Annotated in this window: 36 protein-coding genes and 2 pseudogenes; 27 read left to right on the forward strand and 11 right to left on the reverse strand. The window is 69.0% G+C overall.

Annotation, left to right across the window (positions count from 1 at the left end; translation table 11 throughout):
* Positions 1-311: 311 nt before the first annotated feature.
* Positions 312-887: a hypothetical protein gene (locus tag AC2A1K_RS31245; RefSeq protein ID WP_483900254.1), complete on the reverse strand. Its 576-nt coding sequence runs from the start codon at positions 885-887 to the stop codon at positions 312-314.
* 373 nt (positions 888-1,260) lie between these two features.
* On the opposite strand from AC2A1K_RS31245, the gene AC2A1K_RS31250 reads away from it, so the two are divergent.
* On the forward strand, positions 1,261-2,799 hold the full coding sequence (locus tag AC2A1K_RS31250; protein WP_483900255.1) for an acyl-CoA synthetase: 1,539 nt from the start codon (positions 1,261-1,263) through the stop codon (positions 2,797-2,799).
* Positions 2,800-2,848: 49 nt separating this feature from the next.
* On the opposite strand, the gene AC2A1K_RS31255 is transcribed toward AC2A1K_RS31250, so the two are convergent.
* The 3 genes and pseudogenes from AC2A1K_RS31255 to AC2A1K_RS31265 all read right to left on the reverse strand — a co-directional run.
* Entirely contained in the window at positions 2,849-3,469 is a 621-nt protein-coding gene (locus AC2A1K_RS31255) for a TetR/AcrR family transcriptional regulator (protein ID WP_483900286.1), read from the reverse strand.
* Positions 3,470-3,686: 217 nt separating this feature from the next.
* The gene (ribA, locus tag AC2A1K_RS31260) at positions 3,687-4,421 is read right to left on the reverse strand and encodes a GTP cyclohydrolase II (protein WP_483900287.1); all 735 of its coding nucleotides are present in this window, start codon (positions 4,419-4,421) and stop codon (positions 3,687-3,689) included.
* A pseudogene (locus tag AC2A1K_RS31265) lies at positions 4,401-4,864 on the reverse strand (3,4-dihydroxy-2-butanone-4-phosphate synthase); the annotation flags it as partial. The gene ribA and the pseudogene AC2A1K_RS31265, both read right to left, overlap by 21 nt.
* 402 nt (positions 4,865-5,266) lie before the next feature.
* Between AC2A1K_RS31265 and AC2A1K_RS31270 the strand changes: the two are divergent.
* From AC2A1K_RS31270 to AC2A1K_RS31345, 16 genes are all read left to right on the forward strand, one after another.
* On the forward strand, positions 5,267-6,517 hold the full coding sequence (locus AC2A1K_RS31270) for an LLM class flavin-dependent oxidoreductase (protein WP_483900256.1): 1,251 nt from the start codon (positions 5,267-5,269) through the stop codon (positions 6,515-6,517).
* Positions 6,518-6,530: 13 nt separating this feature from the next.
* On the forward strand, positions 6,531-7,310 hold the full coding sequence (locus AC2A1K_RS31275; protein WP_483900288.1) for an alpha/beta fold hydrolase: 780 nt from the start codon (positions 6,531-6,533) through the stop codon (positions 7,308-7,310).
* On the forward strand, positions 7,310-8,374 hold the full coding sequence (locus AC2A1K_RS31280; RefSeq protein ID WP_483900257.1) for a phosphotransferase family protein: 1,065 nt from the start codon (positions 7,310-7,312) through the stop codon (positions 8,372-8,374). Before AC2A1K_RS31275 ends, AC2A1K_RS31280 begins: the two co-directional genes overlap by 1 nt.
* Positions 8,375-8,390: 16 nt before the next feature.
* The gene (locus AC2A1K_RS31285) at positions 8,391-9,350 is read left to right on the forward strand and encodes a DUF7065 domain-containing protein (protein WP_483900258.1); all 960 of its coding nucleotides are present in this window, start codon (positions 8,391-8,393) and stop codon (positions 9,348-9,350) included.
* Positions 9,351-9,374: 24 nt separating this feature from the next.
* The gene (locus tag AC2A1K_RS31290) at positions 9,375-11,252 is read left to right on the forward strand and encodes a pyruvate, phosphate dikinase (protein WP_483900259.1); all 1,878 of its coding nucleotides are present in this window, start codon (positions 9,375-9,377) and stop codon (positions 11,250-11,252) included.
* Complete coding sequence (locus AC2A1K_RS31295; RefSeq protein ID WP_483900260.1) at positions 11,249-12,832, forward strand: class I adenylate-forming enzyme family protein; 1,584 nt, start codon at positions 11,249-11,251, stop codon at positions 12,830-12,832. The genes AC2A1K_RS31290 and AC2A1K_RS31295 overlap by 4 nt, the downstream gene beginning before the upstream one ends.
* Positions 12,829-13,542, forward strand: coding sequence for an HAD family hydrolase (locus tag AC2A1K_RS31300; protein WP_483900261.1), 714 nt, complete (start codon positions 12,829-12,831; stop codon positions 13,540-13,542). Before AC2A1K_RS31295 ends, AC2A1K_RS31300 begins: the two co-directional genes overlap by 4 nt.
* On the forward strand, positions 13,532-14,113 hold the full coding sequence (locus tag AC2A1K_RS31305) for a hypothetical protein (RefSeq protein ID WP_483900262.1): 582 nt from the start codon (positions 13,532-13,534) through the stop codon (positions 14,111-14,113). The genes AC2A1K_RS31300 and AC2A1K_RS31305 overlap by 11 nt, the downstream gene beginning before the upstream one ends.
* 219 nt (positions 14,114-14,332) lie before the next feature.
* Positions 14,333-14,944, forward strand: a complete 612-nt coding sequence (locus tag AC2A1K_RS31310) for a TetR/AcrR family transcriptional regulator (protein ID WP_483900263.1) — start codon at positions 14,333-14,335, stop codon at positions 14,942-14,944.
* Between the two features lie 339 nt (positions 14,945-15,283).
* Positions 15,284-16,063 carry an enoyl-CoA hydratase/isomerase family protein gene (locus AC2A1K_RS31315; RefSeq protein WP_483900264.1) on the forward strand — a complete coding sequence of 260 codons (780 nt, stop codon included), beginning with the start codon at positions 15,284-15,286 and terminating at the stop codon, positions 16,061-16,063.
* A 47-nt stretch (positions 16,064-16,110) separates the two neighbouring features.
* Positions 16,111-17,718, forward strand: a complete 1,608-nt coding sequence (locus tag AC2A1K_RS31320; protein ID WP_483900265.1) for a flavin-containing monooxygenase — start codon at positions 16,111-16,113, stop codon at positions 17,716-17,718.
* Between the two features lie 160 nt (positions 17,719-17,878).
* Positions 17,879-18,655 (forward strand): alpha/beta hydrolase, encoded by a 777-nt coding sequence (locus AC2A1K_RS31325; RefSeq protein WP_483900266.1) that lies wholly within the window; start codon positions 17,879-17,881, stop codon positions 18,653-18,655.
* Complete coding sequence (locus tag AC2A1K_RS31330; RefSeq protein WP_483900267.1) at positions 18,652-19,482, forward strand: SDR family NAD(P)-dependent oxidoreductase; 831 nt, start codon at positions 18,652-18,654, stop codon at positions 19,480-19,482. The genes AC2A1K_RS31325 and AC2A1K_RS31330 overlap by 4 nt, the downstream gene beginning before the upstream one ends.
* A 71-nt stretch (positions 19,483-19,553) precedes the next feature.
* Complete coding sequence (locus tag AC2A1K_RS31335) at positions 19,554-20,258, forward strand: PEP-utilizing enzyme (RefSeq protein ID WP_483900268.1); 705 nt, start codon at positions 19,554-19,556, stop codon at positions 20,256-20,258.
* 1 nt (position 20,259) lies between these two features.
* Complete coding sequence (locus tag AC2A1K_RS31340; protein WP_483900269.1) at positions 20,260-21,912, forward strand: hypothetical protein; 1,653 nt, start codon at positions 20,260-20,262, stop codon at positions 21,910-21,912.
* Between the two features lie 45 nt (positions 21,913-21,957).
* A complete protein-coding gene (locus tag AC2A1K_RS31345) occupies positions 21,958-22,743 on the forward strand; it encodes a cupin domain-containing protein (RefSeq protein ID WP_483900270.1) in 786 nt (261 codons plus the stop codon).
* Positions 22,744-22,892: 149 nt separating this feature from the next.
* Here AC2A1K_RS31345 and AC2A1K_RS31350 read toward each other — a convergent pair whose 3' ends face one another.
* Positions 22,893-24,545, reverse strand: coding sequence for an AMP-binding protein (locus tag AC2A1K_RS31350; protein WP_483900271.1), 1,653 nt, complete (start codon positions 24,543-24,545; stop codon positions 22,893-22,895).
* Positions 24,546-24,663: 118 nt separating this feature from the next.
* Between AC2A1K_RS31350 and AC2A1K_RS31355 the strand changes: the two genes are divergently transcribed.
* The 3 genes from AC2A1K_RS31355 to AC2A1K_RS31365 all read left to right on the forward strand — a co-directional run bounded on the left by AC2A1K_RS31355 (position 24,664) and on the right by AC2A1K_RS31365 (position 27,784).
* Positions 24,664-25,266 carry a TetR/AcrR family transcriptional regulator gene (locus tag AC2A1K_RS31355; protein WP_483900272.1) on the forward strand — a complete coding sequence of 201 codons (603 nt, stop codon included), beginning with the start codon at positions 24,664-24,666 and terminating at the stop codon, positions 25,264-25,266.
* 69 nt (positions 25,267-25,335) lie between these two features.
* On the forward strand, positions 25,336-26,991 hold the full coding sequence (locus AC2A1K_RS31360) for an acyl-CoA dehydrogenase family protein (protein WP_483900289.1): 1,656 nt from the start codon (positions 25,336-25,338) through the stop codon (positions 26,989-26,991).
* A gap of 385 nt (positions 26,992-27,376) precedes the next feature.
* Positions 27,377-27,784 carry an IS3 family transposase gene (locus AC2A1K_RS31365; RefSeq protein WP_483900273.1) on the forward strand — a complete coding sequence of 136 codons (408 nt, stop codon included), beginning with the start codon at positions 27,377-27,379 and terminating at the stop codon, positions 27,782-27,784.
* Between the two features lie 40 nt (positions 27,785-27,824).
* Here AC2A1K_RS31365 and AC2A1K_RS31370 read toward each other — a convergent pair whose 3' ends face one another.
* Complete coding sequence (locus tag AC2A1K_RS31370) at positions 27,825-28,076, reverse strand: Hsp20/alpha crystallin family protein (RefSeq protein WP_483900274.1); 252 nt, start codon at positions 28,074-28,076, stop codon at positions 27,825-27,827.
* A 199-nt stretch (positions 28,077-28,275) separates the two neighbouring features.
* On the opposite strand from AC2A1K_RS31370, the gene AC2A1K_RS31375 reads away from it, so the two are divergent.
* Positions 28,276-28,416 carry a hypothetical protein gene (locus AC2A1K_RS31375; protein WP_483900275.1) on the forward strand — a complete coding sequence of 47 codons (141 nt, stop codon included), beginning with the start codon at positions 28,276-28,278 and terminating at the stop codon, positions 28,414-28,416.
* A 269-nt stretch (positions 28,417-28,685) separates the two neighbouring features.
* Here AC2A1K_RS31375 and AC2A1K_RS31380 read toward each other — a convergent pair whose 3' ends face one another.
* The 3 genes from AC2A1K_RS31380 to AC2A1K_RS31390 form a co-directional block, all read right to left on the reverse strand.
* The gene (locus AC2A1K_RS31380) at positions 28,686-29,504 is read right to left on the reverse strand and encodes an SDR family NAD(P)-dependent oxidoreductase (protein WP_483900276.1); all 819 of its coding nucleotides are present in this window, start codon (positions 29,502-29,504) and stop codon (positions 28,686-28,688) included.
* A gap of 100 nt (positions 29,505-29,604) precedes the next feature.
* On the reverse strand, positions 29,605-30,687 hold the full coding sequence (locus tag AC2A1K_RS31385) for an AraC family transcriptional regulator (protein ID WP_483900277.1): 1,083 nt from the start codon (positions 30,685-30,687) through the stop codon (positions 29,605-29,607).
* A 45-nt stretch (positions 30,688-30,732) separates the two neighbouring features.
* A complete protein-coding gene (locus AC2A1K_RS31390) occupies positions 30,733-31,899 on the reverse strand; it encodes a serine hydrolase domain-containing protein (protein WP_483900278.1) in 1,167 nt (388 codons plus the stop codon).
* A gap of 414 nt (positions 31,900-32,313) precedes the next feature.
* Here AC2A1K_RS31390 and AC2A1K_RS31395 point away from each other — a divergent pair, with 414 nt between their 5' ends.
* Genes AC2A1K_RS31395 through AC2A1K_RS31410 form a run of 4 tightly spaced genes read left to right on the forward strand, consistent with a single transcriptional unit; the run spans position 32,314 to position 37,066 of the window.
* Positions 32,314-33,876, forward strand: a complete 1,563-nt coding sequence (locus AC2A1K_RS31395; RefSeq protein WP_483900279.1) for an ABC transporter substrate-binding protein — start codon at positions 32,314-32,316, stop codon at positions 33,874-33,876.
* A gap of 6 nt (positions 33,877-33,882) precedes the next feature.
* Positions 33,883-34,827, forward strand: coding sequence for an ABC transporter permease (locus AC2A1K_RS31400; protein WP_483900280.1), 945 nt, complete (start codon positions 33,883-33,885; stop codon positions 34,825-34,827).
* On the forward strand, positions 34,824-35,624 hold the full coding sequence (locus AC2A1K_RS31405) for an ABC transporter permease subunit (RefSeq protein ID WP_483900281.1): 801 nt from the start codon (positions 34,824-34,826) through the stop codon (positions 35,622-35,624). Before AC2A1K_RS31400 ends, AC2A1K_RS31405 begins: the two co-directional genes overlap by 4 nt.
* Positions 35,621-37,066: an ABC transporter ATP-binding protein gene (locus AC2A1K_RS31410; RefSeq protein ID WP_483900282.1), complete on the forward strand. Its 1,446-nt coding sequence runs from the start codon at positions 35,621-35,623 to the stop codon at positions 37,064-37,066. The genes AC2A1K_RS31405 and AC2A1K_RS31410 overlap by 4 nt, the downstream gene beginning before the upstream one ends.
* Before the next feature lie 136 nt (positions 37,067-37,202).
* Here AC2A1K_RS31410 and AC2A1K_RS31415 read toward each other — a convergent pair whose 3' ends face one another.
* On the reverse strand, positions 37,203-37,355 hold the full coding sequence (locus AC2A1K_RS31415) for a hypothetical protein (RefSeq protein ID WP_483900283.1): 153 nt from the start codon (positions 37,353-37,355) through the stop codon (positions 37,203-37,205).
* A 373-nt stretch (positions 37,356-37,728) separates the two neighbouring features.
* Here AC2A1K_RS31415 and AC2A1K_RS31420 point away from each other — a divergent pair, with 373 nt between their 5' ends.
* Positions 37,729-38,913 carry an MFS transporter gene (locus tag AC2A1K_RS31420; protein WP_483900284.1) on the forward strand — a complete coding sequence of 395 codons (1,185 nt, stop codon included), beginning with the start codon at positions 37,729-37,731 and terminating at the stop codon, positions 38,911-38,913.
* A 416-nt stretch (positions 38,914-39,329) separates the two neighbouring features.
* Here AC2A1K_RS31420 and erm read toward each other — a convergent pair whose 3' ends face one another.
* The gene (gene erm, locus AC2A1K_RS31425; protein ID WP_483900285.1) at positions 39,330-40,127 is read right to left on the reverse strand and encodes a 23S ribosomal RNA methyltransferase Erm; all 798 of its coding nucleotides are present in this window, start codon (positions 40,125-40,127) and stop codon (positions 39,330-39,332) included.
* A gap of 697 nt (positions 40,128-40,824) precedes the next feature.
* Between erm and AC2A1K_RS31430 the strand changes: the two are divergent.
* Positions 40,825-40,971, forward strand: a pseudogene (locus AC2A1K_RS31430) (IS110 family transposase); the annotation flags it as partial.
* Positions 40,972-41,100 lie beyond the last annotated feature (129 nt).

The following is a 41,100-nucleotide window of genomic DNA, read 5'->3' on the forward strand; positions in this document are numbered from 1 at the left end:
CAGCGGTCGTTGGCGCCCTCCGACCACGGTGACAACACCCCCCAGATCATCAACGACAGGGGCACTCAGTCATGCCGTGGCCGGCGGCCTGCAAGCCCTCACCGGGCCTGATCAAGAAGGTAACGGGAGGGGGAGCGGTTCCCGTCTTCCGGGTGGCAGGCGGAGCCTGCATCGGTAACGCCCTTCTTCGAAAAAGCTCGCCTCTCCCTGAGAGGCCACGGTGGCGCAGGAAGCGGGCGCGCCACCGCAGTGATCATTCCACCAAAAGAGGAGCCAAGCTCTCGGCTAGGCCGCTCCCCGAGGTTCTGGGCTCAGTCGGCCATGTAGGGGGCGACCAACTCCGCGATCTCGGCCAGCGTGACGTCGTCTTCTGGTGTCAGCCGGGTGAGCCGGGTGTCACCAATCTGGAAGATGTCCTCGCCCTCCAAGCGGGCCGCCGCGTCGTAGCGCCAGCGCATGACGCTCGGGTACTCCGCGATGTAGCGCGCCTGCGGGTCCTCCACGGCGAAGCCCTGCTCGGCGAACTGGGAACCGGGTCCCATGACACCGATCATGAGGAACGCGGCGAAACCCCAGTCCGCCACCGCGAGGTACTCCTGCTCGAAGGCGAAGAACACCGACTCGCTCAACGCATTGTAGAACGCCTTGACCGCGTCCTCTCCGTCCAGGGTTGCCAGCTCCTCGTTCCCCATGCCCTTCACGCGGTAGACCGGGTGCTCCACGGTCATCTCCGGCACGAAGATCTGGTCCGCATTGGCCGAAAGCTCCAGTGCACCGTGTCGGATGTAGTTCTGGAGGATCGCCTTGTGGTGGGGGTTCTCGGTGCTCGCGATTTCCTTGCTGAGCTCCTCGAACCAGACGCGCTGCTTCTCCAGATACACGCTCACGTCGTCACGCTTCCGTCCTGCGTAGCACTGCGCATCGCCGAGCGGGCAACTAGCGGGGTACTACATACACTATGTGCCATGTGATACCTCACACACGCTAGCGAGCGTCTCGCGGCAGGTCAACCCGGACCTGACGGCGCCAGTCCCCCTGGGAGCGCCACCCTCTGGTTCACGACGGCCGTCCCGCGGTGCGCGTCGCGGCGCCGTCCGGCCGACTCGATCTCGACCTGTCGTCGGCCGGCTCCGCCTGACGCCTTCGCAAGGGCGTGTTCTAGGGTCTGTTATCTGAAACCCTAGACCTCAGCGGTAGCGCCACTCGCATAGTCCGTTCGCGTGGCTCGCGAGCGTCAACGATGAACTCGGGGAGGCCACTGTGTTTCCAGGGCGATTTGCCACGTCGACGCCGGCCAAGCCGGCCGTGGTGATGTCAGACACGGGAGAAACCCTGACCTATGCCGAGCTGGACGCGCGGTCGACCCGGCTGGCAAGGGTGTTGCGGGAAGCCGGTCTGCGCCACGGTGACGACGTCGCGATCCTCAGCGAGAACTCGCCGAGGTGCTACGAGGTGTACTGGGCGGCGCTGCGTAGCGGCCTCTACGTCACGGCGGTCAACACCCATCTGCACCCAGACGAGGCCACCTATGTGGTCCAGGACTGTCAGGCCAAAGCGCTGGTGGTCGGCGAGGCCCAGGGCGCCACCGCGGCGGAGCTCGTCACCAGGACACCGGGTGTCACCAGGCGGCTGGTGATCGGGACCGCACTTGCGGGGCACGACGACTACGAACAGGCTCTCGCCGCGGTCTCGGACGCACCTCTGGCGGAGCAGCCCCGGGGCCGGGAGATGCTATACAGCTCCGGCACCACCGGCCGACCGAAGGGAATAAAGGCACCGCTGCCGGACGTGGCCGTCGACGAGGCCCCAGACGAGCTGCTGCACATCTTCGGCCCGTTGTTCGGCTTCGACGCCGACACCGTCTACCTTTCGCCCGCCCCGCTCTATCACGCGGCACCGCTGCGCAACGGGGGACTGGTACACGCGGTCGGGGGTACGGTCGTCGTCATGCCGCGGTTCGACGCCGCGGCCGCGCTCGCCGCGATCGAACGGTACCGGGTGACCCACAGCCAGTGGGTGCCGACGATGTTCGCGCGGATGCTGAAGCTGCCCAGGCTGGTCCGCGGGTCCTACGACGTGTCCTCGCAGCGCGTCGCCATCCATGCCGCAGCCCCGTGCCCGCCGGAGGTCAAGCGGGCGATGATCGATTGGTGGGGGCCGATCCTGATCGAGTACTACGCCTCCACCGAGGCGCTCGGGATCACGGTCATCGACTCGGCCGAGTGGCTGGCGCACCCTGGTTCGGTGGGCCGAGCGCTGCTCGGCACTCTCCACATCTGCGACGACGAGGGCCGCGAGCTGCCCGTCGGGAGCACCGGGCTGGTGTACTTCGAGCGCGACGCGCTGCCGTTCGCCTACCACAACGACCCGGACAAGACGGCCTCAGTGCGCAACCCGCTGCACCCGAACTGGGGTACCGCCGGGGACATCGGACGGCTGGACGCCGACGGCTATCTCCACCTGAGCGACCGGCGTGACTTCGTGATCATCTCCGGTGGGGTCAACATCTATCCGCAGGAGGTCGAGGACGCCCTGGCGCTGCACCCTGATGTCCAGGACGTCGCCGTTGTCGGTGTTCCGCACCCGGACCTCGGCGAGCAGGTAAAGGCCTTCATCGAGCCCATGCCCGGACGTTGCACCGGCCCCGAGGCCGGTAGGCACATCCAGGAGTTTCTGCGCGAGCGCATCGCGCACTACAAGGTGCCCCGGCTGGTGGAGTTCGTCTCGGCCTTGCCCCGCACCGACACCGGCAAGCTGCAGAAACGTTTGCTGCATACCCCCGCGAACGAGAATGCATGACCCGACCCGTACGCCCCGTGGGAGTGTCCGACTGACGGTGTCACTGACGTCAACACGTGAAGGCGCCGCGCTCCCACAGGTCGGTGGCGATGCACGCGACGTGGTGTGGGTCGGTGTCGAGATCGGCTTCAGGCCGGAAGGCGTGTTGTGCATACGACTCGACCATGCCTCCGAGAAGGTACGCGGCCGTCAGGGGCTCGATGTCCGCCCGAACAAGACCCGATGCCTGGCCACGCTCGAGCATGCGGGCGATACGACCACACCACTCGTCGATGTAGCCCCGGCGGATGTGTTCGACGTCCGGGTCGTGCTGACCCGCCTCAATGACTGCTCTCCACAGCGCCTGGTGCTCCGAATAGAAGGTGAGATAGGCCTCGGAGGAGCGTCGCACGGTATCCATTGGATGTTCTGGATCGAACGGCACGCGGGCGTTGTCGGCCGACTCCTGGATGAACTCCGCGGTCACGTGCAGCATGATCTGCCGCTTGTCGTTGAAGTACCGGTAGAACGCGCCGTTGGACAGGCCGGCTGCGGCGGAGATGTCACTGACCCGGGCACGCGCATAACCGTCGCGCACAAGGATCGTGCGTGCGGTGCGCAGCAGCTCATGGAGGGTGGCCCGCCCCTTGGTCGAGACAGGCTGCGGCAGGTTGAGCTCTACGACGACCAGCTCCTCTCAACGGTGTGCCCATCGCTCGCTCAGCCGAAGTGTACGTGACGTCACTTTCGGAGGAGATGGTGTCATGTGGCGAGGCGAGTAGCCGGGAGGGAACGGTGTGAAGGCGCGTCGGGGTCGGGCCTACTCGGGTGTCATCAGGTCCGGGTCGTCTCAGTGGGACGCAGTCGGGGATGGGCCCGGGACATCGCTGAGGTCCGTCGCGATCGCTCTAGCTCTGACAGCCGAGGGACAACGGCAACGCGCCTGCCGCAGCGGGTTCGTGCTGTCGTCGCGTGCGTTTGGTGTGGAGGTAGCGCACGTTCTCCGCGTTGGGCTCGACGACCAGCGGCACACGTCCGACGATCCGCAGTCCGTGCCCTTCGAGGCCGCGATACCTCGCGGGGTTGTTGGTCATGAGACGGATGGATCGGACGCCGAGGTCGCGGAGGATGGCCGCACCGACACCGTACTCAGGGGTATCGATCGGCAGGCCTTGCGCGAGGTTGGCGTCCACCGTGTCCAGACCCTGGTCTTGCAGGGCGTAGGCACGGAGCTTGTGGGTCAGGCCGATGCCACGCCCGTCGTGTCCGCGCAGGTACACGACGACCCCGCGACCGGCGTCGACGATGCGTGCCACGGCCTGGTCGAGCTGGTCGCCGCAGTCGCACCGCTGTGATGCGAAGACATCACCGGTCAGGCACTCGGAGTGGACCCGCACGAGAACGGGGTCCTCGTTGTCGCCCACGCCGACGTCGCCGAGGACCAAAGCGACGTGCTCGACGCCGTCCAGGGTTGCCACGAAAGTCGTGGCCGCGAAGTCGGTTCCACGGAGCGGCAGTCGGCTCTCGGCCTCTCGGCGCACCAGGCGCTCGCTCTGACGACGGTGCTCCACGAGATCCGCGACGGCCACCGTCGCGAGGCCGTGACGCGTGGCGAACGCTGCGAGCTCGGGTCGCCGGGCCATCGAGCCGTCCTCGCCGATGACCTCGGCGAGAACACCGACGGGCGTCCGACCGGCGAGGCGGCACAGGTCGACCGCGCTCTCCGTGTGGCCGGCGCGCTTGAGCACGCCGCGGCGCGGCTGACAAGGGGAAAGACGTGGCCTGGCCGGCTGAGATCGGCCGGGCGGACCGTTGGGTCCGCGAGGGCTCGTAGAGTGGCCGCGCGGTCCGCCGCCGACACGAGCACCATGCGCCCGGCCGCCACCTCCGAGAGGGCGGTCCCGACACGATCGCTGGACGAGTCACCTGGCCCTGCCTTCGAACCGGGCTCCCGATGGCTCGGGAGGCATGGTGCCCTGTCCGCCCGCCCCTGCTGATCGCTGAGGAGGCACAGCAGGCGGCCGCTTCCGCGCGCGCAACCCGGCCTCATCGAAGCCGAGATCGCCGTCGGTCGAGAGGGCGACATCCACGGCGGCCCCTTCACGTCGAACGATCACAAAGAGTCAACAAGCTGCGGGTTGACGAGCGCGCCGCTGATCGGACGGTAGACGGACGTCTCCATCGGGGCAAGGGTGCTCCGACACTGACGACAGGAAGAAACAGCAGTTCAGAGGCCTCTCGAGCCCGACCATTGACGTGATGTGGCGCACGAAGTTAAAGTGACGTCACTTCCTCAACGGAGCGGCGCTCCCAGGTCGCGGCGCGTGGTAGCGGCTCATCTGGTCACGCTTCGTGATACCGCTGCGCGGCTACGGGACCTCGCCGTTCCCTGACCCGCCGGAGTGGCATGCGAGGTCGCCGCGCGGTCCGCGTGCGCCGGCGATCTCGTGGCGCCTGAGGTATACCGACCACTTCCCGGGAGAAGATCGTGAAGTTTCACTGGTTCCACCTGATGCCCTACCCGGACCTTCCCGACGACTTTAAGCAGCAGCATCGCAGCGTCTGGGTGGATCTCCCGGCCAGCGAGGTCTACGACCGCGTCCGAGGAAACGAGATCTACAACGAGTATCTCGACGAGCTCGAATACGCCGCCGAAGTCGGCTTCGACGGCATCTGCGTCAACGAGCACCATCAGAACGCCTACGGGCTGATGCCGTCGCCCAATCTCATGGCCGCCTCGCTGGCCCGTCGCACGCGGGACACGAAACTCGTGATCATGGGCAACTCCGTCGCCCTCTACAACCCACCGCTTCGTGTCGCCGAGGAGATGGCGATGATCGATGCGATCTCCGGCGGGCGGGTGGTCGCCGGCTTCCCGGTGGGCTCGACCATGGACACGACCTACTGCTACGGCGTCAACCCGGCCACATTGCGCGAGCGCTACGGCGAGGCCCTCGACCTCATCCTGAAGGCATGGAGGTCCGACCAGCCGTTCGCCTTCAACGGCAAGTACACCCAGCTGCGCTACGTGAACTGCTGGCCACGCCCGGTCCAGCAGCCCCATCCACCGGTGTGGGTGCCCGGTGGCGGGAGCGTCGAGACCTGGGATCTCTGCGCGGAGAACGACTTCCTCTACGCCTATCTGTCGTACTTCGGCTACAAGTGGGCCCGGGACAACGTCCGGGGCTACTGGGACGTGATCGAGAAGGCCGGCAAGGAACCGAACCCATACCGCATGGGCTTCATTCAGTTCATCGGTGTCGCCGACACCGATGCGGAAGCGGAGCGACTCTACTCCGATGCCGCCCTCTATTTCTACAACCGCTGCCTGCACGTCTACCCGGGGTTCGGCGTCGCACCTGGTTACTCGTCGATCAAGACGATCCGCAAGGGCGTGCGCAGCATGGCGGCCACCGCCGCGTCACAGAAGGAGTTCGCTGCCCTCACCTGGAAGGACATCGTCGACAAGGGTTACATCGTCGCGGGCAGTGTCGATACGGTCGTGGAGCAGCTCTCGGCCATGGCCGACGAACTGAACGTCGGTCATCTGATGACCCTTCTTCAGTTCGGCAATATGAACCGGGAGACGGTCTCCTACAATACCAAGCTCTTCGCTGAGCAGGTGATCCCGAAGTTGCGGGACAAATTCTCCGGTTGGACCGATCACTGGTGGCCGACGGACTCGCTCGGTGGGTCTGCCGCCTACCCTGCGCCGCTCACCGCGGGCGTCAGTTCCTGAAGGGATGAGCAGCATGTGGCATGACGAGACCCTCACGCTCAGGAGTGGACGCAAGCAGGTGGTCCACCGCGCGGGCGCCGGAACCCCGGTGCTCTGGCTGCACAGCCTCTACGGCTTTGAGCCCGACGACCCGGTGGCAGCGTCACTCGCTCAGCGACACGAAGTGATCGCGCCGTCCACCCCGGGCACGACGGATCTCGCCGAGCTCGACGACATCGACACCGTCGCCGATCTCGCGCTGCACTACGACGACCTTCTCGAGACTCTCGGGAGCGTGTCCCTGCCGGTGGTGGGCCACTCCTTCGGCGCAATGGTCGGGGCCGAGCTCGCGGCCCATTTCCCGGGCCGGGTCACCTCGTTGGCGCTGCTCTCGCCGCTCGGCCTGTGGGACGACGACGAGCCGGTCACCGACGTGTTCGCTGTGCCCTACACCGAGGTAGCCGATGTGCTCTTCGCCGACCCGAGCCGTGCGGCCCTGCGGTCGCAGGAGACGGAGAGCGGTGAGCGTGACGTCGAGGCAGTGGTCGCACTCGCCCAGGCCATGACGACGGTGGCCAAGTTCCTGTGGCCGATCCCCGACCGAGGTTTGCGTCGGCGCCTGTACCGGGTGCGAATGCCGAGCCTGGTGGTCTTCGGGGAGAAGGACCGGTTCGTCCCCGTCGCTTACGGCCAGCGCTTCGCCGAGCTCCTGCCCCAGGGCACGTCGGAAATCATCTCGGATGCCGGCCACATGATTCAACGGGAACAGCCCGACGCTGTCGTGGCGCTCCTCGACGACCTGCTCACTATCTGATGCCCATCCCGCGCAGCCGAACGCACGACCAAAGTCGCGAGCTGCTGGAGAGCTGGCTCGCGACACGTCGAGCGGGGCAGGTCGAGATCACCGAGCTCCACACCCCGCGTATCGGCTACTCGGCGGAGATTCTGCTCGTCGACGCCACCTGGCACGGCGACGACGGGTCGGCGACGAGCGAGGCGTTGGTGGTCCGGATCCGGCCCGGGCACTACTCGATGTTCCCCGACGTCGACCTCCACCTGCACTACCGGATGCTCGAGGTTCTGTGGCAGGCGGGGGTTCGCGTGCCACAGCCTCGCTGGTACCAAGCCGCGGAGGGCAGCCCGTTCGGCGAGCCCTTCTTCGTCATGGATCGCATCGACGGGGTCGTCCCGCCGGAGCACCCGCCGTACACCGCGACGGGCTGGGTGCGGGGGCTGGAGCCCGCCGATCAGCGGGCCGTGTACACGGGCGCCCTCGACCAGCTCGCCGCCCTGCACCGGTTCGACCACGCCCGCGCCGACCTGTCATTCCTGCCGGCCTTCGCTGCCGGTGGGCCTGGGATGAGCACCGAGGTGAAGATGTTCGAGGAGTACATCGACTGGCTCCTCGGCGGGCGTCGGGAGCCCTTGTTCGACGAGGCGCTCGACGCCTTGCGACGTCGCATGCCGACGACAGATCGACTGTGCCTGACCTGGGGCGACCCCAAGCTCAGCAACATCCTCTACCGCGGCACCGAGCCCGTCGGCCTGCTCGATTGGGAGTTGGCAACCGTCTCTCCCCCGGAGAACGACGTCGCATTCTTCCTGACCTACCACGATTCGATCACCCGTGCCCGGGGTCACGCGGACCTGCCCGGATTCCCCAGCGACGAGGAAGCCGTCGCCCACTACGAGCGGGCCGCCGGCCACACCCTCGGCGACCTGACCTGGTATCGCCTCTGGCACCTGCTCCGCCTGGCCGCCATGTCGCTGCGGCTGACCGACCTCGTTGCTGCCTCAGGCCGACTCACCCCCGAGTCGCCGAAGGCCCCGCACCATATTCCCCACGACCTGCTGCGTGCCGCCCTGGCCCGGGCCTGAGCACCTGGAGACGACCATGAGCGACCACCCCGACGACAACTTCCACCAGCCGAAGGACGACGACCCGTTCTGGACCGAGACCTGCTGGTGGACGTTCTTCGTGCCGGAGCGTCGGCTCAGCGGCCAGCTCTACCCGTTCTTCCGCACCAATCAGGGCGTCGCCGCCTGCGCGGTGTACCTCTGGAATGACGAGGGCAACCAGCCGAACACCGCTCTCTACTTCCGCCAGACGTGGCACCTGCCTCTGCCCGACCAGCCCCTCACTGACCTGGTCCTGCCGAACGGGCTGCGTTACGAGTGCACCGAGCCCCGCAGGCGCTACCACCTGACCTACACCGACCCGGACGGTGAGGACGTGGCGGTGGACTTGCGCTTCGAAGCCGTGCTCGAGCCACATCACGACGGTCACGGTCACCTCGACCAACCCGGCCGGATCACTGGCACGATCCGGCTCGACGGTGAGGACATCGCGGTCGACTGCTTCGGGATGCGGGACCGGTCGTGGGGACGTCGAGGCGGGTTCGGCAAGAAGATCATCAAGCACGGCGGACATCAGGCCGGCTACTGCTACGCCACGGCGTCCTCGGAACAGGCGTTCCACCTGCTGGCCTTCGACAAGGGGGACGGCCGCTGCTCGATCGTTCACGGCTACCACGTCCGGGACGGCCGCTTCGCGGCGTTACGCAATGGCGAGCGCGAAGTCCTGGATCGTGATCCTCGGACCGGCGCGCCGACCCTCGTCCGCGTCGATGCCGTGGACGAGCTCGGACGCGAGCTGCACGCGGAGGGACGGTGCGTGAACCAGCTCGGGCTTCTGCTCAACCCGAACATCTGGTGCGTCAACTGCCTGACCGAGTGGACATTCGACGGAGTCAGCGCCTGGGGCGAGGACCACGACAACTGGACTCCGTACGGCTACCGCCGCTTCTACCGGAGCTTCCTCCGCTACAAGAACGCCCTCGTCCTTCCCGCCTGACGCGGCCGACTCTCAGGAGGTGTGATGCCGACCCTCGTGTACCGCTTCGACTCGGGGACGATCGATCCCGACGTCCTTGGCGGCAAGGGCGCCAGCCTGGCTCGCATGGCCGCGCTGGGGCTGCCTGTGCCACCGGGCTTCACGGTGACGACCGCGGCGTGGCGCGCACGCCGAGACGGTTCGTGCACCGAGCATGAGCTTCGCCGCAGCATCGACGATGCGCTCCGAGATCTCGAAGACGTGATGGGCCGGCGCCTGGGCGATCCCGAAGCCCCCCTGTTGCTCTCCGTGCGCTCGGGCGCCGCGACCTCCATGCCGGGGATGATGGACACGGTCCTCAACGTCGGGCTGACCGAGCCGGTGCTCGCCCGGCTGGAGGCCGCCGGCGACGGCAGGTTCGCCCCCGATCTGTACGTGCGCCTGCTCGAGAGCTTCGCTGAGATCGTGCGCGGGGTGGACCGTGCCGCCGTCGAGGCATTGCGCTCGTGCGGACGTGCGGACGCCTCGGCCTGGCGGGCGCTGATCGCCGAGCACACGGCGCCGTTCCCCGATGACCCGTACGACCAGCTCTTCGAGGCGGTGCAGGCGGTGTGGCGCTCATGGGACGCACCGCGAGCCTGCCGATACCGTCGCTACCGCGGGATCGCCGAGGACCTGGGCACCGCGGTGACGATCCAGGCGATGGTGTTCGGCAACCGCGATGCGCGCTCCGGCACGGGAGTCGTGTTCACCCGGGATCCCGCCACGGGAGAGCGCGGCGCTTACGGCGACTTCCTCCCGAGGGCCCAGGGCGAGGACGTCGTGTCGGGCGAGGTGACGCCGCTCCCCTTGGCAGCCGCAGCGGACACGATTCCGAGAGCGCTCGAGGAGCTGGCGAGTTGCCTGCCCCGTCTTGAGCGCGCCTGGGGCGACATGTGCGACGTGGAGTTCACCGTCGAGAGCGGCGAGCTGTTCATCCTCCAGGCGCGGGTGGGACAGCGTAGTGGAGCAGCCGCGGTTCGCATCGTCAGCGACCTGGTCGACGAGGGGATCGTCGACATCGCGGAGGGGCTACGGCGCATCCCGGCGGCCGCGCTGCAGGAGCTGCGGGTTCCGGTCCGGGTCGCCCACGGTCAGCCGCCTCTGGGCTCTGGAGTACCCGCGTCGCCGGGGACGGCAATTGGAGAGATCGCCGTGTCGTCCGGCCGCGCGGAGCAGAGGGGTGACGAAGGCGCCGACGTCGTGCTCGTCCGGCCCAACACATCGCCACATGACGTGAGCGGCATGATCGCCTCACGAGGTGTGGTGACTGCTCTCGGTGGACGTGCCAGCCATGCAGCCGTCGTCGCGCGCGGCATCGGACGTCCGGCGGTGTGCGGCGTCGACGGGATGATAGTCGACGAGATCCGCGGATCGGTGCGCTTCCCGGACGGGACGGTCCTCCACGAGGGCGACACGATCACCGTCGACGGCACGACGGGCGAGGCGTTCCGCGGCGCGTCCACCGTGGAGGCACCGCCGGCGGCCCACCCGGTGTCGCGCGTCCTCGAGTGGTGCCGGGAGCGGCTCCGCGTCCCCGTCCTCCACGACGTGCCTGTCGGTCTCGTGCGGGTGCGCGGGCCGGAGGACGTGCGCCATGGGCTCGGGGCCGTCGTCATCGTCGTGGAGTGGGAGGGCGCGGCGTCGCACAAGGTCCTCGAGGCCACGTGTGACGCTCTTCGTGAGGCCGGCTGCCCCCGGTGGTTCCTGGTCGTGCCCGCGGAGCTCCGCGGCGCCGACCTGCAGCCGCCCGCGGGGCCGTGGCGAGGGGTGATCGCGCCCGGCGTGTCGTCCTGGGCCGGACTCCTCGTCTCCGCCCGGCTGGAGACCAAGGAGGTTGCGGCGGACCCCGCCACACGCGCCGGGGCGGCGTCCGTCGGATGAGCACCGTGACGACGTCCCAGCACGGCACCTCGGCGAGGAGCGCTGACTCCGACATGCGCACCTCCACCGGCATCGCTCACTGGATCCGCTCCTGGGCTCGCCTCCAGCCCGAACGACCCGTGCTCCTCTACCAGGACCAGATCATCACGTGGGGCGAGCTCGACACGCGCGTCGACGCGACCGCGCGTCGGCTGGCGGCGCTCGGCGTCACCACCGGTGACCGCGTCGCCTGCCTGATGCACAACCGGCCCGAGTTCCTTGTGCTGTTCTGGGCGACGCTGCGGCTCGGCGGGCTGTTCGCCCCGGTGAACACCCGGCTCGCCGACCCGGAGGTGACCCACGTGCTGGGGGACCTCGAGCCCGTCGTGGCTGTCACCGAGGCCGACTTCGCCGACGTGGCCACACGGCTCGAGGGCTCAGCACGCTGGGTGGGCGTGGACCCCATCGCGGGGCTCCCCGAGCTGGCCGACGTTCCGGCCGACAGCCCGCTCCCTCGTGCCTGGCCAGCTGGGGCCGACCCCGCCGCCGTGCTCTACACCTCGGGGACCACGGGGCGTCCCAAGGGCGCGGTGCTCAGTCACGACAACATCCATGCCCAGTGCGCGAACTGGAACCTCTCGTTCGGCCTGGGCCGGCACGATCGGCAGATCATGTTCCTCCCGCTGTGCTTCACCGGAGGGCTGATCAGCGCGAGCATGAACACCTTCTACAGCGGCGCCAGCATGGTGCTCGAGCGTGGGTTCGATCCGGCCCGCCTTCTGTCAGACATCGAGGAACACCGCCCGACCTGGTTCACGGCGGTGCCCGCGATGATGCAGCGACTCTTCGAGAACCCGCGTACCGCCACGACGGACCTGAGCTCGCTCTCGATGGTGGAGAGTGGAGGAGCCGCGGTCCCGGTCCCCCTGATCGAGCACGTGCGTCGCCTTGGTCTCGAGCTGATCCAGGGATACGGAATCACCGAGGGCACGGGCGGGATCAACCTCTACCTGCAGGAATGGGAGGGCGTCCGCAAAGCCGGGTCCTGCGGCAAGGCGGGCGGAATCTACGGCGACGCCCGCATCGTGCGGCCCGATGGGACCTGCGCGGATCCCGGCGAGATCGGTGAGCTCGTGCTGTCAGGGCCGTTGGTCTTCCAGGGCTATTGGCGCAACCCGGCCGCGACCGCCGAGGTCCTCGTCGACGGCTGGCTCCACACCGGCGATCTCGCTCGATGCGACGAGGAGGGCTTCGTGTACCTGACGGGGCGCCTCAAGGAGATGATCAATTCCGGTGGGCTCAACGTCTACCCGGCCGAGGTGGAAGCCGCGCTCGTGACGATCGAGGGAGTGTCCGAGGCCGCGGTCGTCGGGCTTCCCGACCCGACCTGGGGTCAAGCCGTCACGGCGGTACTCGTTCCTCGACCGGGCGCCACTCTCACCCCCGCCGAGGTCAAGGAGGCCTGCAAGCAGCTGCTGGCCGACTACAAGGTCCCGAAGGTCGTCCATCTCCGTGCCGACCTGCCCCGTACAGCCTCGAACAAGGTATTGAAGCGCGACCTCATCGAGCAACTGACCCGCGACACCGGAGGTACACCATGACGGCGACTGAGCTCCTGGTCCGCGAACTGGAGCGCACCGACGTCGTCGACACCGTCTTGTTCGACGTCGACGGCACCCTCGTGGACAGCCGCGCGACGATCCTGGCCTGCTACGCCGATGCGCTCCGCACGCTGCTCGAGGAGCCGGCTCTCGACCCGTGGGGACAGCTCGACCCCGAGGAGCTCCTGCCCCTCCGAGCGGGTGAGGCGTTCGAGGTGCTCGCCGACCGCTACGGCCTGCTGCAGACCGAGCAGCTCGCGAGCGTGTTCCAGTCGTACTACACGGCACGGGAGCCGGGATGGTTCGACGGTGCGGTGCAGGTCCTGCACACACTGCACAGGCGCGGCACGACCCTGGGCATCGCCAGCGGGAAGGCCCGCCACCGCATCCACGCGCACCTGGTCTCGGCCGGCGTGACCGATCTCTTCAGCGTGGTCGTCACCGGCGACGACGGCCTGGCCCCCAAGCCCGATCCTGGACCGGTGCTCGAGGCCCTCGATCGCACCGGCTCGACCCCTCGACGGTCCGTGCTGATCGGCGACGGTGAAGCCGATGTCCTCGCCGCTCGAGCCGCAGGGGTGCGTTCGGTGGGGGTGGCCTACGGATTCCACCCTGCAGCGTGCCGGGCCGTAGGCCCGGACTTCTGGATCACCAGCGCCCCGGAGCTGCTGGAGATCCTCCCGACACGAGGAGGCGACGATGATGGATGAACTCGTGCACGCTCTGCGGATCAAGGGTCGCGCGGCTGCTGCAGAACTCGCTGCTGCTCTCGGTTCTCCCGCCGACGACGTCGAGCGCGCCCTCAAGGAACTGGCGTGGGACGGGCTCGCCGTCGAGCGAAGCAGCGGCCGCCGGCCAGGTTGGATGCTCAGCACGGAAGGGCGATCGCGCGCAGAGGCTCAACTGGCGGCACCCGAGACCATAAACGCGCGGGCCTCGTTGGCCGCGAGCTACGGCCCTTTCCTCGCTCGGAACGCCGAGGTGAAGACCGTTTCCGCGCGGTGGCCGGACGCCGCCGACGACGATGAGCGGTTCACCCTGCTTGATCGACTTCAGGACACGCTCGAGGCGGTCGGCCCAGCGCTCGACGCGGCCGCGCGCGCTGCCGAGAGATTCGGACGCTATCGCCAACGACTCGACAATGCCGTCGAACGGGCCGGCACGGACCCTCGCTACGTGGTGAGTTCGTCGGTCGACAGCTTCCACCAGGCGTGGTTCGAGTGCCACGAGGACTTCCTGCTGACCCTCGGGCGGTCAAGAGCAGAGGAGGGCTCATGGTGAGGTCTGACGGCGACCTCATGCGGTCCGAGCCCGTCCCATTCGTGCTGCCCTCGTCGGCCCGCACGTCGGGCGATCGATTCGAACCTACGGAAGATCGTTCACCACGCCTCGAGTTCGTCGTCGGCGAACCCCGCGAGAATATGATCACGGCTGAAGAGCGGCGTCGTAGGCTTTCGGGAATCGAACGCTCGGCGCCACCGCGGAGAGGAGGCGGACATCGTGGAGCTCAACCTGCCCCAGCCCGTTTCGCCGAAGGGTCAAGCCACGATGCAGGAGCTCCTGCGGGCCGCGCGCACGATCCTCGTGCGCGATGGGTATGCGAGTGCCCGAGTCAGCGACATCTCCGCCGCTGCAGGGCTGTCGAACGGCGCGTTCTACCGGTACTTCAACGACAAGCGGCAGATCATGCTGCACGTGACCGCGGAGTTCATCCAGGAATCGGCCGAGAACACGCACGTTGCCTTCGATCCCGAGCATCCCATGGACACGGTGCGCCAGTCCTCCGAGCGCTACTTGACCTTCTACGCGAAGAACGCAGCACTGTGGCGCGCGGTCATCGAAGCCGGCCAGCACGATCCAGACGTCGAGCGCATCCGCCGTGGATACATCGACGAATGGTGCCGTCGGATCGCTCGCATGCTCGAGCGGGGACAGACATCCGGCCTCGTGCGCAAGGATCTCGAACCGTTGACGGCCGCGTACTTGCTCGGTGGCATGGTCGAGTCCTACGCCCAGCACGCCTTCCAGCCAACATCCACACTCGACACCGACCCGCACCGGGTCGCCCGCATCGCCACCGACCTGTGGGAGCGTGGCGCCTTCGTCCTGTGACGACGGGAACATGGGTCGGGCGCGCAGCTTCATCGGTCGGCGTTCGAGTCGTCACACGCTTCGCCCTGGCAAAGGCCGTCGCGCCGACACTTCTTGTCGTTGGCGGATCTAGGTCGGCTTGGGGCGACAGCAATGCAAGTACTGCTGAACGGCGAGCACCTTGATCGAAGGTCCGGCCGCAAAGCTCCATTGACCGCCTTCATCTCCACAAGTTAAAGTGACGTCACTTCCTCGCGGGTCGTCAACTCGTGACTGGCCCGCAAGCGGGTCCACGTGGCGGCGAACGCCACCTTGTCCTTTGAATTCTCTTCAGTAACGATCTCCCAGAGGAGCGATCAGATGTCCCGACTTCCCGGCTACTCCGACTACACCCGCGCTCGTCTCCATCGCGAGGACGGGATTCTCGAGGTCACGTTCCACGACGGATCGGGCGGCTCGATGGTGTGGGACGAGGCCGCGCACCGGGAGCTGCCCCAGCTGTGGTGGGAGATCGGCGGGGACCGTGAGAACCGAACGGTGATCCTGACGGGCTCCGGCGAGGACTTCTGCGCTACGACAGACGTCTCCGGCTGGAGCGACATGGGCAGCCCTCGGGGATGGGACAAGATCTACTGGGAGGGCAAGAGGCTTCTTCAGACGCTGCTCGACATCGAGGTGCCGGTGATCGCTGCCATCAACGGCCGCGCGCTGTGTCACCCGGAGATTCCGCTGCTCAGTGACATCGTCCTGGCCTCCGAGAACACCTCGATGTCCGACAACCATTTCGGCGGCGGGATCGTTCCTGGCGACGGTGCGCACATTCTCTGGCCGCTCCTATTGGGTCCGAACCGAGGACGCTACTTCCTGCTGACGAACGAGGAGATCGACGCGGCGGAGGCGAAACGACTCGGCGTCGTCAACGAGGTCCATCCCGTTGGAAAGGCGCTCGACCGGGCATGGGACCTGGCCCGGGTGTTCGCATCAAAGAGCGACATCGCTCTGCGCTATACCCGCGTGGCCTTGACGCAGGAGCTCAAGCTGGCCTTCGCCAACCACCTCAGCCACGGTCTCGCGGTCGAGGGTGGCAGTGCGGGTGAGGCATTTGCGAGCTTGAGCTCGTACTACGCCGACAAGTCCTGACCGGCCGCCGACCTGCCCATCGGGCGGAGAAGGAACAGGGATCAAGCGTGGTGCGCAACAGGAGAAGCTCGCCCAGAGTGGCCGTGATCGGCGCCGGTTTCGCCGGGATCGCGGCGGCCGTGAAACTTCAGAAAGCCGGTATCCGTACCTTCGTGGTATTTGAGCGACAAGACGCTGTCGGTGGAGTCTGGCATGAGAACACCTATCCTGGTGCTCAGGTCGACAGCCCATCGCACTTCTACTCGTTCTCGTTCAAGTCGTACGACTGGTCGCGGACTCACGTTGAGCAGGCCGAGCTCGAGAAGTACCTGAACGAGACCGTCGACGACTTCGGCTTGCGCAGCCACCTTCGGCTCGGAGTCTCGGTCGATCGCGTCGAGTGGGACGACGATCTGTCGTGCTACCACGTCACCACCTCACCGGTTGACTTGGGCTCGACCGATGATGCGGGGCACACGCAAGAATTCGACGTGGTGATCAGTGCCGTTGGCCTCTTCAACGCGCCCAACATGCCGGCGTGGCCCGGGCTGGCGACCTTTGCCGGGCCCGCCTTCCACACCGCTCGCTGGGAGCACCACCACGAACTCACCGACAAGCGCGTCGCGGTTGTCGGCACGGGTTCGACAGGAACCCAGGTATCGGTGGCACTCGCGCCGGAGGTGCGACACCTTCTTGTCTTCCAGCGAGATCCCGGTTGGGTGGCCCCGAAGGGCGAACGGGACTACACATCGAGCGAGCGCGCCCGTCTGCGTCGCCCAGGACGATACAGGTACGAACGGTACAAGGTCTTCTGGCGCGAGCAGTTCCGATACCTCGGTAGCAAGCTCCGCCCAGGCACGCGGACCAACATCAAAGCGATGGACCAGTGTCGAGCGTACTTGCGAAGGGTTTTCGCCGAGCGGCCCGACCTGGCCGCGGCGGTCACTCCAGACCACCCATTCTTCGGAAAACGACCCGTGCTAGTCACGGGATTCTACGAGACTCTCCTGCGCGATAACGTGACATTCGTCCCGCGGGCAGTGGCCAAGGTGGTCCCGAACGGCGTGGTGGACTCCGCCGGCGCCCACCACGAGGTCGATGCCCTCGTGATGGCCACCGGCTTCCGCGCGGCGGAATACCTGCGTGGCATCGAGGTGATCGGCCGAGGGGGCCAGTCCCTCCACGACCTATGGGCGGGTGAGCCCGACGCATTCCTCGGCCTGACCGTTCCGGGCTTCCCGAACTTCTACATGCTCTACGGCCCGAACACGAATATGGCGACGATCGTGTTCAACCTCGAAGCGCAGGCTGCGTACGCCGTGCGCGACGTCGTGCGCATGGCCCGAACGGGCGTCTCCAGTATCGAGGTCCGCCGAGGGTTTCACCGGGCCTACAACGCGGTTCTGCAGAACCAGCTCTCGAAGACTGTGTGGGTCGATTCGCGCAGCTACTACAAGGCCGCCTCGGGTAAGATCGTTCTCCCTTTCCCACGCCCGATGGTCGTCTACTGGGCGCTGACCCGGCTCCTCCGCAGAGCCTCCTCCGTCGGGCTGCGGTCGGCTCCGAGGATGCCCACTCGGGTGATATCGGCAGTGCAGGGGCCCGAGTGCCCGGATGTTCCGGCGCCGGCAGACCTCGCAACGAGTTCGGTGAGCGGGGGGAGCGGTCGTGGCTGAGGTTCGCGTAGCAGCGCCCTCGCTGGACCCCCAGGTCGAGCCGGTGATCGCTGCGCGAGACGCTCAACCCTCCGCCGACTATGCAGAGCGCCGCTCGCGCTACCGCGTGATCGCTCAGAGCTTCGGACCACGTGACCTTCCGGTCGCCCGGGTGTCGGACATGAACCTCCCGCAGGCGGGTGGCGGCACGGTCCGGGCACGAGCCTACTGGCCGAAGGATCTGGTCACCGATGGGTGCGTCGTGTGGGTGCACGGTGGCGGATGGGTGTACGGCGAGCCCGACGCGACCGATCCGTTCGCTCGGGCGCTCGCCGCGCTGTCGGGAACCCGTGTCCTGGCGGTCGACTACCGGCTCGCACCCGAGCACCCATTTCCCGCGGGCCTGGAAGACGTGGAAGCGGCCCTGGCCTGGGCCCTCGACGCTGGCGGCGAGGTGCTGGGCCACGATCAACACAAGGTCGTCGTGGGCGGGGACAGCGCCGGCGGCAACCTCGCGACCGTAGCGGCCCGTCGACTGCGTGACCGAGGCGACCCCGGACCCGTCGCACAGCTGCTCGTCTATCCGGTCACCGACGCCGCCTGCTCTGGGCAGTCCTACGCGATGTGGACACCAACGATCACCGCCGAGGCGATGCGCGTGCTGTGGCAGCTCTACCTCGGTGACGCGGTCGTGGACGCCGCCAACAACCCCGATCTCTCTCCCGTGGTCGCCGACTTGCGCGGCCTTCCGCCGACGATGTTGGTCACCGCGGGTTTCGACGTCCTGCTCGACGACGTGCTCGTCTACGCCGAGCGTCTGAGGGCGGCCGGAGTCGACGTCGACCTTCTCCAGTACCCCGAGCTCCCGCACGGGTTCCTCGATTGGGCGGGCTCCGTCGACCGGAGCCACGACTGCCTCCGCAAGCTCGCGGGCCACATCCGGGCGAGGCTCGGATGAACGGGGCGAGCGGCCTGACCGGCCTGACCGGCAAGGTGGCGATCGTCACGGGAGGCGGAGGCAGCATCGGCCAGGCGACCGCGCTGGAACTCGGAGCGCGGGGTGCGCGGGTGACTGTGGCCGACATCTCGGAGGAGCGGGCGACCGAGGCCGCGAAGAAGATCCTTCGGAACGGCGGGGATGCGCTCGCGCTCAGGGTGGACGTGGGGCAGGAGGACGACATCCGCCGGATGGTCGCCGAGACCGTCGACCGGTTCGGCAGGCTCGACGTTCTCCACAACAACGCGGCGCACATCAGCCCGGAGCGGAGGCGCAAGCAGCTGCTGTCCGAGGACACCGAGATCACCGAGATGACCGCGGAATACTGGGATCTGACTTTCGCGATCAACGTCCGCAGCATGGTGCTCGGGTGTAAGCATGCGATCCCGAGGATGCTCGACGTCGGCGGCGGGGCCATCGTCAACACCTCGTCGATGCACGGAGTGCGTTCGATGGCGCAGTTGCCCGCTTATGGTGCATCGAAGGCCGCTGTCATCCACCTCACCAAGTCCGTGGCGATCCAGTACGGCAAGCGTGGCATCCGCTGCAACGCGGTGGCGCCGGGCCACATCGTGACGACGCGGACCGGAGAGGCCGTGCTCACCCCGGAGGACATCGAACGACGCACGCGCATGCAGCTCACGAAGGCGCTCGGTACGCCCGATGACGTCGCCGCCGCCGTTGCCTTCCTCGCCGACGACACCCAGTCCCGGTTCGTCACCGGACATGTGCTGGTGATCGACGGCGGGCAGTCGGTCCCCTACCTGGGCGGGAACGACTCGTCCTGACCCACGGCCAGGCCGCCCCTGCCCCCGTGACTGGGTCGGCATCCACAACGAGGAGGTTGAAGGTGCATCCGTTGGCACGACCCAAGTGGTCACTACCGGAGAACGGGACGGCGGCGACGCTGACCCGGCAGGCAACGCTCCGGCGCATCGAAGAGAACTTGGATCGGCTCGGCGTCCCTTGGAAGGAGGCGGTGAACGGCCGCTGGCTCGAGCTGCTCAGCCCCGCAGAGACCGAGGAGATCGCCGAGACGGTCTTCCGCGACTTCGAACAGCAGGAGGGCCGCAAGTACTTCGCCGGCTGCGAGGTTGCGGTCCGCGACAAGCCCGACCTCTACACGCTCCGCTCGACCAGCGATGCCGGCCAGGACGACGTCCCCGAGTTCCCGCCGGGGGTCGTTGGCCTGGGCGACAACGTCTTCCGCGCTCAGGACGTCACGGGGACCGTCCTGCTCGCCCACGAGGTCGCCGAGGTCGCGCGACTGATGGACGAAGGAGTCCCCGAGGGCGTCATCGGAGTCGTCGACGACGCTGGCGGCACGATGACGGCACCCATCCTCGCCGATTTCGACGGGGTCATCTGCTTGGCCGGCGCCGTCCGCAGCCATCTTGCGATCATTGCCCGGGAGTTCGGAGTTCCCGCGCTGATGAATGTCCGTCTCACCCGGCCGCTCCAGAACGGCGATCGGATCACTGTTCGGTACTCGACGACGCCCCAGACAATCGACGACTACTTTGCCGGAACCAACAAGTTCGGCGCTGAGATCACGGAGGCATGACATGAGCGAATGGAGGGTCTCGGAACGACAGCTTCTCGAGATCAATCACTTCCTTCAGAACATGGAAACATCGCAGGCGCACAACGCCCTGTCGAGGACGGCGCAGGAGTCCAAGCTCTTTCCGATGCTGCCGTACCTGCTGATGAGCTACTACCCGAACTACTACCGGATCCCCGATCACATCCGGCGGGCATCGACCGTCTTGTCGCCCGAGGACATGGGACACCGGGCGCGCAATGCGACGACCAACCTCTCGAAGCTCACGGCCTGGCTCCTGCCTGCTATGTACCTCGACGGCCGCACCGAGCTGATCAAGCTGGGTCTGGTGCGTCCGGAGGACAATCTCGAGGACCTCTGGACCGTCGTCGACTGGTTCCAGCGTTTCGCCGCCGCTTATCACCGCAATGGTGGCCACCGGTTCGTCTTCGAGAACTTCGACATCTCCCCAGAGCACGACGAACGGGTTCTTCAGATCTTCGAGGCCGACGCCTTCCAAGTCGACGATCGGCTTCGTCGGGCGGCTGCCCAATTCATTGCTATGGGAACGCAGTACGCCTTCCTTGCGCATTGCGAGAGCAGGATCGGGCTTCAGACCTCCGGCCCATACAATCTGGGTGGCCGGCGTCTCATGCACACACGCGACTTCATGAACCTCTCGGAATGTGATTTCCCGTGGCTCGACGGGATCGGCGACGGCGTCGACCACAACAACCTGACCCTCGTCGTGATCACCGACGACGTCGCCATCGACATCACCGACTTCGCAAGTATCTACACGGTCCCCGAGACATACGATGACCGAATTCTCGGAGTTGGGCTCTACACCTCGGACTTCCTCTCCGACCGTTACATCCCGGTCGGGATGGGCAGCCGTGACGATCTCGCTGACGCCCTCGAGCACCTCACCGAACAGATGCGGCTGGCGACCCAGGGCTTGTACCGCAGATTCGCTGGCATGACCTTCGACCAGCTCGTGGAGTGCGGCGTCTACACGTACTTCCAGGCGGGCACAGATCTCGACCATATGGCAGGGACTTTCGACCAGACTGAATGGACCACGCTCGACGAACGGGCCGCACGACTCCTGCCCCTCTACAACGAGGAGTATGCGTTCCAAGCGTATCTGAGCAACGACGCGATACCCGACGGGTTGCAGGGTGCCGAGAGCGACTACTACCTCAACCCGGTGACCTACAACCTGTGGCGGCGCGCGGGCTCGGGCCCTCTACCTCCTCCGCATCGGTGCATCCCGCTGGTGCCGGCTCACGTACTCAACGACCACGACTACGCCCGGCGCGTCAACCCGAACGGTCTCGTCGACGTCCGCGGGGTGACGAGCCTCGAACCGAAGGCCGGGCGCTATGCGTGCACCCAGGGTCGGCTGACCCAGGATGAGCTCAACGCCGCGGCGCGGTCGTTCCACAGCCCCCTCCTCGAGACACCGTGGCGCAACCTGGACGACCGCGCTGTCAAGTACCACTGGGAGAGCGAGCAGGCCGAGCGCCTCTACACCTACACCCAGGAGCGGTCACGGCTGCTGGAGGGAGCGGGGTCCCGGCTCGTCCGTGCGGACATCGACAACCTCCGTGAGAAGGCCGGCGAGCGGGCGTGGAAGGACGTGGCGGCACTTGGTGCTGGGGCGTCGACGTCGTGAGCGCCCGGCCAGCCTCGACGTACCGCAGTGTGGGGAGTCATAGTCGTGGCGCAGTACGTGGTCCAGCACGAATCTGAACACGGCACGGTCGTCGCCGAGGCCGGACTGCCCATCGAGTTCGTCACCGGTACGCGAGACCCACAAGCTTATCGGGATCGTGTCACGCGCGGCGAGTCGCGGCCGACCGGGGCTGTTCTTGCGGCAGCGGGCATCCGCACGGCGCGGGTGACTTCCTCCGGTCCCGTCGACCCCGCCCAGTTCTTCTTGGGGTCCTGGGTCTCGTTTGTCGTGGAGGGCTCTGCGATCCTTGAGCCAGCCAGCGGCGACGCGCGTCGGCTCAGGCGTGGCGACGTCGTCCTTCCGGGTCCGATCGAAGCACAACTCGCCGTGCGATCCGCCGAGCTCGCCGTCGTACAGCTGCGCGCGGAACCGAGGTCGTGGACGGGTCTCCGCGAGAGCGAATGGGACAACTCCGGGATGTCGGAAACCGGTGAGCCTCGGTTCGATCGCATGTACGAGGGCGCGGATGGAGAATCGCACTTCCGTCCGTTCACCAATTTCATCGGCGTCGGTGAGCGCCCGGTGGTCGGATGCCGGTTCGTCGGGCTACCGGACGGCTATTTCATCGACTGGCACCCGGAGGTGGTGAACCAGTTGGTGATCGTCCTGGCTGGATGCCTGGAGCTCGGGGTCGCGGAGGGCGACACACGACGGTTCGGGCCAGGGGACGTCTGCCTCGCAGAGGACCGCGAAGGCCGCGGCCACACAGATCGGGCAATAGGACCGACACTGCTCGGTCTCACCGTCATGGACACGGCCCACCTGTGGTGATGGTCCCGTGTCGGCCTCCGCGGAAGCGGTGGCCGGCCTTGGTGAGACAGCGGAACCTCTTCGTCTTGGCAGGGTGGACTGCGGGGAAGGGCCTGGGCGCGTCTCGCGTTCGCACCGGCCCCACCGGCCCCACCGACCGGCGGGGGCGATCATGACGTGCCTGCGGGGGTGACAGCCAGACCGAGCATCTCGGGCGACCGTTCCCGCATCTCGACCTTGCGCACCTTGCCGGTGACCGTCATCGGGAACTCGTCCACGACAATGACGTAGCGCGGGATCTTGAAGTGCGCGAGCCGGCCGGTGGCGAACTCGCGCACAGCGTCCGGTGTGAGTGGCGCAGCACCGTCGCGCAGGAGAACCCACGCGCACAGCTCCTCCCCGTATCGCTCGTCGGGCACACCGACGACCTGGACGTCCTGCACATCGGGATGGGTGTGGAGGAACTCCTCGATCTCACGGGGATAGACGTTCTCACCGCCCCGGATGACGAGGTCCTTGATCCGCCCGGTGACGGACACGTATCCGTCGGCATCCATGACGCCGAGGTCACCGGTGTGCATCCAGCGCGCCGCGTCGACCGCTTCATCGGTGCGCGCCCGGTCGGCCCAGTAGCCGAGCATGACCGAGTACCCGCGGGTGCACAGCTCGCCGGCGACACCTCGGGGGACCGTGCGGCCGGTGGCCGGTTCGACGATCTTCACCTCGAGATGGGGAAGGACCCGGCCGATCGTCGAGACGCGCAGCTCCAGTGGATCGTCGCGGCGTGTCTGCAGGGAGACCGGCGAGGTCTCGGTCATGCCGTACGCGATCGTGATCTCAGCCATGCCCATGCGGTCGACGACCTGTTTCATCACCTCCACCGGGCACGCAGAGCCGGCCATGATCCCGGTGCGCAGGGAGCTGAGGTCGCGTTCGGACAGGTGCGGGTCGTCGAGCATGGTGATGAACATCGTGGGGACGCCGTACAGCGACGTGGCGCGCTCGCGCTCGACGGCGTCGAGCGTCGCCACGGGGTCGAAGCCCTCGGCGGGAATGATGATCGTGCACCCGTGGGTGACCGCGGCGAGATTCCCGATGACCATGCCGAAGCAGTGGTAGAAGGGCACCGGGATGCAGATGCGGTCCTCCGGCCCGTAGCCACAGATCGTCCCCGAGAAGAAGCCGTTGTTGAGGATGCTGTGGTGCGAGAGGGTCGCGCCCTTGGGGAATCCGGTGGTCCCCGAGGTGTACTGGATGCTGGCCGCGTCGTCGGGCGACAGATCGCGCTGTCGATCGGCGAGAGCGGTGGGATCGGTGGCGCGGCCGAGGTCGAGCAGCTGGTGCCAGCCCGTGGAACCGAGGACGAGGACACGACGCAGCTCGCCGCAGCGAGGACGTACCGCCTCGACCATCGCGACGTAGTCGGTGTCCTTGTAGGCCGCGGCGATGACCAGGACCGATATGCCGGACTGGGTCAGGGCGTACTCCAGCTCGTGGCTACGGTAGGCCGGGTTGACAGTGACGAGGATGGCGCCGACCTTGGCGGCGGCGAACTGGACGACCACCCACTCGGCACAGTTCGGTGCCCAGATCCCGATCCGGTCGCCCGCCGCCACGCCGTCGGCGAGGAGGCCGGACGCGAGCGCGTCGACCTCCGAGCGCAATTGACCGTACGTCCACCGGCGTCCGCCGGGCGAGTCGACGAGCGCCGGGTGATCGGGGTCGCGGGCGACGGTGCGGTCGAAGTTGTCACCGATCGTTTCCCCGAGCAGGGGTAGGTCGGAGGTGCCCGACACATAGGACGGGAGGCTCGCGAGGGGCATGGCCGCTCCTGGGGGCTCGGGACGCTGTCGGTTCAGGGGTCAGCATGCTCGCCAGCGACTTGACCGTCAATGATGACTGTGACAGTCTATGCGAACTGTCGACGGACGGAGAGTGCTCATGGGGTTGCGCGCCGCGCAGCGCGCGGCGACGCGCGAACTCATCCTCGACTCCGCGGTCGGGCTCCTTGTGGAGAAGGGGTTCTCGGCGTTCACGACGAACGCCGTGCAACGCGCCGCGGACGTCAGTCGTGGTGCGCTGCTCCACCATTTTCCGACGATCGAGAAGCTGACCGAGGCTGTGGTCGCGCACCTGATCGCACGAAACTACGACCACTTGGACCGCCTGCTGACCGACAGTGCCCGGTCGACCGAGCCGGTCGCCCGGGCCATCGAGGTGCTCTATTCCCTGTTCTCGACACCTGAGTTCCACGCCGAGCTCGAGCTCTGGTCGGCGGCGCGCACCGCGCCGGGACTGCGGGAGGCCCTCAGAGCCTCGGAGCGGCCCGGCGGTCGGGATCTGCGACAGGTCGTGCTGGACATCTTCGGTCCGGAGGCGGCGATCCTGCCGTCGTTCCCGGTCGTGTCCGAGGCGACGATCATGCTGATCCGCGGCCTCGCCGTGTCACAGGCGCTGCGATCCTCGGACCGCGGGGCCCGCGCTCTGATCGACCGCTGGGCCGAGTTCGTGGGGCGCACTCTCGCAGCCGAGGCCGCGGGCTGACGATTGGAAACCGCACTCGAGGAGGTCCCGATGTCCCTGACCACCGATCCCGTGCCGGGCGATCTCCCGATGATCCTCGGTGGCGGCGTCGCCACCCACGAGGTGACCAACCAGCCACCCGCGTTGGGCGACTACGACGCCTCGGCCGACGACGTGCTCCTGGAGGCCCTGCGCCGAGAAGGGGCTGGCTGGTACGAACCGGACCTCGGTGCGCTCGGTCGTTTCGCCGGGTCGGTGGAGGCGCAGGAACTCGGGGTGGAAGCCAACCGCCACTCCCCGGAGCTGCGCACCCACGACCGGTACGGACACCGCATCGACGAGGTCGTCTACCACCCGAGCTACCACCGGATCATGCGCACCGCGGTGGAGGCGGGGCTGGGCGGCGGCGCCTGGGCCGTGCACCGCGGCGGCGCCCATGTGGCCCGCACCGCCGGCGATCTGGTGATGCAGCACGTGGAGCCTGGTCACAGCTGCCCGGTGATCATGCAGTACGCGATCGTCCCCACGCTGCGGCACAATCCCCGTCTCGCCGAGGTCTACGAACCGCTGCTGACGAACAACGTTTACGACCCGGGGCTGGTCTCGCCGCCGCATCGGAAGCGGGGAATCCTGGCTGCGATGGGGATGACCGAGAAGCAGGGTGGGTCGGACGTCCGCGCCAATTCGACCACGGCGGCCCCCACCGATGACCCGGAGCTGTTCCTGCTGCGGGGTCACAAGTGGTTCTACTCTGCGCCGATGTCCGACGTGGCCCTGGTCCTCGCGCAGGCGCCCGGCGGGCTGTCCTGCTTCTTCCTCCCCCGCATCCTGCCGGACGGCACGCGTAACACGTTCCGGATCCAGCGTCTGAAGGACAAGCTGGGCAACCGCTCCAACGCCGCCGCCGAGCCCGAGTTCGACAACACCGTCGCCTGGCTGGTCGGAGACGAGGGTTCGGGCGTGAAGACGATCATCGAGATGGTCAACTTCACCCGACTCTACTGCGCCGGGAGCGCGGCGACGATCATGCGACGAAGCTTGCTGCACGCCGTGCACCACGTCCGGCACCGGCGAGCGTTCGGTCAGCGTCTGATCGATCAACCCATGATGGTCGACGTCGTAGCCGATCTCGCCCTCGAGTCCGAGGCGGCGACCGCGCTGGTCATGCGCCTGGCCGGGGCCACCGACCGGGCGCTGGCCGGTGACCACGAAGAGGCGGGCGTGCGCCGGATCGGAACGGCACTGGCCAAGTACTGGATCCCGAAGCGGAGCGCGGGATTCGTGGCAGAGGCATTGGAGTGCCTGGGTGGCAACGGCTACATCGAGGACTCGCCGCTGCCGGCGCTCTTCCGGGAGTCCCCGATCAACAGCATCTGGGAGGGAGCCGGGAACGTGAACGCCCTGGACGTCATCCGCTCCGCCGCCCGGGAACCTGCGACGGTCGATGCCCTCGCCGCGGAGCTCAGCAGGGCGCGTGGCGCGTACACCGTCTTCGACGAGCGTGCGGATGCCGTGATCCACGACCTGCGCACCGGAGTGCCGCCGGCCCGCACGCGTCACCTGGTCGGTGAGGCCGCCGTGGTCCTCCAGGCTTCCCTGTTGATCCGTCACGCTCCCGCCGCCGTCGCCGACGCCTTCTGCGCCTCACGGCTCGGACACGGCCCGCAAGCCGTGTATGGCGACCTGCCCGACGACGTCGACCGCGCCGCCGTGCTCGGGCGCGCCGTCGGCCGCGCCCTGGGCTGACGAGCCGGAAGAACGGGGTTGGCGCGCCCGTCGGCAGGCCCCACCCGGGCGGACGAGATCGAGGTCGCAAACCTCGTGGCGGCGGGGTTGAACTTCTCGTCGGTGGTCCGTGCCGTCACACCGACTCCAGATAGTCCAGGATTGCCCCCGCCGAGTCGTCGTGTGGGGACGAGGCGAACGGCAGGCCCCCACCGGGGCAGTGGGCATGGACTCCAAATCCAGGAACTGCCACCGCGCCGGTCCCCGAGCCCTACGTGATCTTGGTGTCGGTCATCGTTTCGGCTCGGTGGCCGGGTCGAGCTCACCGAGCTGGGCAAAGACAAGCGTCGCCTCGACGTCGAAACGAAATACTCAAGCGCGCCGCGCGGTAGAACGTCCTCCCAAAATGGTTTTCTCGCTGGTCTGTGAACTCGCCGACGACGGTTTCGACGTCGCGGTGACCTGTGGGTTATCGAACGTCCGTCGTCAGGGCTACTGCGAATGGCTCTCGGGTGAGAAGTCTGTCCTCGTGCAGGAGAACGAGTTGCTGCTCGAGCACGTCGAGAAGATCCATGACGAGTCCCGCGGGACCTACGGCTGGCCACGGGCGCACGCCGAGCTGACTCTCGGGCTGGGCCTGGCGGTCGACGACAAGCGGGTGGCCCGGCTGATGCGCGAAGCCGGCATCCCGGGCCTCTGCCGGCGCCGACGCCGCGGCTGCACGTCTGCGACCAGGCCGCCGACCCCTACCTCAACCTCGTCGAGCGCCGCTTCGGCGCCCGACTCCGACAAACTCCACGATCATGCACTCTGACCACGCTTCGCAATTCACTTCGTGGGCGTTCGGGCAACGCCTACAAGCCGCCGAGCTGCTCGGGTCGATGGCTCGAACTGCTGGACTCGCGGATCTGGAATTCACGTGCCGAGCTTGCCAACGCGATATTCGAATGCTCGGCGGCCAGCCAGCCCCGCCCGTCATCGGCGGCGCCGCGTTCGGTGGCCACGGTGAGGGTGCTGCCGTCGAGCGAGACGTCGATCGAGCCCGGATCCACCCCGGGGATGTCGAGCTCCACGATGAACTGGTCCTGGTCACGGTGGACGTCCATCGGTATCCCGCTGCCCAGCTGGTTGCGGGTACTGGTCGAACAGCATCGTCGCTTCACTCGTTCATGTCGTCGTCATGGTCGCTGGCGTTGATCTATAACGGCTATTGATCTACTACGGCTATGTGATATTTCTTCTTCGCGAGCTGGGCACGAACCCGTTCCCCGCGGCGCCGACGGACGTGCCGGCGAGCTCGCCGGGGTGCCGCCGGGCGCCCTGATGGCTCTCATCGTCGTGCTCGGCCTGATCGTCCGACAGCAGCGCGGACCCGGCCGCGTCGGATTCGACGGTGTCGCGCTCATCGGTACCTACGCTGCCATCGTCGCAGTGCTCGCCGTCTGACGTAGCCTTCCTGACCGACTCGTCCTGGCGGCTCGAGTACGCGGTCTGGTCCCGGGCGGTGTGCGGCGGCCGACCACGGCACAGGTCCGGCCGCGGCTCGAACTCTGGCGGATCGGCTCGACAACGTGCTGGGGCCGCCTGCTCGTCATGGTCGGGACGGACGATCACTCGACGACCACGGCCTGCCGGCCCGGGCTCGCTCCCGGGACCGCGAGGGTAGACAGCTACGGCAAGGCCGCCCGCGCGACGCGGCTCGGTCACTGAGGCTCTTAGATCATCGTCCAGTTCTCCTTGTTGGAATTCGTGTAGTCCTGGTGGAACCACTGGAAGTCGTGGAGCAGGGCGCCGCCATCGATCATGACGGAGTGCCCGTTGATGTACCGGGCGTCGGGGGAGACGAGGAAGGCGGCGAGAGCGCCGACGTCATCCGGGGTCCCGAAATGCCCGACGGGAGTCCGTGAGATCAGATGGGCCTTCGACGTGGAGCTGAGGTCGAAGATCGGGGCGACCATGCCGGTCTCGATCAGACCGGGCATGATTCCGTTGACTCGGATGCGGTGCGGGCCGAGCTCCGACGCCAGTCCTTCGGTCATCATCTTGACTCCGGCCTTACTCACACAGTAGGCGGATGCCTGGTCGATATGCTGGACCGCCGCTCCGGAAGAGACGATCACGATCGCTCCGCCGCTCTTGCGTTCGACCATGTTCCGGGCGGCCCCCTGCGCCAGCAGCATGGTCCCGGTGAGGTTGATGGTGAGGTGTTTGTTCCACTCGTCGAGCGATTGCTCGAGGAGGGTCGACAGCGCGCAGTACCCGGCGTTCGCCGAGAGGATGTCGATGCCGCCGAAGCGTTCGACGACCCTGTCGATACCCTGTTGGATGGAGGCGGCGTCGGTCTGGTCCACTGCGGCGGTCGCGACCTCGGTTCCTGCGTCCTGGCATTTCTGGGCGACTGCTTCGAGGCCGGCCTCGTTGATGTCGAACAGCGCGAGATTGGCACCGCCCTCGGCGAGGCGCAAAGCGATCCCGCTACCGATACCGCCGGCCGCCCCGGTCACGATGGCGGTCTTGCCGCTGAAAGTTGACATGGGTGTCTCCTCCTGTGTTGAGTTCGGTTCTGATCGAGAAGAGTTGCGCTCACGGGAGCAGTGGAGGCCGTCGAGATCGGGACGGAGATCGACGAGGTCGTCAGGGGCGGCGGTCCCGCGTTCGATGCTTCCTGGCGCGCCGCTCTGCTTCCCGTCGATAAGCTGCCGGTGTCGTACCGGTCCAGCGCTTGAATGCGTAGGTGAACGCAGGCGTGGCGCTGTAGCCGAGTTCCCTGCCGATCTGATCGAGTGTTCGAGTGGTCGTCTCGAGAAGTCGCACGGCTCGTGAGAGGCGGACCTGGCCGTCAAGGGCTCGAAACGACGTCCCTTCCGCGAACAACGCTCGACGTAGCGATCTGGAGGACATCGCCAGTTCATCGGCCACGTTCCCCAGAGTGGCCTGTCCGTCGAGCCGCTCGAGGCAGTCCAGTACAGCGCCCGCGACACCCACTCTGGCATGGCGTCGCATGAGTAACCGCTGACAACCCTCCTGCAGCTGCGGGATCGCGCTCTCAGCCGCCGATTCCAGCGGTTCGTCGAACGGAGCCGCATCGAAGACGAGCAGGTTTCGGGAGGCACCGAAATTGGCCCTCACGCCGTAGAGCTCGGCGTAGCGGTCCGAGTGGGGCGGTGGCGGCCCCACGAGACTCAGGGCGAGCGCGCGAGCCGGCCGTCCGGCGCTGAGTTCTCGCCACACCGTGACGAGGGCGGCGAGCTGGTAGTCGACCACCACGCGGTGTACCTCGGGCGGCAGGAGACTCGTATCCATCTCGATGAACAGGGTGTCGCCGTGTCTCGTCTGTCGGCTCTGGGGGAGGGGATGACAAAGGTCCTGAAACTGGATGGACTCCGTGAGCCCCTGAGCGAAGGTCGAGCTCGATCTGATCAACAGGCCGACGAGTCCGAAGTCCGCGATGCGGCACCGAGCCCCGGCATCGAGGCCGATGTCCGTGTACTCGGAGCGAGAACTGATCACGTTCTTCGCGATCACGAGCTCGTCATGTGGCCGGATCTCCCCGCCGGGAGCCAGGACGTCCGAGGCGGCAATCGAGGAACCGCGAACGACGTCGGACGCCGCCATACCGCCTGCCGCGATCAGGTCACGAATCGCGGCGGTGTTTCGCGGAGCCCTCAGAGTCCACATACACGTTCCTCGATACTTGGCAAGTGTCGTCGCGCTCATGTTGCCTACCGCCACCATCGGGCACCAGACCGGCCGTGGATCCGCTCAGTCGACGACAGCGGCCAACACCAGGTCAGAGAGCTTCTGGCACCGCACGACGTGGTCCGTGTCCTCCAGGATGCCCGTGGTGAGCATCGCGAACGTCACGTCTCGCTCGGGGTCGACCCAGAACAGGGTGCTTCCCGCGCCCCAGCCGCCGAAGGTGCGCGCACTGCCGAGGTTGGGAAGCGGTCCCGGGGTGAGCGCCTCACCTCGGACGAAGAACCCGAGCCCGACCGAGGCCGGCCAGGCTTGCCAACCGCGGAGGTCGAGGGCGTAGTTGAACAGTGAGTTGACCTTGTCGCCGGTCCAGTTCCGCGTGGCGAGGTCGATCGTGGCTGGTGAGAGGATCCGACGCTCCCCGCTGACGCCCCCGGGCCGGAGCATCTCGGAGAAGGACCATAGGTCGAGGATCGAGGTGATTCCGCCACCACCGGGAAGCTCCGCGCCGTCGAGCGTGACGAGGCCGCCGACCGCCTCGATCTCCTCCGCGTGGAAGATGCCGGAGGGCCGGGAGTAGCGCTGCACGACGGGGGCGATCGGTCGACCATCTCCTGACGGCCCCAGTGACGTGTCGTGCATGCCGACCGGATCGAAGAGCTCCCCCTGGAGGATCTGGCGGAGCGTTCGCTTGTCGGGGTCGACCGCGACGAGCATCGACGCGAGGACTGCGTGCGCACCCAGCAGGGAGTACGTGACCTGTGCTCCGGGCTCGGACTCCGGTGCCGTGCCCATCACGTACTCCAGCCACTTCTGGTACTGAATGAGATCCTCGGGCGGTAGCGGAGCCACCCCCGAGAAGATGCCGCTGGTGTGCGTCAGTAGATGCCAGAGGGCGATCGTTCTCTTTCCACGCTGTCCGAAGTCGGGTAGCACGTCCGAAACCGGCTGGGTGAGCTGGAGGAGGCCGCGTTCGACGAAGCTCAAAGCCACCACGTTGACGAACTGCTTACTAATCGACATCGTGAGCAACAGGTCGGTCCGGCGAATTGGTCGCTGTTCCTGTCGATCCGCGAACCCGACCTCTTCCAAGGCCGCCACGCTGCCCCTGCGTCCGACGGCGACGAGCGCCCCGTCGTACGTCCCCTCGGTGATGTCCGCCTCCAGCGCGTCGTGGAGACGGTGAAGACGAGATGGGTCGAAACCGACAGACTCGGGCTGGACCACCTGCATATCGAGCTCCCCCCCGGCTCTTCCCTGAGCCGGTTACCGGTCGGACATCCGCTAGCCTCGTGGAGGGGCGACTGCCGAGGTATCCGGAGAGGGGCCAGGGTCTTACGAAATCAGGCCATCGGCGGCCGGCCCGGCTGCGCTCCTTCGCGGCCTCCAGAGCTGACCGGGACCGCGATGGAGGCGGGGCCGGATGACCCCTACATCCTGCTGGAGAAGGTCATGCGGCCCGCCGGTCGCTGGCCACGGAGATCCGCCGGCGAAGCCCCGGCGTGGCGGTTCGATCTCGGGCGGATCGACCTGGCGAGCCGGGCCGGGGACGGCTCCCCGCTCGGAGGCTCCGCCACTGCCTCGTCGGACGAGCAGGATCGATCACCCGAGCTGACACCCGCGGTCATCATCTGATCAACTGATGAGGTGACGACGTTCGGGGACGTGAAGCCGCGCCGGGGACCGACTCGACGGGCCGTGCTGGCCGGGGCGCTGGGGACGGGGCTCGCGCTATCCGCCGGTCCGCTGCTCTCGGCCTGCGGCGCGTCCGGGACGACCGGGTCGACCGAGCGGCTCCGGGTCGCGTTCGCCGGCGGCGGCTCGCGGGAGAACCTCGACCCGCACGTGCTGCCGCTCTACGTCGACCAGGCGCGGGCGAAGGCGTGCTTCGACACCCTGGCGGCGTGGTCCCAGGACATGACCGCGGTGCCGCGCCTGGCCGAGTCGTGGGAGGTCGACGGGACGGGCACCCGGTGGCGTGTGCGGCTGCGGGCCACCCGCTTCCACGACGGCCGCCCGCTGACCGGCGACGACGTCCTCTTCAGCATCCGGCGCATCACCGACCCCGCGACCACGGGCATCGCGGCCAAGCTCTTCGGTACCGTCGACCTCGCCGCGAGCCGGACCACCGCCCCGCGGGAGGTCGAGCTGGTGCTCACCGCGCCGAACTTCGTGTTCCCGCTGTGGTGGGGCGCGCCGGGCGCCGAGATCGTCCCGGCCGGCACCACCTCGTTCTCCCCGCCGATCGGGACCGGGCCGTTCCGGTTCGTCTCGTTCACCCCGGGCGGCCCCGCGGTCTACGCCGCGAACGACGCCTACTGGGGCGGGGCGCCCGCGGTCCGCGAGCTCGAGTTCTCGCCGGTCGACGACGAGAGCGCGCGCGTCAACGCGCTGGTGTCCGGACAGGTGGCCTACGCCTTCGACCTGCGCGCCACGAGCGCCCAGCAGCTCGCCGGCGACTCCCGGGTGCGCGTGCTCTCGGCGCCCGGCTCGACGTTCCAGTTCCTCCCGCTCAAGGTCGACCGGCCGCCCTTCAACGACCCGCGCCTGCGCGAGGCGGTGCGGCTCGGTCTCGACCGCCAGGCGCTGGTGACCACGGCGCTGCTCGGTCGCGGCCAGGTCGCCAACGACCTCTACGGGCTGGGGCTGCAGTACTACGACACCGGCGTCCCGCAGGTCAGGCGTGACGTCGACCGGGCCCGCGCGCTGGTCGCGGAGGCCGGCGCGACCGGGCTCGCGATCGACCTGCAGACCAGCACCAGCGACCCCAACTACCAGCCCGCCGCGGCGCTGATCGCCCAGCAGCTCGGCGAGATCGGCCTCATCGTCACGCCGCGCACGCTGCCCTCGGAGAACTACTTCGCCACCATCCGCCGTCAGGGCATCGCGTCGGTGAGCAGCGCGGGCTCGCTCCCGCTGCCCGACTACGTCGGCAGGCGCCTGGTCAGCACCGCGACGACCTACGACTTCACGGGCTACCGCGACCCGCAGATCGACCGCCTCGCCGCGGCCGCCGTCGCGACGCCCGACGAGACGGTGCGCGCGCAGACCTACGCCGAGATCCAGCGGATCGTGCGGGAGCGGTCGGGGATGCTCGTGTGGGCCGCGGCGGACAACCACGTCGGCGTCGCCGCCGACGTCACCGGCATCGAGGCCGCCCGGCCCAACACGAACGACTGGGCCCGGTTCGACCGCGCGCGCCTGGGCTGAGGCGCGATGCGCACCGCGGGCCTGCGCCTGACCGGCCGGCTCGCGCTCGCCGCGGCCCAGCTGGCTGCGGTCTCGGTGATCGTGTTCGGTCTCGGCGCCCTGTTGCCCGGCGACGCCGCCGAGATCGTCCTCGGGCAGAGCGCGACGCAGGAGCAGATCGACACCCTGCGCGTGCAGCTGGGCCTCGACCGGCCGCTGGGCACCCGCTTCGCCGAGTGGGCCGGCGGACTGCTGCACGGCGACCTCGGACGCTCGCTGTACACCGGGCTGCCCGTCGCCGACGAGATCGCCGCCCGGCTCGCGAGCACGCTGACCGTCGCGGCCCTCGCGCTCGCGGTGATCGTGCCGCTAGGCGTGGCGGCGGGCGTCGTCGCGGGCCGCCGGTCGGGGTCGGTCACCGACCGCGTGCTGACCACCCTGGGGACCGCGGGCCAGGCCGTCCCCGAGTTCGCGCTCGGGCTCGTCCTCGTCGCGGTGCTCGCGGTCGCGCTCGGCTGGCTGCCGGCCACGGCGGGCGGCGGCAGCTTCTCGGGACCGGCGGTGCTGGTGCTGCCCGTCGTCGTGCTCGCGGTCAACCAGGTCGGGCGGCTGTCGCGCCAGGTCCGCGCCGGGGTCGTCGAGACCGACCGCGCCGAGCACGTCGCCCACCTGCGCAGGCTCGGTCTCGACGAGCGCTCCGTGCTGCTGCGCCACGTGCTGCCGGGCGCGGTGCTGCCGTCGGTGCAGCAGCTGGCGCGCGTCGTCGACGGCCTGCTCGGTGGCGTGGTCGTGGTCGAGGCGCTGTTCGCGCTGCCCGGGGTCGGGGCGGGGTTCGTCGAGGCGGTCGAGGGTCGCGACATCCCGCTGGTGCAGGGCTACGCGCTGCTGTTCGCCGCGACGACGGTGGTGGTCAACCTGGTCGCCGACCTGGTCTCGGCGCGCCTCGCCCCGTACCGGGAGAGGGTCGCGTGAAGCGGGACCCCGCCCTGTCCGTCGGGGGCGTGCTGGTCACGGTGCCGTTGGTGGTCGCGCTCGCCGGGCCGGTGGCCGCGCACGTGGCGGGGCTCGGGGCGACCGGCACGCCGCTGCTGCCCCCGGGCCCCGGCGGGCTGTTCGGGACCGACGTGTTCGGGCGCGACGTCCTCGGGCTCGCGCTCACCGGCGGGCTGTCGGTGGTCGCGATGACCTCCGGGACGTTGGCCCTGGCCTACGCGGTCGGGGCGCCGCTGGGGCTGGCGCTCGCCGCGGTCCGGCGCCGGTGGATCGGGGCGGCGGCGCTGCGGGTCGTCGACGTGGCCCTGGTCCTGCCGCCGCTGCTGGTGCTCATGGTGCTTGCGGGCACGGGGCGTCGCGGGGTCGGCTGGCTGATCGTCGGCACCGCGCTCGTCCAGCTCCCGGCGCTGGTGCGGTTGGCGCGCAGCGCCGCGGACGCCCCGACGCTGCGCGCCGTACAGGAGGCGATGATCCAGGCCGGCGAGCCGTGGTGGCGCTCGCACCTGCTCGAGCCGGCTCGGTCGGCCGCCGGCGCGCTCGTCGCCGACGCCGGCACCCGCGTGGTGCTCGTCGTGACCGTTCTGACCAGCGCGAACTTCCTCGGTGTCGGGCTGGAACCGACCTCGTCGGACTGGAGCGTGGTGATCCAGCAGAACGGGCCGACCCTGTTCCTCGCGCCGGCCGCGCTGGTCGTGCCGGCCGTGCTGCTCGTCGCGCTGTGCGCCGGAGCGAACCTCGTCGCCGACCGGTTGCTGGACCGGCGGGGTGCGCCGTGAGCGCGGTCCTGCGGGCGCGGGGGCTCGGGGCTCGCGCCGGGGACGCCGTGCTGCTCGCCGACGTCGACCTCGCGGTCGCGCCCGGCCAGGTCCTCGCGGTCGTCGGCCCGTCGGGGTCGGGGAAGAGCACGCTCGGGCTCGGGCTGCTGGGGGAGGCGCGGGCCGGCGTCGAGCTGGACGGCGGCGTCGTGGCGGACGGCCGGGTCGGCTACCTCCCGCAGCACCCCGGCGCGGTGCTCGACCCCGTGCGGCGTGTCGGCGCGGTGCTCGACGAGCTGGCCGGGACGGTGCACGGCCGCTCGCGCCGTCGCGAGGCGGTCGCCGCGGCGCTCGCGGCGGCGCAGATCCCCGACGCGTCCCTGGCCCGCCGCCACCCCCACCAGCTCTCGGGCGGACAGCAGCAGCGGATGGCGCTGGCGTGCACGCTGGTCACCCGGCCGTCCGTCGTCGTGCTGGACGAGCCGACGACCGCGCTCGACGCGGGGACGACGGCGGGGCTCGTCGCGGACCTGGCGGGGCTCGCGGCGTCCGGCGTCGCGCTGGTCCTGCTCACCCACGACCGCGACGTCGCCCGCGCCCTGGCGCACGAGGTGCTGGAGCTCCGCGACGGGCGGGTCGTGCGGCGGGGGGCGGCGTCCGTGCTCGGCGGTTCGTCGGGCGGGGCGCCGGTCGTCGCGGAGGTCAGCGGTCCGCCCCGGCTCGACGCCCGCGGGATCACGGTCCGCGCCGGGGACGGGCGGGCGATCCTCGCGGACGTGTCCCTCGCGGCGGGGTCGGGCGAGGCCGTCGGCGTCGTCGGGCGCACCGGGGCGGGCAAGACGACACTGGCCCGCTGCCTCGCCGGGCTCGTGGCGCCGCGGGCCGGGACCGTGGCGGTCGACGGGCACACGCTGCGACCCGACGCGCTCGACCGGGACGGGGCGGCGCGGCGGGCGGTGCAGTACGTGCACCAGGATCCGCGCGCCACGTTCGCCGCCCGGCGCCCGGTGATCGACCATGTGGTGCGGCCGGGGGTGCTGCTGCGCGGTCTGAGCCCGTCGGAGGCTCGCGCGGAGGCCGCCGGCCTGCTGGCGGACCTCGGGGTCGACGACATGACGGCCGCGCGGCGTCCCGGGGCGCTGTCGGGTGGTCAGCTGCAGCGGGCGGCGGTCGTGCGTGCGCTGATGGCCGGGCCGGCGGTGCTGGTCGCGGACGAGGTGACCGCGGCGCTCGACGCCGAGCACCGTCGGCGACTGGTCGCACTGCTCGACCGCATGCCGGCGATGACCGTGGTGCTCGTCAGCCACGACCTCGAGGTGGTCGCGCGGGTGTGCCCCTCGACGGTCGTCGTCGCCGACGGCCGGATCGTGGACCGGGGCCCGACGGCCGAGGTGCTGGCGCGGGGCGGGTTCAGCGCAGGGCCGCGAGCAGGCGACGGTCGAGGAGCTGGGTCAGCGTCGTGACCTCGGCGAACCCGGCGCCGCCGAGTGCCCGCTCCCCAGCGGGCCAGCGAGCTCCCGCCGTGACCGCGCCGGTGCGGACCCTCGACGCGCTCGGCGAACCGCGGCGCGAGCGCGGGCTCCGCCTCGGCAGCCCCCATCACGCGGAGAAGTCCTCGAAGCCCGGCGCGGTCGTGCGCGCGTCGGTGCGGGCGCGGCGCGGCTCCTGGGTCGCCGCGGCGAGACGGGGCGTGGTGTCCGGATCGGCGAGCAGGGTGTCGAAGTTCAGGAGCACCCCCTCGGGGCGCGGCACGGTCGCGAGCGCCCGCGCGAAGCCGGGGAGCCGGTCGGCAGGCAGCCAGTCCAGCTACGCGGCACTCTCATCGATGGCGCAGCCGATCACCGATCTCGACGCAGGCCTCTCTTCAGCCACTCCCGACCAGCGGCAGTGACCAGAGCGCAGGGGCCGGTTAGGGTGCCGGTCGTGAGCAGCCCGGACGCCGAGAGAAGCTAGCCGCCGGCCCTGGTCGGTGGCGCCGCCGTCGAACGACAGACACGTGTCGGTGTCTGCGGTGACGTCGGCCTGCCCTTCTGCTGGGCCGGGTCCGTGGTCCGGATCAACCCTGCCCCGTCGTGTGTTGTGCGCTCGCGCAGCGGCCCGGGGTCGGCCGTGGTGGAGCTTGCTCATGTCGTTGTTGTTGCTGGCCTTGGCGTGCGCGGTGTTCGCGCAGGCCACTTCGGAGTTCATGTTGGCCGGGCTGGTGGGCGAGATCGCCGCCGAGTTCGGGGTGCCGTTGGTGGTGGCGGGGAGCCTGACCTCGGCGTTCGCGGTGGGGATGGTGCTGGGCGCGCCGCTGATGGCGCTGGTCGCGCGGAGGTTGGCGCCGCGGGCGGCGTTGTCGGGGTTCCTGGCGCTGTTCGTGGTGGTGCACGTGGTCGGGGCGCTGAGCGCGGTGTTCGCGGTGTTGGTGGCGACACGGGTGGTGGCGGCGTTCGCCAACGCCGGGTTCCTGGCGGTGGCGCTGGTGGTGGCGGTGCGCTCGGTGGCGCCGGAACGCACCGCTCGGGCGACTGCGGTGCTGCTGTCGGGCACGACGCTGGCGCTGATCGTCGGGGTGCCCGCGGGCGCGCTGATCGGGCAGCTCGGGGGGTGGCGCGCCACGTTCTGGGTCGTTGCCGCGCTCGCGCTGGCGGCGCTGGCGCTGCTCCCGCTCGTGGCCGTGCCCCAGGGCCCGGGCGGCTCGCGGCCGTCGGTGCGCGCGGAGTTCGCGGTGCTGCGCCGGCCGGTGGTGGCTGCGACGTTGCTGGTCGCGGTGCTGGTCAACGCCGGGACGTTCTCTGCTTATACCTATCTGGGTGCGGCCCTGGTTGGTGGCGGCGCCGCTGCGACTGTGGTGCCGGTCGCGCTGGCGGTGTTCGGGGTCGGTGCGTGCCTCGGTGTCGTGCTGGCCGCGCGGGGCGCCGACACTCACTACCGGCAGCTGGTGCTCGGCGGCGGGAGCGCGCTGCTCGCCGGCTGGGTGGCGATGGCCCTGGCCCGCGACACGACGGTCGTCGTGGTGGCGCTCGGCGCGGTGATGGGCCTGTTAGCGTTCGCGGTCGGGTCCGGTGTGATCGCCCGGTCGATGGCGCTCGTGCCGGACGCGCCGACCCTCGGGGGCAGCTTCACCACCGCCGCGCTCAACATCGGCGCGGCCGCCGGTCCGCTCGCCGGCGGCGCCGCCGTCGCGGCCAGTCCGTCCGGGGCGGTCTGGGTCGCGGTCGCGGCGGTCGCGCTCGCCACCGTCCCCGCCGGACGGGCCCTGCGCCTCGGACAGGCCCGCACCGCCGCGCAAGGACCCGCCGCCGGCGGCGATCTGTCCCAGTCCTGACCCGGTGGTGGTGATTCCGTGGCTGTGGCCGCGGGACCACCATCACCGCCCCCGTCCACGGGTAGGCGAGAGGCCGACGGGAGGCTCAGGGTGAAGACCGCACCCGTGATCGGGCACGAGCACCTCGGCGAGGAGCTGGAACGCCGCGGATTCGCCCTGCACTGGTTCTCGGTCGTGCCCGAGAACCGCTTCGAACGCCCCGACGTCGCCGTGCCATCGCGTGGTCCTCTCATGCGTGTTCCTCGGCGGGTTCACGCAGAGACTCACGCGATGGCCCCTCTCACGCGGGCAGCCACGCCGGACCTCCGGTCACGGAGTGACACCGCTCCACGGGACACCACTTGGCCGCGAGCGGGGGCGGTGTCTCAGAACCTTGGTTCTGGGACGCGGGCACGGGGCGTGCGTCGCCGGTCGCGTTATCGGCGCGGCGTTCGGCGAGGCGCCGAGCGTGTGGCTGCGTGCAGCGTGGCCCACTGCTCGGCGGTCAGGTGCTTGGGCAAGGTGTCAGCCCGTAGCCCGTGGTCGCGGGCCCAGGCGTGGACCGCACGGCGGGGGAGCAGCCCGGTGCGCTCGATGATCTCGGCAATCCCGCGGCCACGGCCGGTGAAGACGTCCTTGACCAGCTTCTGGTAGTCGCGCTGAGCGTCGACCAACGGAGTCGAGCGGCGGTGGGCGGTGAGCAGACCACCGTCGACCGACGGGGTGGGGGAGAAGGCCCTGGCCGGCACTCGCCGGTGCAGGGTGAAGGTGTACCAGGGCCACCAGCTCGCGGTGAGCATGCTGGCTCCGCCGACCCCGGCGCGGCGGCGGGCGACCTCCCACTGGGTCAGCAGGACCGCCGTGTGCCAGTGCTCGGCACGCAGGACGCGCCGTAGCAGTGTGGTCGTGAGGTGGAACGGCAGGTTGCCGACCAGCACGTGGGGCTCGGTGCCGAGCGAGGTCTCCAGCGCGTCGGCGACTTCGACGTTGACGTGGGCGGGTACGCGCCGCCGTAGCTGGCGGGCGCGGCGACCGTCGAGTTCGATCGCGCGCAGGGGACGGCCCAGGTCGGCGAGCGGAACAGTGAGGGCTCCGCGACCGGCGCCGATCTCGGTGATGGTGTCGCCGGGGCGTAGGGCGGCCACGACGAGGTCGACGATGACGTCGATGGTCTGGCAATCGGTGAGGAAGTTCTGACCGAGCTCGTGTCGGCCACCGTGATGGTGCTGGGGCATGGGTGCTCCGCGCTCGTGATCGAGGCGCCGGGCAGCACGAGGGGTGCCGCGCCGGCGATGAGGGTCGACCGGTGCGCGGCGAAGCAGGCAGTCAGAGAACCGTCTGTCGCCGCTAGCTACGGCGCAGACGGACCACGAACATCGCGGCTGGTCCCATACCGGCGGACGGTAGCAGCGGGCTGCGGGCCCGGCGATCAACTTTCGCGTCCGCCGGAGGAACCTCCACCGGACACTCCCGATCCTGACGAACAGGGCCAGCCGCCGACCTGCGACTGCGCGCCGCGCGGGACGGGTTCGCTGCCGAAGACCGGGTGCCGGCCCTGCCCGACCTCGTCTCCGACCCGCTGCGCCCTGCTCGGCCCGCGGATGGGCCGTCCGCGATCATCCGCTACGGCGCCGCGACCGCGGCCTTCCTGACCATCACCGACGCGGGCGCGAGGCCACGCGCGGCCCAATGGGGCGTAGCGGGTCTTCTGCGGGAGGCTCGTCTCGGTAGCTGCCGGTGGGTGAGCACTCGCGCGGCCTGGAGAGCAGTGAGTCCTGGCTCAGGAACGTGCCCCCACCGGTAGTCGGGAGGGATAGACCGCTGATGGGATGACGTCGCCCGCCGGCTTCGGCGCGAGCACTGATCCATTGGGCCGCTGGTGATCTCCCGCGTGCCGCCGACCGAGGTAGGCGAGCGCGGGAGGTGCGCACATTGCTGTTCGTCGGCGACGACTGGGCCGAAGAACATCACGACGTCGAGGTCCAGGACGAGACCGGACGACGTGAACGGGCCCGGCTGCCCGAGGGCGTGGCCGGGATCGCGAAGCTGCACGAGCTCGTCGGCCGCCTCGCGCCCGAGGACCTAGACGAGTAAGTCCGAACGGCGTGGTGGCCGGGAAGGAGGGCGGAGGGCGCCCAAGATCCGTTTGTGACGACAGACCTGGACACCCTCCTGACCGGACTCTACGTCTACATCGACGACCATCTC

Source organism: Actinomycetospora sp. 2LY8.5 (assembly GCF_057180585.1).

Bases quoted from the DNA above. Each gene is read 5' to 3' on its own strand.
- AC2A1K_RS31360 (WP_483900289.1), top strand. From the start codon at position 25,336: ATGATCCTCGGTGGCGGCGTCGCCACCCACGAGGTGACCAACCAGCCA.
- AC2A1K_RS31420 (WP_483900284.1), top strand. From the start codon at position 37,729: ATGTCGTTGTTGTTGCTGGCCTTGGCGTGCGCGGTGTTCGCGCAGGCC.
- AC2A1K_RS31300 (WP_483900261.1), top strand. From the start codon at position 12,829: ATGACGGCGACTGAGCTCCTGGTCCGCGAACTGGAGCGCACCGACGTC.
- AC2A1K_RS31325 (WP_483900266.1), top strand. From the start codon at position 17,879: ATGAACCTCCCGCAGGCGGGTGGCGGCACGGTCCGGGCACGAGCCTAC.
- AC2A1K_RS31285 (WP_483900258.1), top strand. From the start codon at position 8,391: ATGAGCGACCACCCCGACGACAACTTCCACCAGCCGAAGGACGACGAC.
- AC2A1K_RS31355 (WP_483900272.1), top strand. From the start codon at position 24,664: ATGGGGTTGCGCGCCGCGCAGCGCGCGGCGACGCGCGAACTCATCCTC.
- erm (WP_483900285.1), bottom strand. From the start codon at position 40,127: ATGCCCCAGCACCATCACGGTGGCCGACACGAGCTCGGTCAGAACTTC.
- AC2A1K_RS31350 (WP_483900271.1), bottom strand. From the start codon at position 24,545: ATGCCCCTCGCGAGCCTCCCGTCCTATGTGTCGGGCACCTCCGACCTA.
- AC2A1K_RS31315 (WP_483900264.1), top strand. From the start codon at position 15,284: ATGTCCCGACTTCCCGGCTACTCCGACTACACCCGCGCTCGTCTCCAT.
- ribA (WP_483900287.1), bottom strand. From the start codon at position 4,421: ATGGCCCGGCGACCCGAGCTCGCAGCGTTCGCCACGCGTCACGGCCTC.
- AC2A1K_RS31370 (WP_483900274.1), bottom strand. From the start codon at position 28,076: ATGGACGTCCACCGTGACCAGGACCAGTTCATCGTGGAGCTCGACATC.
- AC2A1K_RS31295 (WP_483900260.1), top strand. From the start codon at position 11,249: ATGAGCACCGTGACGACGTCCCAGCACGGCACCTCGGCGAGGAGCGCT.
- AC2A1K_RS31365 (WP_483900273.1), top strand. From the start codon at position 27,377: ATGGTTTTCTCGCTGGTCTGTGAACTCGCCGACGACGGTTTCGACGTC.
- AC2A1K_RS31305 (WP_483900262.1), top strand. From the start codon at position 13,532: ATGATGGATGAACTCGTGCACGCTCTGCGGATCAAGGGTCGCGCGGCT.
- AC2A1K_RS31290 (WP_483900259.1), top strand. From the start codon at position 9,375: ATGCCGACCCTCGTGTACCGCTTCGACTCGGGGACGATCGATCCCGAC.
- AC2A1K_RS31330 (WP_483900267.1), top strand. From the start codon at position 18,652: ATGAACGGGGCGAGCGGCCTGACCGGCCTGACCGGCAAGGTGGCGATC.
- AC2A1K_RS31400 (WP_483900280.1), top strand. From the start codon at position 33,883: ATGCGCACCGCGGGCCTGCGCCTGACCGGCCGGCTCGCGCTCGCCGCG.
- AC2A1K_RS31380 (WP_483900276.1), bottom strand. From the start codon at position 29,504: ATGTCAACTTTCAGCGGCAAGACCGCCATCGTGACCGGGGCGGCCGGC.
- AC2A1K_RS31280 (WP_483900257.1), top strand. From the start codon at position 7,310: ATGCCCATCCCGCGCAGCCGAACGCACGACCAAAGTCGCGAGCTGCTG.
- AC2A1K_RS31390 (WP_483900278.1), bottom strand. From the start codon at position 31,899: ATGCAGGTGGTCCAGCCCGAGTCTGTCGGTTTCGACCCATCTCGTCTT.
- AC2A1K_RS31275 (WP_483900288.1), top strand. From the start codon at position 6,531: ATGTGGCATGACGAGACCCTCACGCTCAGGAGTGGACGCAAGCAGGTG.
- AC2A1K_RS31340 (WP_483900269.1), top strand. From the start codon at position 20,260: ATGAGCGAATGGAGGGTCTCGGAACGACAGCTTCTCGAGATCAATCAC.
- AC2A1K_RS31385 (WP_483900277.1), bottom strand. From the start codon at position 30,687: ATGAGCGCGACGACACTTGCCAAGTATCGAGGAACGTGTATGTGGACT.